Source organism: Nostoc sp. (genome assembly GCF_036917415.1).
GTDB lineage: Bacteria > Cyanobacteriota > Cyanobacteriia > Cyanobacteriales > Nostocaceae > Nostoc.
The window spans coordinates 1-57,671 of the sequence record NZ_JBALDJ010000113.1 but is presented as its reverse complement, the minus strand read 5'-3'; the positions used below and the strand labels follow the sequence as shown (position 1 = coordinate 57,671).

The window sequence follows — 57,671 nt, the reverse complement described above, 5'->3', positions numbered from 1 at the left end:
TAAGTTCTTGATACTTGCTTGTACCACTGAGGGAGAATCAGAACTTAGCACTACATATTGATCTGGATGCAACACCATTCTTATGCTCAATGCATTTGCTCGTTGACCGATTATTGCTAAATCAGCGCTCATTGTCTTTAATATATTTGCCCCGATTTCGTCTTCTAAGTCACTTAGGGGAAATAAAGCAGAAGACATCCGATAGAGTTGAATTTTATTTTGCTGACAAAATAAGAGGGCGTCATGCAAGCGTTGCAAGTTATGTTGATACAGTTCACTCAGGGCGCTTTCACGTTCACTAAAGTCCAGTTTTAAATATCGTGTGCGCGTCATTGTCCGAAAGCGCACTTGTTTATCAGAGGTAATGCAAACTAGCCCTAAGTTGGGTATTGTAGTCTTTTGACACTGCTCTGCATTCGGTAAATTTTGAAACTTGATTACAGTCATTAACTATATTTACTAACTGTTGCCTATTTTGAAGATTTTTTAATTTAAACAAGTTCTACCACTGACTTACGACTATCTAAAGAATGAACTCTTAAGTCACAACACTCCACTAATACCAATTCTCTAAAATGAGGCAACACATTCAAATCCCGAAGGCCATGCCATATCTAACTTTCTTAATTACGAATTACATTAGCGGGTTCGCGTTCGCTTTTAGCGTCTCGTAGAGAGCGTCATTACGAATTACGAATTGGTATAATTTAACTTCGGTAAATAATGCCCAGTGCTATGATTGGGACGAGGATGGCTTTTAGGCATTGTGGCACTAGGTTTGATTGTCTATGAAATTTACACAATAATAAATACGGGTGCGGTATCGTCGGCTAGTCAATGTTTAGATGGTGTAGTGCCAAGAATTTCAATTTTATAGAAATGGCAATAATTGAAACCCGTGGTATCTGGCTGACTACTACTGATAGTAAAGTTCTCAGATCGAAGGAACGCATTGCTGAGGCGATGGATTTCCTGGCCGAGACGGGATTTAATGTGGTGTTTCCCGTTGTTTGGAATAAGGCAGTAACTTTATATCCTAGTCAAACAATGCGGCAGACTTTTGGAGTCGAAATTGACCCAATGTTTATAGGCCGCGACCCTTTAGAAGAAGTGGTGATTGAAGCGCGGCGAGTTGGGTTGAAAGTTATTCCTTGGTTTGAATACGGTTTTGCCAGTTCCTACAATTTGAATGGTGGTGTACTTTTACAGAAAAAGCCGGAATGGGCTGCGCACGATCGCAACGGTAACTTACTGAAGAAAAACGGCTTTGAGTGGTTAAATGCCCTCGATGCACAAGTGCAAGAATTCTTGTTGAATTTGGTGCTGGAAGTTGTAAAGAATTATGATGTGGATGGTGTTCAAGGAGACGATCGCTTGCCAGCATTACCCTCTGAAGGTGGCTACGATGGGGGAACTGTCAGTCGCTATCGTCAGGAATTCGATCGCAATCCACCACACAACCACAAGGATAGGCAATGGTTACAGTGGCGTGCAGATATTCTCACTGAGTTTTTGGCGCGTCTCTACCAGGAGGTGAAAGCGGTGAATCCTAATTTATTAGTAGCGATCGCACCTAATATTTATGATTGGGCATTCCAGGAATATCTGCAAGACTCGCCCGCATGGCTGAAGCGGGGAATAGTTGATATGATTCAGCCGCAGATTTATCGCCGTGACTTTAGAAGTTACGCTGCGATCGCTGATAAACTGGTAAACCAGCAGTTCACAGATGCGACATTGCCCAAGTTAGCATCGGGAATCCTGATGAAGCTTGGCTCTTACTGTATTAGTCCAGAATATCTGGTGCAGGCGATTGAATACAATCGTCAACTTGGTATTCAAGGAGAGGTATTCTTTTTTTACGAAGGTTTGCGCGAGAATAACAATACCCTTGCTAAAGTTTTGCGAAATGGGCCTTATGCTAAGTCTGGATCGTTTCCTACTCTGTTAGATTTGAGTGCAGGTCGCGTGAGTCATCAGAGGACATCTTCAATTTGGCCAAGAGTGGAAAATTTGTTAAAAAAGATTTTTTAAGGGAAAAGGCGCGTGGAATATAAATTGCCAGTGGAACAGGTAATTAATACTTTAAAAGAAGATTTACCAACACTTTTTGAAAAAGATATCTCGTATCAAATTTATACACAGGATATCTATTTTAAAGACCCGGTGAATACATTCAAATATAAATTTAACTATCGCATTATATTTTGGACTTTACGATTTCACGCTCGGCTATTTTTTACTCAGATTTACTTTGATCTCCATGAAGTTTATCAGTCAGATGAAGACACGATTTTAGCAAAGTGGACGGTGCGTGGAGTATTGCGCGTTCCCTGGAAAGCAGGGTTATTTTTTAATGGCTATTCGACGTATAAACTCAATCCAAATAATTTGATATACGAGCATATAGACACTTGGGATAGAAAACCAGGGGAGATTTTACGGCAGTTTTGGCAAAGGCAAGAAGATCGCTAATTAGCTGTTATATTTTACCATCCTTCCGACTTTTCAAACAACCTCTAAGGAGCAAGATAATTCCTCTTGCTTCCTATTCCTGCATCTAAGAAGAAACTGATGTGTAATATCAAGTCAGGTTAATCACTTCTGATTACCGCATCTGTGCAAAAATCCCAAAAGCCTCTTTCCCCCTGCCCCCTGCCCCCTGCCCCCTGCAAGAACTGCGGTCTTAATGATAAGTCTTTCACCAGACATGATATAACTTCATTTTCCACCCCCTTTACCTTGCATCAACCAAATGAAAAAAGGAGCGCCCAAAAGTGCCGTAATAATACCAATGGGCAGTTCCTCTGGAGCGACAATGGTACGTGCTAGGACATCTGCCCAAATTAAGAAAATTCCGCCCAGCAACAGACTCACAGGTAACACGCGGCGATGGTCTGAGCCGACGAGGAAACGGACGCTGTGAGGAATCATTAGCCCAACGAAGCCAATGACACCACTGACAGCAACTATTACACCTGTCAACAGTGAGGTAACAAAGAATAACTGCTTGCGGAAGCGATCGGTGTCAGTTCCCAGAGTCCGAGCTGTTTCTTCACCGATGAGGAGTGCGTTTAGCGATCGCGTTTGGAGTAACAAATACCCGATTCCCAAGAACAAAGTCAGCACCGGCAAGATTAAGTCTGTCCACGTTGTTCCTGAAAGTCCTCCCAATAACCAAAACAATACTCGTCGTGTAGCTTCACCACTTCCAGCTTTGATAGCCAAGAAACTCGTTATCGCCTCAAACAGAGACGATACCGCTACACCAACTAAAATTAAGCGGGTGGAGGAGAGGTGTCCTTGTCGTCGTGCTAAAAAGAACACAACAAAGAATGCTAACAGCGCACCGAGGAAAGCCCCAACAGACAGTGCATACACACCAAAAAATGAGAAAATACCAAATAAGATGACTAAAACAGCACCAACCGACGCGCCAGAGGAAATACCGAGAATAAATGGGTCAGCTAATGGATTTCGCACCAGTGCTTGCATGATGACACCAACCACTGATAGTCCAGCACCTACAAAAAAAGCTAATAACACACGTGGAAAGCGGATAAGCCAGACAATCTGTACCTGTGCAGGTGTCCAGTCTCCTGTAAGATTGGAGAATAACTGGGAAAGTGCAATTTGCCACACTCTTAACGGTGGAATTGGTACTGGCCCAATCATCACAGCTAGGGTAATTGAGACAATAAGTGTGATAAGTAGGTTAATTATTAATAGTTGATAACGTGTTTTTTTGAATATATTCTGTTTCATTCCTTTGCTTCAAAAATGACTTTCAATTCTGCTAGAGAATTATCATTTGTAAAAATACCTGCTTGAGCGAGAAGAATAGAGCGACCAGCTTGAGAACGTAGCCAGTTATCGATTGCAACTTTTAAAAATCTCCAGTCGTTCTCGATTTTGCGACCGGGAATATTTCCTTGAGAGGCTTGACGCAAAACTGCTTCCACGGGTAGCCGCAAGTATGCTGAAGCTTCTTCGAGGGTGAGAACATCTGGTAATGTTATTTGTTCCATAGTTGACTGATTAAGGTTACAATATCAAAGATATGTTGTAGGTAATTGCTTCCACTATCCTACTGTTGAAACCTCTCTGGATACAAAGCTTCTGCTAATTGTCTCACCCCTGCAACATTCCTAATTCCTGGCATCGTGTAACTAAAACCTATGACAATGAATTTATCCTGTTGCACTGCTTTTAGCTGAGAGTAAGCAGGGTGAGATTTAAGTAATCGACGCTTCTCTTCGGCAGATGACCAGTTAGCATCAATGAGAACAATTACATCTGGTTGACGTGCAATCACATCTTCCCAATTAACTGTTACCCATGCTTTTTTCTCCTGAATATCTTTAAATATATTTTCTCCACCGGCTAATTCAATAATATGATTGGGTATTCCCCAGTTAGAAACAGTTAGGGGAGGATCTTCAGAATCATACCAAAAAATGCGCTTTTTGGTTGTCACTTTACCTAGCTTTTGTTGGGTTGCTTGGAGTTGCGATCGCAGTTGTACAATTAACTTTTCTGCTCGTTGTTCTACTCCAAAAATCCGCCCTATTTCTCGGATTTCTTGATATAAATTCTCCATCGTCACGCTCTCAGGTCTAAGTTCTGGGCGATCGCATTCAATAGGTAACAAATAAGAAGAAATACCTAGTTTTAGCAACTCTGACTGTGACCCAAGTGCTTCTTTGGCAAAAGCGCTTTCCTCAGTGGAGAAGACAAAATCTGGCTCAACTCCCAAAAAAACTTCCCGCGACGGGTACTTTGGCGCTAATACCCGAATTTGGGAATATGCTTGTTGATACTCTGGCAAAATCGGATTATCCAGGTAGGCTGTACCAACCATCTGCTTTTCTAAACCCAGCGCTAGCATCACCTCCGTCGCCGATTGCATCATGGTGACAGCGCGTTGTGGTGGTTGTTTGTAAGTAATTGTCGAATCACAGTTCTTAAATGTAAATGGGGTATATGGTGTTCCATTAGAGGTAGTATAAGTTGGGGCAGTGACATTTCCTGCACACCCTGAAACCATTCCCAGCATCAGCACTGCCAAGACTGCAACAAAGGGTTTAAATATCCAGATATGGCGATGTAATTTACTCACACACAACCCTCTTCAAATCCTCTTAAGACAACAAAATCGTAACGAATTAACTTTAGAAACCTCTGCGCTCCTCTGCGCTACGCCAGTTGCTTCAAGTCGGCAAAGCCGCCCAACGCACTGGCTTAACTTTGCCTTCCTCTGCGTTAAAAAAATTTTACCTAATAATTAAAACTCAACTGACACTGTTCCCAACACAGTAAACGGTGGCGCAGGGTCAATACTATACCCATCAACCTCATAATATTTAACATTAGAAATATTCTTGAAATTGACTGCAAATCGATAATTTTGCCGCCGATAAAAGATAGAAGCATCCGCTCGTAAATAACTTGGAAGTTTAAACGTATTCGGTAAATCCACCTCCTGCTCACCGACAAAATACAACCCAGCACCAAATCCTAATCCCTGCAAACTACCATGTTGCAGTTCATAAGTTGTCCACAATCCAGCGCTATGTTCTGGGACACCAAATAATCTGTCTCCTACAGGAATCACACGATCTTTTGTCACTTCGCCATCAATGTAAGCATAGTTGGCAATGACTTTCCAACCTGGTGATATTTCGCCTGCAATATCTAATTCAATACCTCGACTGCGTTGTTCTCCAGTTTGGATTTGGAATAGATCGTCTACTGGGTCTGGTGTCAATACATTCTGCTTGGTAATTTGAAAGAAAGCCAAAGTTCCAGAAAGTTTATTGTCCAGAAAATTCTGTTTTACCCCCACCTCAAATTGCTGGGTAGTTTGCGGTTCAAATTGTTCACTTGTTCGACTTCTGGCTTGAAATTGGGGAGAAAAACCATTAGACCAATTGAAGTAGAGCGAAGTAACATCGCTTGGTTGATATATAATTCCAACTCGCGGCGAAAATCGAGTATTTGATTGTTTATCGAGAATATCGCCACTTACGCGGTCTTGAGTGCTGTAATCATTAAAGTCCAAGCGACCACCTAATAAAACCTTGAAATTAGGTGTAAGTTCAATTAAGTTCTGGGCGAATAAACCAACATTCTCGGAGACAATTTTTCGACCAAAGGGAGAACCATCTTCCACAGGAGTAGGAGTTCCACCATATTGCGGGTCAAAAATATTTATTGATAGTTCTAGGTCTGGGGCAAAAATGTAGTTAAATAAGTTTCGGGCTAAATCTACTCCGAATAGGACATTATGACGAATAGAACCAGTAGAAAACTTGCCAGAAATTTCGTTTTGGAGAGTGATATTTTCGTGTTTCTCATCAGAAGCATAAAAAGAACGGTCTAATGTCTGACGATCCTCTCGCAAAGAACCAGGAGATACTTGCCTTGCATCATTCAAATTAGCATTGAGAACATTAAATCCTTGGCGAAATTTCCAGTTGTCGTCAAATTCGTGTTCTAATCTATAGGTTAATGAGTTAAATGTCACTTCCCCATTGGCAAAGTTGGGTTCTCCTAAAAATCGATTGCGCCCAAGTTGGAGAACTTCTGGCTCAATAGGAAAACCATTATCAAAAACAAAGTTATATTTCTGGTGTTCGTATTCAAAGGTGAGTTTAGTGCGATCGCCTACTTTTATCTCTACCACAGGCGAGATAAAAAAGCTGTCATACTCGACAAAATCACGAAAACTGTCAGAACTTTCATAGGCGACGTTCAAACGATACAGCACTGATTTATCATCTGTCAGTGGCCCGCTAATATCTAAAGTCGGACGCAAAAAGTTGTAACTTCCATAAGTTACACTCGCGCTGTAGTAAGGCTCTGCAAGCGGCTTTTTGGTAGTTGTATTAATAACACCACTTCCTCCTGCATACTGTGTTGGACTACCACCATAAAGTACCGCCGCCGGCCCTTTGAGAATTTCCAACCTCTCGATATTAGCGACATCTCGCGGACTGAAGTAACCATAATCGGGAAAGCCATTGCGTAAAGTTTCAAAATTGGTGAGAAACCCACGCACCCGAAATCCTAATGACGACAATCCCCCATATCCCCGTTCTGGTTGTACACCACTAACGTTATCCGCCAATTCCGAAAGACGTACAACATTTCGGTCTTTAATCACCTGACGGGGAATGACTTGAATTGATTGGGGAATATCCCTAAGTAGTGTATCTGTTCTTGTTGCAGTGCTAGCGTCGGGTACTGAATATGTATCGCTCTCCCCTGTCACTATTAGTTCAATCGGTTCATTTGTATCAGCCGATGGTTGAGTTGGCGGTGTTTCACTACTTGGTTTAGATGTATCTGGCGCTTGTGGTGTGGAGGATACAACTGGCGTGACGACAAAAATTAAACCTGTATCGCCGTCATCTAACTCGACTTTTGGGATACCTCCTTCACCCGTTACCGTCACTCGGATACTATTTGTATCTACATTAGTAACTATTACTTCGCTAATTCCCGCAACAGGCTTGTCTTGACGGAAAGAACTATCACCTGTTAATCGCAGTTGAGCATTAGGGATATCTGCAATAAAGTTATTGTTTTCCCTGTTGATGGTGGTTTGTAACTTATCAGATGTAGGAGTTTCTAAGAGGATTTCCAATCCACTGTCAGTTGCTCTTAGGCGCACTCCTGTCACTGGTGTGACTTCAGTCTGTTGATTCTGCTGCGCTAGCCAGTCTTTAACATTGGTGTAGGGACGTGAAATATCACTCAGTTGAGGAATCTTTGCGCTCGGTGGTTCTGCTGACTGTGCTTTTACAGCCTGAGTCCCCAACACACAAATAGCTCCGACAATCCCTAGATAGATCATCTGTCTTAGTTTCAAAATTTTCCTCCACACCACAATATTCATGAAATCAAGACACACCTAATTACACGCGATCGCAATACGCTTTTACTTTCAAGTGCTACAATAAATAATTGAGAATAATTATTAATTATTGTTCGCAAAAGACAACCACAGTTTAAAAATGCTATACCAACCTAAACAACTTTTTTCATAATTCTCCTAAAAACAATTATTTTCTCATAAAATAGCCCTTTAAATATATATAAATGCTAAAAATTAAGCACTTGCATTTTCCTTTTTTAGTAATATCAATAACTCAAAATTGGCTTTGAATAAGATTTGATTAGACTTGAATCGGATAGCCTGTACATGAAAATAATTTTTTAGCTACTCTAATGTTTGTGTTAAAGTTTATGAATTTATTAAATATTGTTATATTTAAGTATTCATCTACTTATGAAATGGAAGCTAATACAGCTTTACACAAATGAATCTACCATTATTAGCCCTGAAAGACTGGGTTTTTAGTCTTAAAAAAGGGTAGAAGTATTTACACAGCACAGTACTATAGATAGTCTAAAATTAGCTTTTTTCTTGAATTTTTTGTAAATTTTATTTTGTTTAGATTATTTTTCTCACAGTTTAGACTATCAGTTTTCTATGGAAAATATACTTTGTATAAGTTATGCAAAATTTGACAAGTTGTCCTATTCAGATTTTTTGATTTTTAATATAGAATCAGTTTGTGTAGGCTGTCCTGAAAACATTGCTATGAATAGGTTTTTCTAGTTTTAAATAAAATTATTCATATTGATGAATGTTTTATAGGCATAATAAAAATGTGATTTTGCCTGTTTTAAATATTGTTTAGGCATGGCAAAATGCTTGACAATAGGATCAGATTAATGATAATAACTTTTATTAATGTTAAATATAGATCGACTCTAAATTTCACAAAGCTGTCACATGAAGGCATACTTTGCCTGAGTTGGTTGTGCTGTGAAATTTTAGAATTAGAAATAAAAAACTTTTTTATCAAAAAAATACGGTGTGGCTAATAAGCTGAAATTTTCAATAAATAAAGGCTGAGAAGGCGATCGCACTTAACACAACTAGCCAGTTTGGCTCCACATAGATAGTTGTATAGATGGAGTGACATAAATGAGCAAAAATCTTTCCGAGCTACCGAGGAAATTCACCTCGTTGGTTGAACTTCTTCATTGGAGAGCGCTTCTGAAACCTGAGCAAAAGGCTTATTCTTTTCTGCTGGATGGAGAGGTAGAAGCATCGTATTTGACTTATGGAGAACTAGATCGCCAAGCTCGGAGTATTGCTGCTCTACTTCAAAGTTATGGAATCAAAAGTGGAGAGCGTGGACTACTGCTCTACCCACCTGGTTTAGAATTCATCGCTGCGTTTTTCGGATGTCTCTATGCTGGGGTAATTGCAGTCCCAGCTTATCCACCCCGACCGAACCAATCCCTGTCCCGACTCCAGGCTGTTGTGGCAGATGCAGAGGCAACAATCGCCCTTACTACTACAACTGTCTTTGCCAATATTGAGCGACAATTCGCCCAATATCCGAATTTACAAACTTTGCTGTTACTGACTACCGATAACATTACTACCGACCTAGCACATTCATGGCAGCAACCATCTATAAATAGCGATACCCTCGCCTTTTTGCAGTACACTTCCGGCTCTACAGGTACACCTAAAGGTGTAATGGTGAGTCATGGAAACTTGTTGCATAACGAAGTTTTAATTAAGCAGGCAATGCAGCACACAGAAAACACCCTTTTTGTAGGTTGGTTGCCCCTTTTCCATGACATGGGTTTAGTCGGGAATATGCTTCAGCCCTTGTACTTGGGCATACCGTGCATACTCATGGCTCCTGTGGCATTTCTGCAAAAGCCCTTGCGGTGGCTACAGGCGATTTCCCGATATAAAGCAACAACTAGCGGTGGCCCTAATTTTGCCTATGACCTGTGTGTTCGCAAAATTACGCCCGAACAACGAGCCACCTTAGATTTAAGTAGCTGGGAAATTGCTTTTAACGGTGCTGAACCGATTCGGAAAGAAACCCTAGAGCTATTTACCGCCACTTTTGCCGAATGTGGCTTCCGGCGTGAAAGTTTCTATCCTTGTTACGGGATGGCAGAAACAACGCTGATGATAACTGGTGGTAGCAAATTAGTTTTACCTGTGTTGTTGCCAGTTCAGTCGGCGGCACTGTTGCAAAATCAAATAGTTCCAGCCAGTGAAAATGAAGCTGGCATACAGACCATAGTCGGTTGTGGTCAAGCCTTACAAGATTTAAAGATTGTCATAGTTCATCCTGAGACACTAACCCGTTGCCAACCTAATGAGGTGGGTGAAATTTGGGTTGCAGGGCCAAGCGTCACTCAAGGCTACTGGAATCAGCCAGAGCAAACAGATTACACATTCCGAGCCTACCTCAAAGATACTCAAGACGGGCCTTTTCTGCGGACAGGAGACTTGGGCTTTTTGCAGGAAGGAGAGCTATTTGTCACAGGTCGCTTGAAGGATTTGATTATTATCCGGGGTCGTAATCATTACCCGCAAGACATTGAATGGTCAGTAGAACAAAGCCACCCCTCACTGCAACCTAGCGGTAGTGCAGCCTTTGCAATTAATGTTGCTGGCGAAGAGAAATTAGTTATTGCTCAAGAAGTGAAGCGCAGTTTCCTACGAAATTTGACGACTGAGGAAGTCATTAGAGCTATCCGTCAAGCAGTAGTAGAAGAACATGAACTGCAAGTTTATGCAGTGTTACTCCTCAAGCCAGGTAGTATCCCCAAAACTTCTAGTGGTAAAATTCAGCGCCATGCTTGTCGCACTAATTTTTTGACAGAAAGTTGGGAAAATATTGCCAGCAGCGTTTTAGAAGAATCTCAAACTACAGTCAATACAGGCAGTCTGACTCATGCAGCCGTCCTCGCATTAGAGCCACAAGAGCGTCAGTTACAGTTAAGCTGTTATCTTCAACAGTTAGTAGCTCAGGTTCTCAAATTAGTGTCTTCCCAAGTCAACCCACAGCAACCCTTGAACAGCCTGGGAATTGATTCCTTAATGGCAGTAGAACTCCAGCACACTATTGAAACTAACTTGGGTGTGGTCTTACCGATGACTAGCTTTTTGGGGGGTTCCAATATTAACCAACTAGCAACTGTAGTACTTGCTGAGTTAACAAATGTTTCTTCTGTCCCTAAAAGCCCTCCAGCCCAAGTTAACGAGACTGTCACTGAATACCCTCTTTCCTACGGTCAACAGGCTTTGTACTTTTTACATCAGCTAGCACCAGAGAGTCCTGCTTACAACATTGCTAATGCTCTGCGTATTTGTGGCGAACTTGATATTTCTGCATTGCATCGAGCATTTCAGAGTTTAATGGAACGCCATAGAATTCTAGGTACGACTTTCTTAAATGTTGACGGACATCCCAGACAGCGAGTTCATAAGCACGTAGAAGTTTGTTGGCAACAGGAAGATGCTGCAACATGGGATGAGGAATTTTTAAGCGATCGCCTGCTTAAAGCAGCATACCATCCCTTCAATCTGGAGCAAGGCCCCCTCATGCGGGTGAGTCTGTTCGCTCGCTCACAAACAGAACACATTCTTTTACTTGTTGTCCACCACATCGTCGCAGACTTCTGGAGCCTCACCGTCTTGGTAGATGAGTTGGGAACACTCTACCAGAGCCACAAAAAGAACAATACACCTGTAATGCCTCCTTTGGTTTGGCAGTATACCGACTATGTACGAGAACAGGCTCTAATGCTAGCGAGTCCAGAAGGCGAGCGGCTGTGGAGTTACTGGCAAAAGCAGTTGGCAGGAGAATTACCTGTATTAAATTTGCCAACTGACCGTCCGCGTCCAGCCATTCAAACCGATCAAGGAGCTTCCTTTAGCTATCAGCTGAGTACAGAATTAACTCAAAAGCTACAAAACTTCAGCCGCAAACGTGGAGTTACTCTCTACATGACCTTGCTAGCAGCCTTTCAAGTGCTACTTTATCGCTACACAGGTCAACCAGACTTCTTAGTGGGTTCCCCCACAACAGGCAGAAGTCGAACTGATGCAGCAGGTGTGGTAGGGTATTTTGTCAATCCGATAGTATTGCGATCGCATCTTTCAGAAAATCCCACCTTTGATGAGTTTCTCATTCAAGTACGCTCCTGTGTGCTGGATGCTTTCGATCGCCAGGACTACCCCTTTGCCCGACTAGTTGAGCAACTACAACCAGTGCGAGACTCCAGTCGTTCGCCATTATTTCAAGTGATGTTTGTCTTGCACAAAGCCCACCTGCTCAACGAATCAGGTTTGGCAGCCTTTGCATTAGGGGAAGCAGGAGCAAGGATAAAATTAGGGGAACTAGAACTAGAGTCCTTAGCCCTCGAACAGCGAATTGCTCAGTTCGACCTCAATCTGATGATGGCTGAGGTGGATGAAACACTATCTGCTTCTTGGCAATACAACACAGACCTATTCGATGCTGCCACTATTGCGCGGATGGCTGGTCATTTTCAAACCTTGTTAGAAGGTATTGTTGCTGACTCACAGCAGCATATCTCACTTTTACCACTCCTCACTGAATTAGAACAGCAACAATTATTAGTCGAGTGGAATACTACCCAAGTAGATTACGCCAGCAAACCTTGTCTCCATCAACAATTTGAGGCTCAGGTAGAGCAGACCCCAAATGCAGTGGCGGTAGTATTTGAAACAGAACAACTCACATACATCGAATTGAATCGACGAGCCAATCAATTAGCACATTATCTGCAAACTCTAGGAGTAGAGCCAGAGGTGTTGGTTGGCATTTGCCTAGAGCGATCGCTAGAAATGGTGGTGAGTATCCTGGCGACTCTTAAAGCTGGAGGAGCTTACGTTCCTCTAGATCCCTCCTATCCTCAAGAACGTCTGGCTTTCATGGTGGAAAATGCCCAGGTTTCAGTGTTGCTGACTCAAGAAAAATTCCTTCCAGCTTTGCCTGAACATGGGGCGCAAGCGATCCTGGTGGATAAAAACTATGAGGTTTGGACTAGTAAAAGTGGGGACAACCCAGTTAGCCAGGTGACAGCTGATAATTTAGCTTATGTGATTTACACCTCCGGTTCGACTGGCAAACCAAAGGGGGTAATGAACACCCATAGAGGAATTTGCAATCGTCTATCTTGGATGCAGGAAACTTATCAACTGACAACAGTAGATAGAGTGTTACAAAAAACACCCCTCAGTTTTGATGTCTGCATTTGGGAATTCTTTTGGCCTTTGACTACCGGAGCGCGTTTAGTGGTAGCTCGTCCAAGAGGTCATCAAGATAGCGCCTACCTTGTTCAACTTATTGCTCAGGAACAAATTACCACACTGCATTTTGTCCCCTCTATGTTGCAAGTGTTTCTTGAGGAACCTGGGCTTGAAGCGTGTCAATGCTTGAGACAGGTGATGTGTAGTGGTGAAGCCCTACCTTTGAAACTACAAGAACGATTTTTTGCGCGTTTGGATGCAGACTTACATAATTTGTACGGGCCAACGGAAGCTGCGATCGATGTCACATTCTGGGCTTGTGAACGTGAGAGTCGTAAGCATACTGTTCCCATTGGTCGCCCCATTGCCAATACGCAAATTTATCTACTAGATAATCACTTGCAACCAGTACCTATTGGCGTACCTGGGGAACTACACATTGGCGGTGTGGGTTTAGCGCGAGGTTATCTGTATCAACCAGAATTAACAGATATTAAATTCATTGCCAACCCCTTTAAAAGAAGCAGGGGAGCGAATGAAGACAAATCTTCAAACTTCGATCGCTTATACAAAACTGGGGATTTGGCACGCTACCTGAGCGATGGCAACATTGAATATTTGGGACGACTTGACTATCAAGTTAAATTGCGGGGGTTCAGGATTGAGCTAGGAGAGATTGAAGCGCTACTGAGTCAACATCCAGCATTGCGGGAAGTTGTTGTTTTGATGAGAGAAATTGAGAAGAAGGAACAGAACCGAGATTTCACACCACTGGTTGACGTAGAAAATTCATCAACAATTACTGGTTTGCGTCGCTTACTCAAGGGAGAATTGGCTAATTCTCAGGCAAATTCTCGGAATCAGCAATTAGTTGCTTATTGCGTCACCCGTCATCAACCAGCACCCACCACTACCGAATTGCGTCGCTTTCTCTTAGAGAAGCTCCCCGATTACATGGTTCCTGCGGCTTTCGTCCTACTGGATGCACTGCCTTTAACGCCGAATGGTAAAGTAGATCGCCAGTCTTTACCAATTCCTGGTAAAGTCAGACCGGAATTGGAAAAAGCTTTCGTAGCACCTCGCACTCCTATCGAAAAGGCGTTGGCAGAGGTTTGGGCAGAGGTGCTCGACATTGAACAAGTGGGCATTCACGACAACTTTTTTGAGTTGGGAGGAGATTCAATTCGGAGTATCCAAATGCTAGCTAGAGCCACTGCAAAAGGTTTAAGCTTCTCCTTAGCGCAGATTTTCCAGCATCAGACTATCGACTCACTGGCACGAGAAATTACTTTTGTTGAACCCAGTGCTTTAATAACTCAAAAAACAGAGCCATTTAGTCTGATTTACCAGACAGAACGGCAAAAGCTACCCAAAGATGTAGAAGATGCCTATCCTTTGGCTAGGGTTCAAGCTGGGGTGATTTTTCACACTCAGTCCATGCCTGATGAGCCGATGTACCATGATATTTTTCTTTACAATTTGCAAGTTCGTCTAGACATTCAATTGTTTCAAAAAGCTCTACAGCACGTTGTCGATCGCCATGCTATCCTGCGGACATCCTTCGACCTGACTAACTTTAGTGAACCCCTACAGTTAGTTCATCAACAAGTTACTGCTCCCTTTCACGTCGAGGACTTGCGTGATTTATCACCAGAGCAACAACAACAAGCACTTTCCACCTGGATAAAAGCTGAAAAACGACGAAATTTTGATTGGTCTTCTCCACCATTTATTCGCTTTTTCATTCACCGCCTTACAGAGCAGTCTTTCTATCTAACCTTTAGCTGTCACACTTCTATTCTTGACGGCTGGAGCAAAGCTTGTTTGCTGACAGAATTGCTGCATCATTATTATGCTCTGCTCAACGGTAAAAGCGATGCCATTGAACCAGCCCCAGCTATAACTTATCGAGATTTTGTTGCCTTAGAGCGTGCAACATTGCAATCGCCAGACTCTCAAGATTTTTGGAGGCAAAAATTAGCAAGTTGTGTAACCACGAGAATAGCCCGTTGGAAGGTGACTCACCACAGCACCAATACCCCGGAAATTGGCTTTTTAGATGTCCCCATCTCCTCAGAACTTTCTGAGAAATTGCAAAAACTAGCCCGGTTAGCAGAAGTCCCCCTGAAAAACGTCTTGTTAGCTGCACATATCAGGGTAATGAGTTTGTTAAGTGGCGAGAGTGATATCCTCACAGGGCTGGAGTCTAATGGTCGATTGGAAGAAGCTGACGGAGAAAAAACTCTGGGAATCCATTTGAACACGGTTCCCTTGCGTTTGCAGCTAATGGGGGGAACTTGGCTAGAGTTAGTGCAGCAGGTTTTTGCAGCTGAACGAGAGTTGTTGCCCTTCAGGCGTTATCCCTATGCAGATTTACATCAACTTGTTGGTCGTCAGGCTCTCCAGCCCTTAGTTGAAACTGTTTTTAATTACACTAACTTCCATGTTTATGAGAGTCTGCAAAGTCTCAAAGATTTTGAAGTTTTAGGGGCCAGGGGTTTTGGTGAAACTCATTTTACCTTGCGGTCTGAGTTTAATCTCAATCATGCCTCAGATTGCATCCAACTCGATTTAGAGTGTGACTTGACACAGATAAGTCATGCCCAGTTAGAGAGTATTGGCGCTTATTTTCAAGAAACACTAACAGCAATGTCTTCACAGCCGTTAGCACGTTACGAGTCTCAATATCTTTTGGGCGATCGCCAACGGCAGATGTTGCTCAAAGAATGGAATAACACTGCCACCAAATATCCTCAAGACTGCTGTATCCATCAATACTTTGAGGCTATGGCAGCAAAAAATCCTGATGCGATCGCGATCGTCTTTGCAGATGTACAGACGCGATTAATGAGCCAGCGCGTTGCGGGGGTTCCCCCCGTTGTAGCGACTGGCGTCGCGTCTCTAACTTACCAACAGCTAAATCATCGAGCTAATGCCCTGGCTCATTACTTGCAACGTTTAGGAGTAACGTCCGATGTGCCGGTGGCTCTGTGTGTCGAGCGTTCCTTAGAGATGATAGTGGGAATTTTGGGAATTCTCAAGGCAGGAGGAGCCTACGTACCTCTAGACCCAGCATATCCCCAAGAAAATCTTGCTTTTATACTGGAAGATGCTCAAGTGCCAGTTCTGCTGACTCAGGCACGGCTAGTAGCAAACTTACCGACTCACACAGCCAAAATTGTCTGCCTAGACTCAGACTGGCAAATTGTAGCGCAAGAGAGCGCAGAAAACCCCAGCAGTCAAAGCACATTAGAAAACCTCGCCTACATTATTTACACATCAGGCTCCACAGGTCAACCGAAGGGAGTACTCGTTACTCAGCAAAACTTAGTCCATTCCACGTTGGCGCGGATTACTTATTACTCACAACCCGTTACCTGTTTCTTATTAATTCCCTCCTTTGCTTTTGATAGCTCAGTTGGCTGCATATTTTGGACATTATGTCAAGGAGGTAAACTGGTACTGTTAACTGAGGGTACCCACAGAGATATTTGGGAATTAGCCAACCTGATTGTTCAACATCAAGTTTCACACTGGTTGAGTGTTCCCTCACTTTACAGCACCCTACTCGCTGCTATAGACTCAGCGCAACTTGTCTCGTTGCACACAGTTATTGTTGCTGGGGAATCTTGTTCTGCAGAGTTGGTTGAACGCCATCGTCAACTACTGCCCTATACATCCTTATTTAATGAATACGGCCCAACGGAAGCAACAGTTTGGAGCAGTGTATACGATTGTCAAAACCATGATTTGAAAAATCCTGTGCCAATTGGTCGTCCAATTGCCAACACCCAGATTTATTTACTGGATTCTTACCTACAACCAGTACCAATTGGAGTTCCTGGTGAAGTTTATATTGGTGGTTTGGGTGTAGCGCAGGGTTATCTCAATCGTGCAGAACTAACCACCCAAAAGTTTATTCCCGACTTATTTAGTGATGCACCGAACGCACACCTCTACAAAACTGGGGATTTAGCGCGTTACCTTCCAGACGGCAACATTGAGTTTTTGGGACGTATCGATCATCAGGTGAAGATTCGCGGGTATCGGATTGAACTAACGGCGATTGAGGCAATTTTACTTCAACATCCTGTTGTTCAAGCAGCGATCGCCACAGTTATAGAAGACTCAGATCGCAAACGCTTAGTCGCCTATATAGTAATACAGCAAAAATCACCACCTACAACTAAGGAATTGCGGAGTTTCTTGCGGCACAAGTTACCAGAATATATGCTTCCTAGTACCTTTGTCTTCTTAGAAGAGTTGCCATTGACACCTAGCGGCAAAGTCGATCGTCGCCGTTTGCCAGCACCAAAGCAGGTACAATCCGATGAGGAAAAAATAGCTTACACCGCACCCCGCACGGTAGTAGAAGAGGTGCTAGCTAGAATCTGGAATCAGGTTTTAGGAATTCAAGAGGTGGGCATCCACAACAACTTTTTAGAGTTGGGAGGTGATTCGATTCAAAGTATTCAGGTTGCGGCTAAAGCTTATGAAGCAGGATTGAAATTCAGTATCAATCAGTTATTTGCATATCCAACAATTGCAGAGTTAGCAACGGTTGTGGAGACAATTTCCGTTCCCCAGCAGGAAGTAGCGCCCATTGCTCATTTTTTGTCTACCGATACGCCAAACTTCAAACCTTCAGACTTTCCAGAAGCTGAGTTAACTCAGGAAGAACTAAATAAGCTTTTTTTGAACAACAAGTAGAAAATTCAAGGTATGGAAGCTAAAAATATTGAGGACATCTACACACTTTCGCCGACGCAACAGGGTATGCTGTTTCACATTCTCTCGGCTCCAGATTCGAGGATGTATGTGGAGCAAACAGTATGTACCTTGCACGGAACTCTCAACATCTCAGCTTTTGAGCAGGTTTGGCAGCAAGTAATAGACCGACATCAGAGTTTGAGGACAGCTTTTGTATGGCAAGGTGTGAATCAGCCAGTTCAGTTAGTACACAAACAAGTTAGACTGGCGATCGCCCATTATGATTGGCGTGAGCTTTCAACGACTCAACAGGAAGCGCAACTACAAAGTTACCTAGAAGCAGACCAAAAAAGTGGCTTTGATTTGACTCAACCACCCTTAATGCGGTTTGCCTTAATCCAGACAGATGTAGATACTTACCAATTTATATGGAGTATTTGTCACCTAGTCTTAGATGCTTGGTGTGTGAACACAATCCTCAAAGAATTTTTATCCTGCTACGACGCACTTTGTCAAGGCCGGATTCTCCAGTTGCAACCAAGCCGTCCCTATCGAGACTACATCAGTTGGTTGAAACAGCAAGATTTATCAGAGGCTGAGGTCTTTTGGCGAAAATATCTTCAAGGCTTCACAACACCAACATCTTTGACAGCAGATGGGAAAAGTCAACAAGAGGGTTTTAGTCAACAACAAGTCCAACTATCGCTAACAACTACAGAAGCACTTAAGTCTTTAGCGCAACAACATCATTTGACCTTGAACACCTTGTTACAAGGGGTTTGGGCTTTGCTGTTAAGTTATTACAGCAATGAAGTAGATGTGGTGTATGGAACCGTTGTGTCTGGACGACCACCAACATTATTAGGGGTTTCGTCTATGGTGGGACTTTTTATTAACACCCTACCAGTACGCGTACTCGTTTCTGATGAAGCTTCGCTTTTATCTTGGCTGAAAGAACTCCATTCCCGGCAGCTTAGTATACGTAGATACGAATGTACCCCCTTAATTGAAATCCAGAATTGGAGTCAAGTACCTCCAGGTATACCTTTGTTCCAGAGCATTTTGGTCTTTGAAAACTCCTCAGCCAATATTTCTAGCTTACCTACAGGAAACTTGAGAATTGATAATGTTCGCTCTTTTATCAACTCTAACTATCCTCTTGTTCTTTTAGTTAAACCTTGGTCGCAATTATCGTTGAATATATTTTATGACTTACGTTACTTCAATCCGATGACGGTAACTAGAATGTTGAGTCATTTGGAAGCGCTGCTAAACAATATAGTTGCAAATACTGACACTACACTAGGAACTTTGACCCATAATATTGTCAATTATTCAGAACAATTGATTGGCGATATCGAGCGACAGCAACTGCTCGTTGAATTCAACAATACAAGAAGAGATTATGTGAATGACAAGTGTATACACCAATTAATCGAGTCACAAGCAGAACGTACTCCAGAAAATGTAGCTGTGGTGTTTAAAAAGCAGCAATTAACTTACCGAGAACTGAACGCTAAGGCAAATCAACTAGCACATCGTCTTCAAGCTTTGGGAGTTGCACCCGATGTATTAGTGGGGGTTTACCTAGAACGTTCTTGGGAAATGCTAGTAAGTATACTAGGCATTCTCAAAGCTGGAGGAGCATACGTACCAATCGATCCAATGTATCCCAACCAGCGATTAAGTTATATGCTGGCAGATTCTCAGGTATCAATAATATTGACCCAAGAACGGTTGGTGAAAAATTTACCTGATATTGGAGCGTCGGTGCTTTGTCTAGATACTCTTTGGGATGCAATTACTCAAGAAAGTGATGAAAATCGCAAAAATGAAGTGAAGACTGATAAGCTGGCTTACTTAATTTATACTTCTGGCTCTACAGGACAACCCAAAGGAGTGCAGGTTACTCATCAGAACTTAGTTCACTCGACGACTGCTCGAATTTGTTATTATGAACAACCTGTAACAGGCTTTCTCTTAACTTCACCTTTTGCTTTTGATAGTTCTGTTGCAGTTATTTTTTGGACACTTTGTCAAGGGGGTTTTGTCTCTATTTTACCTGAAAATGGACAATTAGATATTCAACAGATTATAGAGGCGATGCCTACGGTGGCAAGCTACGCTCAACAACAAATTTCCCATTTCTTATGTTTACCGTCTCTCTACAAGCTGATTTTAGAGCAAGCACAACCACAGCAATTACTCAGCCTAAAAACCGTAATTGTCGCTGGAGAATCCTGTCCAAAGGAGCTTGTTAAGCAACATCGAGAATTACTACCCCAAACCTACTTATTTAATGAGTATGGCCCAACAGAAGCAACAGTTTGGAGCAGTGTATACGATTGTCAAAATCATGATTTAAACAATTCTGTTCCCATTGGTCGCCCAATTGCTAATACTCAGATTTATTTACTAGATTCTCAACTCCAACCAGTACCAATTGGTGTATCTGGAGAGATATATATTGGTGGTTTGGGCGTAGCTAAAGGCTATCTTAATCGCCCAGAAATAACTGCCCAAAAGTTTATTCCTAATCCATTTAGCGATGAACCAAACGCACGCCTCTATAAAACTGGAGATTTAGGGCGTTATCTCGCAGACGGAAACATTGAGTTTCTCGGTCGTGAGGATCAGCAGGTTAAGATTCGCGGGTATCGGATTGAGCTACCTGAAATTGAAGCCGTTTTGAATCAACACTCAGCTGTACAAGAAGCGATAGTTGTCGCCCAAGAGGATATCGATGCTCACCGCCGTTTAATAGCATATATTGTCCCAGAAAAGGAGCAAGTACCGACAGTTGATGTCCTGCGTAGCTTCTTGAAAAATTGCTTGCCAGAGTATATGCTGCCTTCGGTGTTCGTGATGTTGAAGGCGCTACCACTAAATCCTAATGGCAAAGTAGACCGTCAAGCGCTTCCCATTCCCGACCAAGAAAGACCAAATCTGGAAGCAGTATTTGTCCCACCTAGCACCCCCATCGAAGTAACACTGGCAGAAATTTGGTCACAAGTTCTTAGTATAGAAAAAATTGGCATTTACGACAACTTTTTAAAGTTGGGAGGAGACTCTCTTCGCAGCATTCAAGTATTATCTAGAGCTAATGACCGAGGATTAAGTTTTTCTTTACAAGAGTTTATTCAACATTCCACAATTCACGAACTTTCCCAAGTGATAAAGACAAATCAGGAACTGCGGATACCCGCAATACAGCCAGTGTCTCGCGATCAATATCGTATTTAAACATCTTTGGAAGCACCATCAACTAATTACTAATTCGTAATCACACCCTACCCTGAACATCCCAGTTTTTCAAAAATTCACAGTACTGATGCAAAAAACCTTTACAACTCTCTTACCTTTGCGCTTTACCCTTCAAGAAGCCACTTCGTATCTATGCGTTCTTGTCGGTTCTTTTCCTCATTCTTTTATTCCTATCTTTAGGCAGGATAATATTAAATTTTAAAATTGTTGGTCAACAATATAGTTCAAGTCTAAATTTAGAAGTAATTCAATTACAGATTATGAATTATAAATTACGAATTATTTTAATGGTTTCTGAAATTCACAACAACAATTTATGACAGAACAACTATTTGTTTTTCCTACATCTTTTGCCCAGCAACGATTGTGGTTTTTGCATCAGCTAGAACCGAATAGCTCAGTGTATAACCTTCCCTATGGGTTGCGAATAAGTGGTAATTTGAGAGTAGACGCTCTACAACAGGCTTTCGCAACCATTGTAACTCGCCACGAGATTCTGCGTACTACCTTTACCACGGTGGATGGAAATCCAGTGCAAGTCATTGCCAAAAGCCGAGCGATAGTCATACCTGTAGTGAATCTCAGTGAATGGTTGGAAGTAGACCGCGCAGCCCAAGTTCAGCGACTGATTACCAAGGAGGCAGAACACCCCTTTGACCTGGCACACGACTCGTTACTGCGTGTCACCTTGCTACAACTAGGCGAGAAAGAATATCTATTGTTGCTAACGCTACATCACATTATCTTTGATGGTTGGTCGCTGGGGATTTTCATCGGAGAGTTAACAGCGCTCTATAAAGCTTTTTCTACTGGGACTGCTTCGCCACTTCCCGAACTGCCCATACAGTACGCTGACTATGCTATCTGGCAACGAGAGTGGTTGCAAGGGATGGAACTGAAAACTCGTTTAGACTACTGGAAACAACAGCTAGCTGGTTCCCTACCCGTTCTGGAACTGCCCACAGACCGTCCAAGATTAGCAGTCCAGAACTTTCAAGGTGCAACCGAGTCTTTTTCATTGTCTTCTGATTTATCGCAGGCACTTAAGCAGATTAACCAGCAAGCAGGAATCACTTTGTTTATGACTCTGCTAGCAGCATTCAAAACATTACTCTACCGCTATACAGGAGAAGGAGACATCATAGTAGGTTCACCTACTGCTAACCGCGATCGCCCCGAAATCGAAGGATTGATCGGGTTCTTCGTTAACACCCTTGTCTTGCGTACCTACCTTGGGGATAACCTCAGTTTTCGGCAGTTGCTTTTACGAATACAGGAGGTAACTTCAAGGGCATTTGATCGTCAAGACTTGCCCTTTGAGAAGCTAGTAGAAGAAATGCAGCCGGAACGCAGCCTCAGCCATACGCCACTGTTTCAGGTGATGTTTGTCCTGCAAAATGCACCGATGCCACCCTTGGAGTTGCCAGAACTGATCTTGAATCCTGTGATGCTAGATAGCAAGACAGCCAAGGTTGACTTGTCTCTATCGATGACAGATACGCAGCAGGGATTGATGGGGAATCTAGAATACAACACTGACTTGTTTGAAGCAGCCACTATTAAGAGAATGGTTGGGCATTTCCAAACTTTGCTCGAAAGCATTGTGGTTAATCCCGACCAGAGTCTCAGTGACTTGCCAATCTTGACAGAAACAGAACGGCAGACTCTATTGGTAAAGTGGAACAGCACACAAACAGAAAATTTGCAAGACTTGTGCATTCATGAGTTGTTTGAAACTCAAGTACAGCAGACACCAGATGCCGTTGCAGTCGTCTTTGAAGGGCAACAGTTGACCTATCGGGAACTGAATGCTAAAGCAAATCAGTTAGCGCGTTACTTGCGTTCGCTTGGTGTCAGACCAGAGGTGCTGGTGGGCATTTGTGTAGAGCGTTCGTCGGAGACGTTGCCGGAGGCATCGCTTTTAATGATTATAGGGTTGTTGGGCATCCTCAAGGCTGGTGGCGCTTATGTACCGCTAGATCCCGCTTATCCCCAAGAGCGTTTGACCTGGATGTTGTCAGATTCACAGGTGTCTGTCCTGTTGACTCAGAAGCATTTGCAGGTAGAACAAGAGTTTGATGGACTGTATGTAATTTGCTTGGATACAGACTGGGAAGTAATTTCTCAAGAGAGTGAAGAGAATCTCGTCGGTGGTGCGACACTAGAAAATTTAGCCTATGTCATCTATACATCAGGTTCTACAGGCAAACCAAAAGGAGTAATGATTCAACATCAGTCTTTAGTAAATTTCACTCTTGGGGCAATTGTTGAATATCGGTTTACCCAATCTGATGGCATTCTACAGTTTGCCTCTATCAGTTTCGATACCGCAGTAGAAGAAATTTATCCTTGCCTCGTCTCTGGTGGCACGCTGGTACTACGTAATGAAAAGATGTTAATTGATATACCGAATTTCCTCAAACAATGTGAAGAATGGGAAATTACGGTATTAGATTTACCTACAGCATATTGGCATCATCTGACCTTTGAATTAACGACGACAAAGCTAAGGCTACCTGAATCATTACGCTTGGTAATTATTGGTGGAGAACGAGTACTTCCAGAACGAGTAAAAATGTGGCAAAAGTATGTAGGTGATTACCCACAGCTATTTAACGGATACGGGCCTACAGAGGCAACTGTAGTTACAACAATTTACAAGTTACCAAAAGCTACCTTTTCTTCAGAAAGTACATTGTCAGGAGTACCCATTGGTAAGCCTATTCGTAATGTTCAAGTGTACGTACTTGATAAATATCTACAGCCTGTTCCCATCGGCATTCAGGGAGAACTCTACATTGGCGGTGCTGGTTTAGCACGAGGTTACTTGAATCGTCCAGACTTAACTGAAGAAAAATTTATTCCCAACCCATTTAACAAGTCAAAAAAGAGCGATCGCCTTTACAAAACTGGGGATTTAGTGCGTTATCTCCCAGACGGTAACATTGAGTTTCTCGGTCGGATTGATAATCAGGTGAAGGTGCGCGGCTTTCGCATCGAACTTGGAGAAATTGAAGTGGTAATGATTCAACATTCAGAGATTAAGGAAGTTGTAGTCATTACTCAACAAGGCGCTACAGGCAACCAATACTTAGTGACTTATGTAGTTCCCAAGCAAAATTCAGGTCTGAAGAGTAGTGAACTACGCCGCTTTCTCAGGGATAAGTTGCCTGAATATATGCTGCCAAAAGTCTTTGTGATGTTAGAAGCACTACCACTCACTCCTAACGGCAAAGTAGACCGCAAAGCGTTACCAATAGCTGACCAAAATCACTATGATGATGACACAATTTACGTAGCGCCACGTACATTAACTGAGAAGAAATTAACGGCAATTTGGTCTGAATTACTTCTTCGGAAACAAGTTGGTATTAATGATAACTTCTTTGAGTTGGGTGGTCATTCCTTACTGCTGACTCAGATGATTTTTCGAGTGCGAGAAACTTTTCAAGTAGAGCTACCCTTGCGTAGTCTATTTGAAATGCCTACGGTAGCTGGCCTAGCCGAAAGTATTGAGATGGTTCAAAACACAGGTTCTAATACTATTACTAGAAAAACTATTACCGATCTGCAAGCCGAAGCCGTTCTCGATCCCACAATTCGTCCTGAAGCTGTCCCAAGAGATTATACAACCGAGCCAGCTAGTATCTTATTAACTGGAGCCACAGGTTTTTTAGGAGCTTTTTTACTCGATGAACTTCTGCAAAAAACTCCAGCAAATATTTATTGTTTGGTACGTTCTGCTGATGCAAAATTAGGCAAAAACAAGCTTCGCCAAAACCTGGAAATGTATTCACTGTGGAACGAACATTTAAGTTCCAGAATCATCCCAATTGTGGGAGATTTATCTGAGCCACTTTTTGGACTATCTCAGGAAAAGTTTCTGCTATTGGCAAATAATATAGATGTTATTTATCACAACGGTGCTTTCGTTAATTTTATTCATCCATACGAGCAGATGAAGGCGATTAATGTTCTCGGAACTCAGGAAGTTCTCAGATTAGCAAGTTTAATCAAACTCAAACCGGTGCATTACGTTTCTACTCTTTCCGTTTTTCCTGCACAAAGCGACTCGGAAGTTCAAGTATTCCGAGAAAAAGACTATTTGGAACATGGCGAAATTCTTGAAAGTGGGTATGCTCAGAGTAAATGGGTGGCAGAAAAGTTAGTAGCGATCGCACTTTCTAGAGGGCTTCCTGTGACTATCCACAGACTGGGAAGAATCACAGGAAACAGCAAAACAGGGGTCTGGAATACAAATGACTTTATGTGCCGCATGATTAAGTGCTGTATTCAGCTTGGTAGTGTGCCAAAAATTGATGGTTTGGTGGACATGACCCCTGTAGACTACGTAAGTCAAGCGATCGTTTATTTATCTCAGCAAAAAGAATCAATCGGAGAAGTTTTTCACTTGCTCAATCCCCACCCAATTAAACTAGAGGAACTCATGGGGTGGGTACGTTCTTATGGCTATCCACTGCGGCTAGTTGCTTATGATGAATGGCGACAAGAGTTGATAACTGCTGCAAAGCATTCTCCAGATGCGACGTTGTATTCCCTTTTGCCTTTGTTTGCGGAAAATAGATTCAAAAATCAGATATCCATCGAAGAGAGTCTTGCTCAATCAAGAATGACACAGTTCGATTGCCAAAACACGCTTGATAAATTAGCAGATACTTCTATTGTATGTCCTGCGATCGATGACCAACTTCTGAAAAACTATTTTTGTTACTTAACTCGTAGTGGTTTCCTGAATCACCCACATCTGTAAAATGCGAATATTTACCCTGATCTGGTTTGGGCAGCTTATTTCACTGATTGGCTCTGGGCTGACTCGATTTGCTTTAGGTGTCTGGGTATACCAAATTACTGGATCGGTTACGCAATTTGCCCTGATTTCTTTGTTTGCAATACTGCCAAGCATCTTGTTGTCACCCTTGGTCGGTGTGCTTGTAGATCGCTGGAACCGTCGCACTTGCATGATACTGAGCGATGCCGGAGCAGGACTGAGTACGCTAGCTATTGTGCTGTTGCTATTGGTTGATAGGCTTGAAGTCTGGCATATTTACCTAGTTGTAGCAGTCAGTTCGACCTTTAACGCTTTCCAGTGGCCAGCTTATGCTGCTGCAACTACGATGCTTGTCCCAAAGCAACACCTTGGTCGCGCTAGTGGTATGGTACAACTTGCAGAGGCAACTTCACGGCTGCTTTCACCGATGTTAGCAGGTGTGCTGGTTGTGACTATTCAGATTCAGGGCGTAATCCTGCTCGACTGCGTTACTTTTCTCTTTTCCCTGGTAACACTGCTACTCGTCCGATTCCCTAGACCGAAAACTACCGCAGAGAATGAAGTGAGGAAAAGTTGGCGGCTACGGGAGTTCACCTATGGGTGGACATACATCACTGCTCGACCCGGACTACTGGGATTGTTGATTTTCTTTGCTACCATTAATTTCTTAATCGGAGTTGTCAGCGTACTAGTTACACCACTGGTATTAGCCTTTGCTACGGCTAATATACTAGGTACGGTGCTGTCCATTGGTGGAAGCGGTATGTTGGTTGGTGGTCTGGTGATGAGCGTTTGGGGCGGACCCAAGAACCGTATCCTTGGTGTGTTTGGTTTTACTCTATCAGGTGCATTGTCCATAATTCTTGCGGGGCTTAAACCTTCTGTTCCGGTCTTCTTTGCAGCTGCTTTCATCTACTATTTTGGGGTATCTATGATTAATGGCTGTGACCAAGCCATCTGGCAGAGCAAAGTCGCACCTGCGGTTCAGGGACGTGTGTTTGCCGTGCGAAGTATGCTTGCTTTGGTATCACTACCGCTTGCCTATCTGATTGCAGGGCCTTTAGCCGATCGAGTTTTTGAGCCATTACTTGCTCCTACAGGGTTATTAGCCGGAAGCATTGGCAAATTCATTGGTGTCGGTCGAGGATATGGTATTGCTTTGTTGTTTATTGTCGTCGGAATCTTGACTATGATAGCGATCGCATTTGGCTATCTATATCAGCCTCTACGACGGCTAAACCATCAACTGCCAGATGCAATTGCTGATGAGGCTCTCCCATAGTAGAGGCTATCTGCCAAAAATGTCTCAACCAATCATGTTTTCAATCCCTAGCTTGAACAATTGCTCTTCTGGGATTTCTGTGGCCGATGTAGATAATGAATATGCTGCTGCTAAAGCTGGACTATTGAAGGTAAAAATGAAAATCGCTACACCCAGCAACAATACTGAAATAATCTTTTTCATCCCATGTTCCCTCTGCAAAAAATTTATTCGGCACAATCTCCCCAATAATTTTCGTTTTTCATAGCTTGCATCGTCAAATGACAGGCTGTCAAACTCTTTGAGTTATATCATGTCCGTTTGATTAGTTATTATTCCGGGCATCTATGCAAAAATCTTAAAACCCTCTTTCCCCCAGCTAAAAGCCCCCAGCAAGAACTGCGCTCTTAATGATAAGTCTTTTACCGAACATGATATTAGTGGCTCATCTCAGACAACACCCACCTTACCCTCTTGCGTCAATGCATCCAGACGTGATGCTCCTCAAAGAACTGCTACTGAATGGTGTAAAGCAACAAGGCAAATATTAAAGATTCTTTTGGCTACAAGCTCTGTTTGGTTGTGGGTTGCAATTAGTGCAGCTGCTACTGAAGTGTCCTCTCAACAAGTACAAGAGAAATCTGCGATCGCAAAAGTACTAGAGGATGCGATCGCTTAAATTTTTTCGTAACTCATTTGTAATAGCTGGCGATCGCAATTTGAGAATCATCAAACCGAACCTCTTCGTTTAACTAAACGTAGGATCATAACTCCCACGAAACTGTACCTTGCACAGTAAACGGATCGCCTAGTAGACCGGAAGACTCAAAATAGTACAAGTCAAATAGGTTTTTGAAATTTAGTGCAGCACGGAACCTGTCTCGCTTGTAAAAAATGGCGGCATCAGTGGTGACATAGCTGGGTAATATATATCGCGAATCATTTGGGAGAGTTGCTTGTCTGTCACCAGCATAAAATACTCCGACTCCAAAGCTTAATCCTTGCAAACCACCAGATTGAATTTCGTATTTTGTCCATAAGCTAGCAGAATGTTGTGGTACGTTATCAAGCTCGTCACCAACTGGATAGTCGTTGTCTTTTGTGATTGTTGAATCTGTAAAAGCAATACTCCAGACAGTTTGAAGTTGAGCCAATCGACAAGAAAGCTATCGATCCATTAGGGTGCTGATTAGAAGAAACAAGCACTCTTTACGATAGCTATATGGAAATTTTACAAAGCCTATTTATACTCAATTAACTTTTTAATAAATTGGCTACTTTCACCATACAAACTATCTGCTAGTACCAGTTCAATATTAAAGCCATCTTCAATTAATTCTGTAATGATTTCTGATGCTAATTCTATTTTAGTTTTATATTTATCCGATTCTTTTAGCGTCACTTTTGGCTTGAATAGTTTTACAGTTAATGGAAAGGTTATATTAGAGTAAACTCCATAAGCATTGACTGAGACTATCCCATTATCTACTTTTCCTACACTTCCTAGATATTGTCTTGCCACATAATCAGTCTTTTTACCTTTTTTCCTATCTCCTGTTTCATCTATTACTAGCGTAATTGCATTCCCATTTAATGCTCTCTTGATTTTATTTAATCTTCGGATTTTTAATTCATTTACTGACCAATCTGAATTTGCTATAAAATGATGTAATGACTGAGCAGAGTTTATACTTACTATTTTAGCAATTTCTGGTAATGATTTTCTTTTTATTGGTGAGATTATTCCCAAGTGCAAATATTTGAAGCACTCATAATTTCTTACTTCTTTAAATAAGTCTTGATCCTCTGCACAATATTCATCTACGATCTGCGCTTTGCAGCAGCGCTTCGCTATCGCAACTGTTGGATGGGCATCTCTTGCTAAATGTTTCAAGATTTGTAATTCTACATCCATTGCCCTACTTACTTTCTAGAGTTTTTTCTTTTAATCCTTTTATTCAGAATACTCGGAAGATTCTGCAAACTTTTTATTTATCTGCTGATGGTAGCTTTATTTATGCCGTGCTGTACTAGGTTTTCCCGATAGCGATACCGCCACATTACAAAACCAGTGATAAATAGAATTAACGGTGTAAGTCCAACAAATACATAGAGAATGCGGGTGGGTAAGCCACCAAATGTCCCGTAGTGTAAGGGAGTGAAGGAGTTAAGGATGCGATCGCCCAATAACGGTTTCAAAACATTGTCTACTCGCAAGACCTTGCCACTGTACTGATCGAGGTAGACATAGCTGCTTCCATAATCGTCTATTTCTTGAGGAAACTTGTAGCGAATCATCAAAGCGCTTTCTGGTTTTTGAGGAAAATAAACGCTTCTAAGTTCTGCACTGGGTAATTTAGCTTGAGCTGTCTTCAGTTGCTCGGTAAGCTTCAAAGGAGACTGAGTAGGGATAGGTTGAGAAACAGCTTCTTGCTTCAAACTAAAGGTGATTGTCCGAATCAGAGGCTCACTAAATTCATTAAAATTCCAGCAAAAACCTGTGAAAAATGTGAAAATAAGAAACACAGCCGCTATTATACCAGCAACTTTGTGAATATCAAAGTTCACTCGCTTGGGATGAGCATTCCATTTGATTTTGAAGCCTGTCAGTAACTTTCTCCACCCAGGCCAGAGAAATATTCCTGTCATTGTCAAAATGCACACCAATAAACCAACAGTGCCAACAATTTTGTATCCAATGTCACCTGCTAGCAGACTATAGTGGAGTTCATAAATAACCTTGTAAAAGCGGTTTATAGAGTTGGAATTGAGATTATTACCGAGAACTGCTCCTGTATAAGGGTGAACGTAATTTTCAATCCAATCATTTTCTTTGGTTGCATAGATGACATTAAATGGTTCATCTGGTTTTGTCGGCACATAAACTCGCTGGAGCTTGGCATCGGGTTGGTTGGCATAGCTCTTTTTGACTGTATTCAGAACGACCTCAATCGGCAGCATTTCCCCTTTAGGCGTAATCGTTCCAATCTGGTTATGCCGTTGAAAATCACTAATTTCGGATTGGAAGACCAGCAGGCTACCAGTTAAACCAACAATAATCGCCATCAGTCCAACACCTAACCCAATGTAGCGGTGTAAACCAAAGAGCACTTTACGTACCGTTTTAGATGTCATAGTGGATACTCCTGCTGTATCAATTAAAACGAATATGAAATCGTACCTTGGACGATAAAGGGTGCGCCTGGAATAACCTGATTTCTACCTTGTGACCCCTCAAAATAGCGAATATCCGAGAGGTTCTTGAAATTGAGTCCAATTCGCAAATTATCTTTTTGGTAGTACAGCGCTGCATCCAAGCGAGTATAGCCGGGAACCACAAAGGAATTAGCTAAATCTCCTGTTCGCTCACCAACAAAAAATGCCCCAAACCCAACGCCTAATCCTTTCAAACTGCCTGTTTGCAGGGTGTACGTTGTCCATAGGCTGCCACTATTGCGCGGCACATTATTGAGCCGATTGCCGACCTGCAATATGTTGTCTTCGGTAACTTTTGCATCGGTGTTAGCGTAGGATGCGATCGCCTTCCAACCAGGAAGAATTTCACCTGCAACATCAAACTCAACACCTCGGCTGCGCTGTTCACCGACTTGAAGCGAATAGCCAGGATTATCTAGATCGTCGATCAGGACATTTTTCAGCGTCGTATTGTAGTACGCTAGCGTTGAAGATAACCGACCATTGAGCAACTCTGTTTTGACTCCAACTTCATAGCCTGTGCCACGTTGGGGGTCAAAGGGTTGATTGCTCAGACTTCTACCACTGTTAGGGGTAAAAGACTGGCTGTAGCTGGTGTAAAGTGACACTTCTTGAATCGGTTGATATACAATGCCTACACGTGGGGTAAATGCATCTGCGTTGTCGGGCGGATTTGCAACATCGTTGGTAGTGGATTCATAGTGATAGGTATCAAATCTTCCACCTACCAGCAGTTTGAGGTTATTCAGCAAGGTAATTTGATCTTGCAGGTAGATACCAAAAGTCTCGGTGACATCATTACCAGTTCTCAAGGGATCAAACTCACCAAAAGTAAAGTTGTAGTTGGGGTTAAAAACATCAATAAATCCTGCCGAACGATCTCTGGCAGAGAAGAAGCTCTTCTGTCGTGTGAGTTCTGAACCCAACAATACTGTATGCTGAATTGATCCCGTTTTGAATTTGGCAGTCAGGTCATTTTGCCAGGAGTAGGTTTCATAGTATTGATTACCAATAGAATTGCCCAGTTCAAAGGTGCGATCGTCTTCTGTATCACCGAAGATTTGTAGAGTCGCACCAGGACCACTTTCAGTACTTGCGGTATAGCGAAACAAAGACCGGAGCGAGAGATTAGAATTAAAGCGATGGTCGATATAGAGGGCTGCTAGGGTTTGGGTAAATTTTTCCTGCCTGGTTGGGTCGCCCAGATAGCGACCTAGCGGAATATTGGGAACTTTATTGTCACTCAGTACCACCAGTCCCCGATCGATCGGTCGTGCGTCCCGCAGATAGGACACATCTAAGTTTAAGGTCGTATTTTCGCCTAGCCGATAGATAAAAGATGGTGCAAAGAAGAATCGCTCAGTCTGTACGCGATCGCGGAAACTCCCTGCGTCCTCATAGGCAATGTTCAAACGATATGCTAATGTTTTCTCGTCGTTGAGTGGACCGGCAAAGTCTAAGGTTGGACGGTAAAAACTATAGCTTCCGGCTGTAAAATTCAATTCGTAGAAAGGATCGAATAGCGGTTTTTTAGTAACCAGATTGATGATTCCCGATGGGTCTACCCGTCCATACAAAATGGATGCAGGTCCCTTCAAGATTTCGATGCGATCGATGTTTGCACTCTCCTCTTGGGTTCGCGAGAAGCCTTCACCACGAAATCCATTCAAGAAGGTCTGGGCACCAAAGCCCCGAACAGTAAAACCCTCTCCACGATTGCCAGATGAACTGGCATAGGTGACACCACTGACATTACGCACTACATCTCTGACGCTAATTGCACCCTGATCGCGGATCACCTCTTGGGGAATCACCTGAATTGAAGCGGGAATGTCTCGGAGGGGCGTATCTGTTTTGGTAGCAGTTGACGCATCTGGTGCATTATATCCTGTGTCCTGCTCACCCGTGACTACCAATTCAATCGGCTGATCGTCCTGGGCTGTTGGTTGCTCTGGCTGGGTTTGTTGTGACCCTGGCGCAGGCGGGGTGGGGTTTTGCGCTCTAGATGCAGCACTGGCAACAGAGAAGATTAGACCCTCATCTGGACTGTCAGATAACTCAACTGTTGGTACACTCGCTTCACCGATAACTGTCACCCGAATAGTATTGGCATCAAAGTTAGTGACTGTTATTTCAGCAATACCTACAATTGGTTTAGTGGAGCGAAATGTAAAAGCTTCACTGTTAGGTAAACGCAGTTGAGCATTGGGAATATCAGCGATAAAGCTATTACCAGCACTGCGATTTCTAACTTGCAACTGTTGCCCCTTAGTCGTCTGTAAAATCACCTCCACGCCTTTATTGGTGGGATTTGCCTTCACTCCTGTCACCTGTACTACCGTTACACCAGAGTCTTGAGCCAGCAGTGCAGCACTTCTCTGAGGATGAATAACATCCTGAAGGCGAGAAATATCTGAATCTGCTTGAGCAGGTTGCATCCTCAGAATTGAGATTACACCCACTACGAAAAGAATATAAGATTTTTGACCCAAAGCTCCACACACCACGATCGCAGCACTCCCAGAACAGTTGCAACTTAATTTCAATAACTTTTAGGTACAATAGGGCATTTTCTGATTTCAGGTGATCTCTACAGGGTCAAAAGCGATCGCTAGCCGGACTGTTTTCGCCCCTGTGCTTGATAATCGCTGGGATTTATGCCAAACTTTTTACGGAATGCAGCAGCAAAGTAACCTCTATTAGCAAATCCCACAGCGTAAGACACCTGAGCTACATTCATCCGTCCTTCCATGAGGAATTGACAAGCTTTTTCTAAACGATAATCATGCAGATATCCAAACACTGTTGTACCAAAGAGTTGACGAAATCCTTGCTTGAGTTTGCGATCATTTAACTCCACTTGTCGTGCTAATTCAATTAATGAGGGTGGATTGGTAATATCTTTGATCAAAATATCTCTGGCTTGATAGATGCGCTCAACATCGTTTCTTTTCAAATTAACCAACTGGTAGGAGGGTGTACCATCATTAAACAGTTGAGCAAATTGTAAGGTGATCAGTTCCAGTGTCTTAGCTTCTAAATAAGTACGTCGCATGATTCCCTGAAACGGACAGTGAAGCAGTTGATGTAACGCTAATTGCATTGCCGGGGTCATTTTGCCAAGTGATTGATGAAATGAAGGCGGTGTGTCTGTTTCTAAGAATGGTTTGAGTAGGGGGGGTAAGTATGCTTCTTGACCCATACTCAATAATCTCAGCAAATGCGGTTCCAAACGGACTCTGATATTGACATCTTGTCCCGCCATAGATTTCTCAATCTCTCTGACTTCTCCTAAGCTATATAATAAATAGCTTTCTCCAGGTCGTTCGCAAATATCTTCAATTTCCTCTTTGAATACCCCTGCGCTACGAAAAACTAAAGTTACGTAGGTACCACTATCCACAAAATCCCAACCAACAGTCTCTGGTAACTCCAAATTAATAATGTCTGCTCGCAGTCCCAGACAAAGTGGAGTGTTACTAACTTGACCTTTTATGAGTGGATGCTGCCAAATCTCAACGCTTTCAATCTCATCAGAATGGTAGGTAATTTTTCGAGTTTGTAAGCCTTCTTCGTAGATTTCAGACCATTGGGCATTTGTATAAACTTCTGCCATTTTAGTTAATTAAGCTTATTCTCAAGTTTATTGAGAAATTATCTCATGTTTTTATGGCTGGTTAATGATGTAATACCAATTCGTAATTCCGAATTCGGAATTACGAAACTCAGATTTCATCTAGATTTCTGGGTTTGGCTCTGTTGCTTGATTTGGAAAAATAGTATAACAATACACCTATGTATTCTCAAGAAGATGCATAGAAAGAAAATGTCCTTCATCTTCAAGCGTTCCCGCTTCTCCTGTCAAAGATGCTATGCGTAGCTTGCTTCCCCGTTCGCGGAGCGTTCCGTAGGAAAGGGGTAAGAGTTGCCGTAGGCATCGCGCCACTTCATACATAAGTGCAATATTTTTTTGGGACATTGCCAGCGCTACATAATCAAACACTGGTAAAAAATTTGTTGGGTTTAAAAATTGCCAGAATAATTGTCCAACAAAAATTTAGAGCCTTCCTTTTACACATCGCAAAATTAATCATCAACAAACAACATACTTTATATGTATATGCAAAAAATTCCCGTCACAGTGATTACAGGATTTCTAGGTGCAGGCAAAACGAGGTTAATTCGCCATTTACTGCAAAACAATCAGGGACGACGCATTGCTGTTTTGGTAAATGAATTTGGAGAAATCGGAATTGATGGCGAACTTTTGCGTGACTGGGAAAGTTGTTCTGGATGGTTGTAGTGGTTAAAGCGATCGCAACAGAGGCCGCAATTACAACGGTGGAATGACCTAGAGAGAAGAAAAACCCAACAGAAACAGGTCGTTTGTTCTCCTGCATCAATTTACGGGTAACATTGTCAATCGCGGCGATGCGATCGGCATCTACAGCATGATGTAGACCAAAGCTATAAGCTAATAAGGACGCAGAATCAGCAAGAGCCTATTTTGGTACTACAACAAGAAAGGTTGATCTGGCAGATAGGATAGCAGGCTTTGAGGCACGAGCAGATGACTATATTACCAAACCCAAACCCTACGAGCTAGCAGTTCTGCTAGTTCGGATTCTGGCATTAGGGACTTCCAGAGAATAAATTACCCAATTTATTCAGATGATATTTTTCTTTTCCCCCAGCTAAGAGCCCCCTGCTCCCCTGCCTACACAGCGATTGATTATTTTTTTAATTGGAAGTCCCTTACTGCGATCGGGCAGCACAGTATTAACTAAAGTACTCTGCTGGGGTTAGTTGCAGCTCGATCCGAATAATTGCGAAGTCATGTGTCAAGGCAAAGCCGTGCATCTCACGCCTAAAGAATACAAACTGCTGGAGCTATTTTTGCAACTGTCTGGCAAGGAGTTGAGGAGTTAGCCTCATTCCTTAGCGTACAATTTTCCCGTTTAGTCCTGCCACTGACGGTAAATACTCGGTGTCATGCCGACGTGTCGCTTAAACGCATGGCAAAACTGACTCGGACTGGCATACCCCACGCGCTGGGCAACCTCTGCAATACTCAATTGGCGATTGCTCAACAATTGCTGGGCTTGTGCCATCCGACAGGTCTGCAAATAGCCAAACACTGTAGTGCCAAACAGGTGTCGAAAACCTTGCTTGAGCTTGAAATCATTCAGTCCTACAAGTCTTGCTAGGTCAAGCAAAGTGGGAGGATGTTCTAGTTCTCGCTGAAGAATTGCCTTTGCTAGATGCAGTCTTTCGATATCTGTAGAGCGAAAAGTCAGGGTTGAAGAGGATGCTTTCTGCTTCCCTAGCAGTTGATCGAACTGCAACACCAGTAGTTCTAGTACCTTACTTTCCAGATACATCCGCTTGAACGCCCCTTGATAGGGACAGTTGAGTATCTGCTGGAGTACCTGTTGCATGGCGGGTGTGCTTTGATTGAGAGTTTGATGAAAGCTTTTTGCAGATTTCCCGTCAATCAACAATCGCAGTGGGGATGGGGCATTGTCCCAAGTCATCCCAAAAGACCGCAACCGCTCTAAATCTATACTAATTCCCACACTCTTGAGAGTTTGTTCTGCTGGGAAATACTCAATTGATCGCACTTCTTTGATGTAGCAAAGGCAGGTTTCACCAGTGGTTTCGGCTCGATCTTCTTCAAACTGAATGCCGGGGTTGATAATGCGGCGATCGCCTGCTAAATAGAAATTGGATAACAGCATGCCTTCCCCATTGCAACGATAGTCCAGCAGCAGGGGTCGCCAAAATTGATAGGTGGCAATCTGAATACTTAGTCCCGGATGCAGCTCAATGATCCGTAACTCCCCCTGCCCCAACCGCTTTGGGATAGTCTGTCGTCGCTCAAAATCATTCCACTGCCAAGGGACTTCACTGCACTCATCGGCTTCTTCCCAGAACGCATCATATTCTGTCTTATCAATCGTCCGTGCTATATTTAGTGGCATGGTAACAATCTCTACTGGGCAACGGAAAATAAATTAAATCGAATCATAAACTTTTTAATAAAAATTTGCAATAGGTCTATTGTTCAGCACTTTGTTTTGCAACCCACATTCTGCAGATATTAAAGCAGATTCAATAATTATGGTAATAACCGTATTAGGACTTGCCCCGTGTTTTCGTCGGTCAGCCTCAGCACAAGCTTTGCCAGTTTTCTCTCACTATTTAAACTAAACTGTTTAGTTTGCACTTCATGACAGCTTTCCCAAATCTACCTCTTCAAGCACCTTCTCAAATCCCCTTGACAACTGTCTCATATCATGTGCGGGTAAAGACTTATGATTTAGACCGCAGTTCTTGCTGGGAGCAGGGAGCAGGGGGAAAGAGACTTTTCCGATTTTTGCACAGATCCGGTAATCATAAGTGATTAACCGGACTTGATATCACAACCTTAACTTGTGACAAATGGTCGTCACTATCAATTCTCACCCGTCCCCAACCATCTTTTTGAGCGGTAAGCGTAGCTATGCCGTTAGGCTTATCGCCCTTCGTTGTCGCACCATCACAAAAAAAATCCGTTTGCAACAAAAAAAAATCCGTTTGCAACAACACTATTTTTTTCAAATCCTGTATTCTCAGCTTTATTGAGAAGTTTTCCTGGCTAGGTGGAAGCTAAATCAATTTGGAATTGAAGATTTCCTACATGATTCCCATAGTCTTGCCGGGTGTGTGGTGTAGCCAATGAAACCAAAGCAGTTATCGCAAATTTTATTACTAACAAGTTCTGTTTGGCTGTGGTGTGCAATGAGCGCAACTGCTCAAAAAGTACCCAAGTCAGAGATACAGAGTCAATCTATTGCATCGGTACTACGTAATTCCAGACCAATTAGAGAGATTCGCCAACTCAGTGAGATAGAAATTCCCAGTACTAGCGCCCAAATGCTAGTACAGTCGCCAGCACCAAGCAACCCTCCTTCTCAAGGAGGTTCAATTGTACCAATAACGTCCGTGAAAGCTAATGCCACAGACAAAGGTGTGGAGATAATTTTAGAGACCCTTCAAGGGACTCAACTGCAAGTCACAAATCGCAGTACGGGTAATAATTTTATTGCCGATGTATCTGGCGGGCAATTGCGTTTACCGTCGGGTGAAGCTTTTACATTTCGTTCGGAGAAACCCCTTACGGGAATTACTGAAATAACAGTTACGAATGTTGATGTAAATACTGTGCGGGTGACGGTGGTAGGTGAAAAGGTTTTGCCCACAGTTGAGTTATTTGATGATAATGCAGGGCTGGTTTTTGGGGTAACATCTGCTGCAACGGCGACACAGCCACCTCAAACACCACTAGCCGAAGAAAACCCGGCAAGTGAGACACGCCCAGAGGAACCAGCAGCCCAACAGGATCAGCCGATTGAGTTGGTGGTAACGGGGGAGCAAGATAGGTATAACGTACCCGATGTAACGACAGCAACGCGGACAGACACACCTTTACGCGACATCCCACAATCGATCCAGGTCGTGCCGCGACAGGTGATTGAAGACCGCAATGCCAGAACTCTCATTCAGACGGTAGAAACAGTCAGCGGCGTGGTTGAGGCCGCAGACAACGGTGCCTTCGCAATCAGAGGATTTTCTCCAGGGCAATCGGGAGCAGGAGTTTTCCGCAATGGCTTTCGAGATTCGAGTTACAACGGTGTGATCCCGATTGACACAATTGAGCGAGTAGAGGTGCTTAAAGGACCTGCCTCCGTCCTGTTTGGCTCCTTAGAACCGGGTGGAATTGTCAACTACGTTACCCGCAAACCCCTGAGTCAACCCTATTACAATTTGGGATTTGAGGTGGGAAACTATGGATTGTATAAGCCCAGCATCGATTTATCAGGCCCGCTAACGGCAGATGGTAAGCTGCTGTACCGCTTTATTGCTAGTTACGAAAGTTCAAGCGATTATCAAGACTTTCCTGAAACTAGAGAGACCACCATCGCCCCCTCCCTCTCCTTGAAATTGGGAGAGCGAACAGACCTGAATCTCTACTATGAATACAATAGACGCGATGATAATCCTCTAAGAAGTTACACGGCATTTCTCAGTGATGGCAGTCGAACACCCCGAAACCTTTATCTTGGGTATCCCAATTTCAATTACTTTGACAATTATGCCCACCGATTTGGCTACACGTTAAATCATAAATTCAACGATAATTGGCAGATTCGCAATAACCTTTCTGTATCTATTGCTGGTTACGACGCAATAGGAACTAATGCCGGTAGTATAGAAGACGATCGCTTTGCAGACGTTGATTCTTATGACACTGATTATCGAACAACGAACTATTTCGGACAAATCGACCTGCTTGGGAAGTTTAATACCGGATCAATCGGACATCAACTCTTAGTGGGGTTTGACTATAACCGCTTTGTCGAGGATTACTTCGGTGTTTTCAATACAACAGATCTACCTCCTCTAGATATTCGCAACCCAAACTACGATGTTACAAAGCCAGAAAACTATATTCCATTTGGTCAGTCTGAGGGTCTGAATCAGACTTACGGAGTTTACCTCCAGGATCAAATTGCGTTTAGCGGTAATTTAAAACTGCTGATTGGCGGTCGTTATGATTGGATCTCTAGTTACAGTGACACGGCAAATTTTGGAGTATTCACTCCTGGCGAGACAAGACAAAACGATGGTGCCTTCAGCCCCCGCATTGGGTTAGTGTATCAGCCCAGCGGCACGGTTTCACTCTATGCCAGCTATAGTCGCTCGTTTACCCCAGTCTCAGGACGTAACGCGGATGGTGAACCGTTTATTCCGACAAGGGGAACTCAGTACGAAATCGGTGTCAGAACTGATTTCCTGGAAGGTAGACTCTCGGCAAACTTAGCTGCTTATCATCTCAGCAAAACAAATATTACAACGACTGACAACTTTATTTCTGAGACTGGTCCTCAGGCTATCGTTGAACAAATTGGCGAACAACGGAGTCAAGGCATTGAGCTGGATGTAAGCGGTGAGATTTTGCCCGGTTTGAACATTGTTGCTTCCTATGCCTATACCGATGCAGAAGTTACCGAAGATAACGAGATTCCGATCGGTAATCGCTTGAATGGTATACCCGAAAATCAAGCCAGCCTTTGGACAACTTATTTTATTCAAAAGGGCGGTCTCAAAGGTTTAGGATTCGGTCTGGGGCTATTTTACGTGGGCGACCGAGAGGGAGATTTGAATAACACATTTCAACTGGGCGATTACTTGCGGACTGATGCGGCGCTTTACTACCGTAGAGATCGTTTGAAGGCTGCTATCAATATTCGTAATCTATTTGATATAGACTACACCAGTTTCGGCTACAGCAAAGTTTCTACTGACAGAGGAGACCCCTTTACAATCGTTGGCTCCATCAGTTGGGAGCTTTAACTTGCTTCACTCTTGGTCATCGATTGAACAGCAGACTACAATGCAGTTTGATTTGTAGACAACTCAAGAAACTCAGTAATCATAAACCAACGACCTCGTTTGAAAAAGCCATTGCTTTTAATGGCTTTTTTCTTCCTATTAATAATTATAGCTTGCCACAGTCCAGTTACCCAAAAAACTAATACTTCAATACGACAGTTAGCAACTACGTCTGATTGTCGAGTTATTCAACACGCATTAGGTGAAATCTGTATCCCGATTAACCCACAGCGCATTATCACATTAGATATTCCCTGGACACTAGACCCTTTACTGTCCCTCGGTGTACACCTAAAACCAATTTCCATCAATCTAAATGAGTTGGCTTCATATAGCATTGAAGTTATAGACAAAATTGATGCGGTCTTTATTAGAAACCTATTTAGCAGCAGATATTGGTTTACGAGCCACAAACCGACTGCGGGCAAATCTGACGCTGCACTGCTTGCAACTCGATATGTCCTTTCACAATAACCAAACACCAGGCGCTTTAATCGAACGCATAGATGGCGATATCAGCCAATTGAATGACTTTTTCTCTCGGTTCGCCATTGACTTTGTGGGTAACAGTATCTTTGCTGTGGGTGTTTTTATCGCCCTGTTTCATATTGACTGGCGAATAGGGCTAACAGCGATCGCAATAGTAGTCATTCTCTTATTTACTTTTAGCCATTTCAATAATATAGTCATTCCTTATTTTCAAGCAGAACGTGCCTCCAGTGCAGCTTTATTTGGTTTTTTGGCAGAGCGACTCTCTGGTACAGAAGATGTGCGTTCCTCTGGTGCATCAGCCTACGTCATGCACCAGAGGAACGCTCACGAGATTTGTTTCCCAAGTTGGTTAAATCACAGACCTTTGGTCTTGGAGTATTTAGCGCTTGGAGTGTTTTCTTTACTCTGGGAAAAACAGTGATTTTGGGGATGAGCATCGTGCTTTTTTTCAATAATGCATTGGCGATCGGCACAGTTTATCTCATCTATCGCTACATCGAGTTATTGGAAGAACCAATTCAACAATTTGGTCGCCAAGTTCAAGATTTACAAGAAGCTGAAGCTGCTTTAATCCGGGTGCGAGAATTACTCACAACCCAAAGTTGTCTTCCAGATATTGGTCAAACAACTCTTCCAGATCAGGCATTGAGCGTAAGTTTCGAGAATGTTGACTTTCGTTATCCTACTCCTGAGAAAGACGCGATCGCCTACGGCAAATTCAACTTTTCCACGCCAGCGTCCGCGATAATCTCACTTTGTTTGAGTCATCTATCCCCGATCAACGCATAGAGTCAGTTATTCAGGAAGTTGGCTTATCGGACTGGTATGAATCTCTCCCTAGCAGTTTAGACACTCTACTCGCTCCTGGTGGTAGCGGACTATCAGCAGGACAGGCGCAGTTATTGGCATTTGTGCGGGTGTTTCTCAAAAACCCTGGTTTGGTAATTCTGGACGAAGCCTCATCCCGCCTCGACCCGGTTACAGAGCAGTTGTTAGAAAAAGCGATCGATCGCCTACTCGTTGGGAGAACTGCCATCATTATTGCTCATCGTTTAGCAACAGTAAAGCGAGCCGATCAAATCATGATTTTAGAAGACGGTCATTGTCTAGAGTGCGGTCAGCGCGAGGAATTAGCCACTCACCCTGACTCCCGCTTTGCCCAATTACTGCAAATCGGGTTAGAGGAAGCTTTGGCATGAAAACAAAAACTGCAAATTATGAAGCTATTTTTTTAAGATAACTCATAATTTGTATTGTTCAACTTTGAGCTTACTTAAATACTTAAATTCTAAAATGGTTAAGATAAATACTATAAATACAAATATGATATCTGCAAAAAGTATTCCATAATATATGCCTTTTACTCCATATATTTTTGAAAAGAATAACACCATTGGTACATTTAGAACCATAGCTCTTAACAAAATAACCACTAATACAGTTTTACCTTTACCTATAGATTGAAAAAGAGTATTACTAAAGAATGCTAAAGGCAATATCGGTGTTGATAGACTGATAATTCTAAATTTTAATACATCATCTTCTGTAAAATTAACACCTGGTAGCATTAGTCCCAAAAAGGTCTTTGGAGATAGTTGTAAAGGTAGCCAAATTAATAGTAATAATATAGTCCCAATAATTGCAAAAGTTAAGTAGGATTTTTTTATCCTCCTATAATTTTTTGCACCATAATTCATACCAATTATTGGTTGTAATGCTTGGGCAAAACCAATAATCGGAATAAATACTAGTGAAGTCACGTTTACAGTTGCTCCAAATAAAGCAATATCATTATTTGTTCCGTATAAAGAAATTGAATTCAAAACTACAAACTCTTGAACCAACATCATAACTGGATGAAATAGTGCTGAGATTCCCACTGATAAAATCGCAGGTAGTAAATCTATTGCAAACGCGAACTTTTTCAGATTAACTGCGATAGAGCTTTTACCAGAGAGGAAATAAGTTAAGTTTAAAATAGTGGAAACAGCCATCCCAATAACTGTAGCAAGGGCAATTCCTTGAATACCCCAATGAAAGACACTGATAAATATATAATTTAAGAAGATGTTAACGATGATAAAAATAAAGTCAAATATAGTTGATAGCCTGATATTGCCTTCTGATTTCATGAGTTGGCTAGAAGCTCCGCCTAGTATATAGAATACTGAACCCAGTATATAAGTCTTAAAATATGCTGCACCAGCAGAGGCAACTTCACCACTTCCTCCCATCAATACAATTAGTTTTTCACTAAAGCTATAGCCAAGGGTTGTGATCGCAAAGGCGATCGCTACGCCCATAACCATTAAGTTGCCAAATATTTTCGACTGAGTTTTGATATTTCCAGAACCAATGGCTTGACTCAGAACAGAACCAGAACCGACCCCAACTAAGAGAGAAAATCCCTCAGCTATACTAATGAGCGGTAGTGCAAGGGTGATACCAGCCACAGCTGTTTCACCAATAAATTGCCCTGCAAATAAAGCATCAAGAAAATTATTCAAGCTAAACATCAGTGTTCCTAGAATACTAGGAATTGATAATTTAAACATCAATTGAACGAGATTACCTTGAAGAATTTCGTTTGTAATTTTAGATTCTTTTTGAGCAGTCATTTAATTACTCAACCTTAACTAAACGGCTAACACGATACTGCTTTACTGCTTCTAATTCCATTTCTTTTGCTGAGTTGTATGCACTCATAACCTCACCACAAACTTCAATTCTGGCTTCATACGCACTTGTTGTACTACCATCAGTCGCAACAAAATCAATCCGAACTTCTGCCCAGTCAGCCTCCTCTCCTTCAGGTACTTCTTCCGTCGCAAGCACTTTACCTGCTTTCAAGTAATCTAACCAATTCCAGCCAGACTGCATCCAAATTTCGCGTTCAGCAATTTGCTCAAATTTGCTTAAACCAGTCCATCCTCGATAGTATTGACGCAACCCAGAGACTGAACCATCTCGTTTTACCAGTAAATCCAAGACATCTGACTCTAAGTGTCCCCATAAGCACCCTTGGGGTAAGTCAACTAAGGTAGGAGCAAACTGATGACCATCAATGTGAGTTGTTTGCCAGACTCTTAACTTTCCGTTACAAGAGGGAGCATATTCTTTACGTAATCGTCGATAGATGGGAGTCCCAAATCTGCCACAAGCAAGGTCAACTTGAGTATGGGTACAAACCATAAGTTCGCGAATATGACTCGTTTGTTGTTGATATTGCTGAAATTTCGATAAATCGTTGGGTTGTTGCATTAACTGCTTGAATATTGCTGTTACCAAAGCCGCGGCTTCGCTTTCTGGAACAACAAATTCTTGTTTCTCAAACTGAGAAAACAGCTTTGCGGGGCGGTAGTAATAGAACAGGCGGGTAAAGCCAGCATGAGAATACTCGCGGTCAGGAGCAATTAGCATCGGTTTTAACTTAATCCCATGCTTAAAAACCAACTCCTCGAATAAACCCATCAACGATCTGATAGCTGGATTTTCCTCAAAGACTTCTTCGGGCCAAGGTTGTGGAATTTCCATAATCAGCCAATGGTCGCAAGTACCTGCTGTACCAATAGGGTCTTCTCCGTTAGCTTTAGAAACCAAAGAGCAAAAACGGCAATCTATAAGGTGAGTTTTATGAGTCTGTTTTATTTGCATATTTGGAGATAAACTAAAAAAAATTAACTATAATTTAAGTCGTTTTAGGTTTTTGGAACCAGACGAGTAGTATCGTAGGTATAGCCCAGTTTCCTGAAATCTAGAATGTCCATAGGCGTGACCACGACATTCAATTTGATACTTGGTACTAAAAAAGCGATATCCTCAGAACCGACATTTCCTGGTACGGACAAACCACCATCCCAAGGTCACATTGGGTCGTGCAAGTTGTGTCCAAGAGGCATCCCTTTAGATGGATAAAAGCGGCTATCGGTGTGTCCTCAATCTTGCCATTCTGCCCACAGGCGGTCTGCGTTAGCATGATTTAACCAGAATATTGGATCGTAGGGAGAACTGGGAATGCTGTTCATTGTCCCTAAAATTTGAGTTTGCTGGGGTACACGGTCTGGTTCGAGCTTGTCAACAAGACTACCACCAAAACTTTCACAACTCAAATAGGATAGCTATATCACCCATCAGTGACTTTATGATTTGGATCGATAAGCTTTAGGCGATTTTGAGCGAATATCTTTAACTTACTCACTGCCGTACTTTTGTTACAACGCAAACTTCCTTTTTCATCACCGCCAAATCGAGTGCAAACTGCTGTATGAGCACTCGATAATGTAACATAAGCATTTACAAACTGGCTGTGTTGAGTATGGAGTTCAACAGGTAGAGCCTGAAAAACTGGACTAAGTTTTTTCAAAATTTTAATTAGCAAGGCATGATCCCAAGACATTAATCCGCTAAAGTTTTCCGATTCAACTTGAGGAGGCTTCATAGTTGGAATAATTTGATTCTCATACTCATTTCTACTGAAGCTGCCAGCAAGTTCCATTGCTGCTCCAGACGCTAACATTAACTTAGTTGCCGTTCCTAATTCCACTTCAGCTTGGCGAAGATTACCTGCTGCAAGTTCGATCTCAAAGCGTCGCAAACAGATAATTAGCCCTTGGACATCCACAAAAAATAACCAGTGGAATCCCTCCCAAAGTTGCTTTAGCTTGACTTGAGTCTCTATTTTAGTCATTATATTTCCTCCAAAGATAAACTGAAAACTCTTCCTAACAGGTAAACATAGCTTTTAAGTCCTTCTTTTAGATCCTTGACTCGACCAGGATCAAATTTTTTACCATCTTCATTAAGTATGAGCAAAGTTTTATAAACGATTAGCAGTCCCCAAACAATACAGACGCTTGATTCCTTTGTTGTTACGTAACTTGCTTTAAAACAACGGTTAAAGTCTTCAACTTCCCAAGGCTCTAGTGACGTTTCAGTAGAAGATATTGAGGCAGGAGATATATTGCTGACATCGAGATTGGCTAACTCTCGATCAATAATGGCAAGGGCTTTTCGATGGGACAGTTCATCTAAAGCTTGCAACAATTTTTGGAGTAATTGACGTATTTTTACTTGGTCTGATTCGCTAAGTTGCTGTTCAATTGGTAAGTTCCAAGGAACGAGTAGATAAAGTTGAGAGGGAAGAGAATTATGGGTCATTTCAAAGTGGGGTTTAGTTGAAAAATGATTTATCAATATCCCTGTTGACCTAACTAAATCCCTCATATATAGTAGTGAATATGCCTCAGAATGAAGAAGTTTGCTTAAGTTACAGGATGTGAAAAAAGCCAGCTTCCTGTAGTTCAGTAATGCTGTCTTTCATAGCTTTAAGGATGGAGTTAATATCTTCATCGGTATGGGCAGTAGATAAGAAACCTCCTCCTTCTCCCCTAAGCAAAATACCTTTATCAAAAAGGTGATAGCGTAATAGCTCGAAACCCATAAGAAAACTTTTTGAGGAGGCAGCATCTTTAGTAAATACAGGACCAAAGAAAGAGCCAAAATTCGCCATCTGAATTGGTAATTTATTGGCTTCAAAGTAAATATTTAATCTTTCTACAAACTGAGATGTTCTTTGGTTCAATTGCTCTTGAAGACTGGGCCCCTGATTTTTTAAATACTTAAGTACTGCTCGACTTGCTGCGATCGCTAGAGGGTGTTTGCAGTGAGTACCTGCGAAAAAGGTTTCTTCTACTTGAGGAGAAGAAGCATCTCCATAGTCCCACATACCGCCATCAATACGATCCAAGTAGGCTTTTTTTCCAGCAATAATTCCAATCGGCATTCCCCCCCCGACAACTTTACCATAAGCAGCGATATCTGCTTCAACACCAAACCAAGCTTGAGCTCCTCCTTGATGAAGACGGAAACCCGTTACCATTTCATCAAAAATAAGGGCAATTCCTGATTTTTGAGTTAATTGCCTGAGTTGATGTAGAAACTCTTTCGGCTGTAGTTCGGGTTTACCAGTCTGGACGGGTTCTACTAGAACTGCTGCTAATTTCCCCTTATTGGCTTTAATAATGTTGAGGGATTCGGGGTTGCCATACTCCAGCATTAAAGCATTTTTGGTAACTGAGTAAGGAATGCCGCGAGATGCTGGAAAGGCAAGAGAATTAATACGAGAAGTTAGGATATTACCACCTAGCTTTTCAAGTACTTTAGGCGATTTTAGACCAAGAGATTCAACTAAAACACCATCTGCATGGCCGTGATAGGAATTAGTAAATATGGCAATTTTATTGCGTCTTGTTTGGGAGCGAGCCAACCGAATCGCTGTCATCACAGCTTCTGTGCCAGTATTGCTGAAAGCTACTCTTTCCATCCCTGTCAGTTCGCTAATTAACTCCGCAACTTCACCAGCGTATTCTGATTGTGGACCTAAGGGAAATCCTTTTTCAAGTTGCTCCTGAATCGCTTCTTTTACGAAGGGTGGATTATGGCCTAAAAGATTACTGCCAAACCCCATAATGACATCGATATATTCATTTCCATCAATATCCCAAACTTTAGAGCCTTGAGCTTTTTGACCCACAATTAGATAACACATCTCTTTAACAGAAGCATCGAACCATTCTGGTACTCTGGGGTCTGCTAGAACCGGACGATAAGCTTGGGTCATTTTTTTTGACCCTTTTGTCCGCTTGGTATAGCGTTCGATTAAAGCTTGCAAATGCTTCTGATGTAAATCTACTGTTGTCTCTATAGAGAGAGGTGAAGTTTGTTTATTAGTTATCATGTTTTTTGACCGTTATTTACCTACATTTTTTAGTCTTCTTTTGATTAACTAAGAGAAGCAGAAGATTTACATCCTACAAAATAGGCATATTTATTGTTTTTAGGATCTGCTAATTCACCATTGGAGTTATAAATGCTAACCGACGTAAAGCCTACTTCTTCCAAAACTGACTGGATTTCTGTTTTGGAATAAGGCTTGACTGAAAAATTAATCTCTGAGGATTGCCAGTCTTTTTCTACAAGTTGCAATAAAGTTGATGGTTTAGTATGACGTAAAAAATTATTGAAACCTATGCGTTTTAAACGTTTTATCAGTAAGCTAATTAAGTTTGGCTTTTTGTCTAATTTATCGTCATTTCCCTGGAACATTGTAATTGTAAATGTGCCGATTTTTTCTTCTAGATTGTAAGTTTCGCCCACAGTCCAAGCATAATTTTCTTGCATTTCACCATCATTAACAAAGATGTTGGTATATCGCTTTTCTAAGCCTATATCAAATAAAAATAGACCGTTTTCTTTCAAGACCCTATATACATTACTAAAAACACTTTTGAGTTCTTCAAGACTCATGATGTGGTTGAGGGCAGAATCAGTACAAATAGCAGCTTCAAATGTATAAGCAAGTTTAAAATCACGAGCATCACCTAAAATAAACTCAGCAGTTGGTGCATTTTGGCGAGCATAGTGCAGCATTTTTTCCGAACCATCTAGTCCAACAATTTCATAACCTTTAGCAATTAACTCTTGCGATAATTGCCCTGTACCGCAGCAGAGATCGAAAATTTTCGCTCCTTTAGAAAGGTGTGGCAAAAGTAATTTCTCTATGTTTGGCAGTAACCCTTTACAGGCTAGTTCTGCTTCTGATTTATTGTATAACCAAGCCCAAGGGTCGTAATCTGTATAGCGACTTTCTGGAGATATGTCAGTTTTGTTCATGGTGTTTTCTCAAATGAAAATACAAAAATTATAATTTGGGCAAATTTTAGTTCTTAACCACTTTTCTCAAGATTTTGTATTATGTCTACATTCCACTTCGTTTAAGTTGCAATGACATAGCTTGGATTTTTGACGCCGTTCTACTTAACTCTGCGTTGGCGTCAAATTTAAGGAAATGTACTCATCGTGGCTTTTTTGAGCGCTATCTTTGATGGGTGATGGTACTAAAAAATCGTTTTTAATGAGGTATGAAAAGTAAATATTTAGCAATTGATCGTCGATTATAGGACAAGTAATGGATGTATTTTTTAACCCATTGAGTGTATTTTGAAAGTCAAATTTTAAAACTGCTGAATCAGAGGCTGGTGCTTGGGAATTATTATTAGAGAGCAGAAAAACGAGAGGATATAAAGCGTGTTCTGGAGAATTCTCTGCAATTTTTAACAGTTGAGTGTGCCATTCTTCGTAAGGAATTTGTTGAATTGGGTAGCCGAGCGATCGCAATTTCTCGAAAAACAGGTTTGTGGAAACTGGTTGAGGATGAGTCAAGTGAAAGGCTTTACCCCAAGAATTTTGCTGTTTCGATAGATGAATAATAGCTTTGCTTGCATAATCTACAGGAATAATATCCTGTATCAACTCAACATCGGGAATACTGCCGAGTTGGACGCAACCGATAATTAATCTATACAAAAAGTCATTGACATTAAAGACACCCGTTAGGCTGTGTCCTGATATGCGTCCGAGTCTATAAATACAAACCGGAAGTCCGCGATCGCGTGCAGCGTTAACTAACTTTTCCGCTACCCATTTACTCTGGCTGTAGCCCCCGAATGGGACTTGACCATTATCAATATTATCCTGTTCTCGAATTAGTTTCACACCAGAATTACCAAATTCTGAGAAAACGCCGGTAGAAGAAATGAAATGGACGGGCTTCACTTTCGTTTGGCACGCCAATCTCAAGACTTCTTGAGTTCCCAGGACATTGGTAGCTTTGAGTAACGAGTAAGGAGAAGCGTGATGAACCCAGGCCCCATTATGATAGATAGCGTCAATTTTATCAGCAAGCTCGTGAAATTGTGCCTCAGAAAGTCCTAAAAGTGGCTGTGATAAATCTCCAATAACTGGAATAATCCTGCTACTAAAACTTTCCTCCCAAAGTAGATAGGATTCAAGGCAGTTTCGCAGCTTGTTCTGAGCTAATTCAGTATTGTTTGCACGAATTAGGCAATAAACATCGGTTGATGTTTGTTGCAGGAGTTCGTAAAGTAAAAAGGCTCCGACAAAACCAGTTGCTCCGGTTAATAAGATACAACAGGGTTCAACAGTCGGCTGGGTGAGTAATTCAGGGCGAATGGAAGAGTCTAAAACAGCGTCAGCATTAAGTAATGCTAACATTTTGTTGGTATTAGATTTATTGCTCAGAAACTCCAAAATTTCTGCTTTGCGATCGGAAAGCTGAGTTTTTAAAGTTACTGTCAGCGCTCCTTTTGGAGCGTTACAGCGCAAACGCTCTTCATCTACCCAAAGCTTGATATCGAGACGACTAAGTTGAGCTAAAAACTCATCAATGGTTTGAGTAACTTTCTTTTCGTTGAACCGTTCGCTATCATTTGTAGAGAATTCTACAGAGGGTAATCGTCTGGAATTTTTTTCTAATAAAATTTCTTTTTTACCCAATAGCCGTTCGCTGAAAATATTGCGATTTTTACACGCTTCTACTAACTTATTTGACTCAATAATAGGACGAGATTCTTCAGTATATTGAATTGACGTGATATAGATCAGCCAAGGTTCTTGTCCCATTGCATAAACATAAACCTGTTGCGGATTAAATTGACTGACAAGTTCAATTGCTTTCTGGGCATTTGAACCATCTAATCTCCGAGTTGCACCCATCTTTCTGGGTATTGATTTTGTGAGTAAGGAACCATAAGCCCAGCTAAAGGGTGCGCCATCACATTCCATCCCGATAAAAATTACATCAATATCTCCAAATGTTTTTTGAATTCTTTCATAAAGTTTAGGCTCAATATTATTAGAATCTGCTAGACAAAGAATAGATTGCCCTTTTAATTGAATCAGATAAGCGGCTTTAGCGCTAATATTTAAATCCCCATGTTCGCCTAAAAAAGGCAAGGCAACAATCTGTCCTTCATTAGTGTCTATCGCTTCCAGGTTGTCAATTTCTATAACATTGGCAAAGCCAATTGTTTTTAAGATTAATTTCATAGAAGGATCGAGTAAAACCCCACTGTTACTCTTCGGCACCACTAAATGCTTGATTTTATGTCGCAACTGCAACAAGGTTTCAAACATACAGTGGTCTTGATGATTGTGGGTAATCAGCGCGTAGTCAATCGTTTCCGGTAAATCGGCATAGGTGTAGCGGGGAATGCCCTCTTGATGCTGATAGCTGATTAATGGGTCTAATAAAATACTGATGTCTTTAGTTTCAATTAAGACACAAGCATGACCGAAGTAACGAATTCTGACTGAATCACCGCTATACTTTGGTTCTTTCTGAGGAGGTTCTTCGGTGAAGAACGATGAAAATAATGCCTCATCTTCTTCGGCTATCCCCAACAGATTTTTGATTTGAGTATAGGGTTGAGGAATATCCCTCATTTGAAAGAGGCGATCGAGTCTGGAGTCGTTGAAGGGAAAATTTAAATGTAAACAACGCTCATCTTTTAAACGAGGCGTACTGAGGACAAAGGAACGTTCATCCTCGTGACCTAAATATAAAGCAACAGTTTGGGATGCAGGATTATAGTACTGACTTGTATAGAGAAGTCCTTCAATAAAGCGAATAGAAGCATGGTTGTTTGAGTCATAAACTAACTCTACATATCCTTTTAATGCTTCAGGAACGTTTTGATAAAGAGGTTCTAAGGAATATCCCTTGGCTGACTCAGTTAGCATCGTGTCTAGCTGTGCGATCGCTTGACTGAGCTGCACCAAATGTGCTTGTTCTTCTTTCGTTTTTTCCAACAAAGCTTTAATTTGATGAACTCGGTCAACCTCATAGTTAATAAAGGGAGCGCCCATCATAGCTGGATTCTTCAGTGCTGACTGATGAACCTGTGGAGCATTGACAAACGACTGCATAATTTTGAGATGCGATTCAGTAATATACCGAGCCGCTGTTGCTGGGAAAATGAGGTACGACCAGGCATACCATTGATTAAATAATGGCTCTACGATAACGTTGGGTTTGAGATAAGGCATAATTCGTAATTCGTAATTAAGATGCACTGTACAGAATTTCATGAATTCGTAGCGAATCAAAACTCAGCCTCCCTTTGCGCTTACTTTGCGTTTAAAAAGACAACTCTACCTCCTCATATTTCAATTTCTTCTCTTTCCTCAACCATCTCCAAAGGAAGAGACGAAAGCTTTTCCAAAGTCTGCATTTTCTCGATGCGTTCAGCTAAACCTGTTACGGTAGGCGCTTCAAATAGGTCAACAACCGTCACCTCTACCTCAAACGTTTTGAGCAACTGAGCAACCAGTTGAGTTGCCAGCAACGAATGTCCTCCCAACTCAAAGAAATTGTCATGAACACCCACCTGCTCAACCTCCAGCACTTTGGCAAAAATGTCAGCCAAAATTTGCTCTGTAGGAGTGCTAGGAGCGACAAACGCTGATTCTAATTCTGGTCGAGCCGTATCTGGTACAGGCAAAGCAAAACGGTCTACTTTGCCGTTGGCATTAAGAGGTAGGGCATCGAGCGTCACGAACGCCGCAGGTATCATGTAATTGGGTAATTTTTCTGCAAGAAAGCGGCGTAAATCGCCAATTGTCGGGTTATTTTCGGGATCGGGGACGACATAAGCGACGAGCCGTTTATCTCCTGGTTGATCTTCACGGACGATGACTATGCTTTCTCGCACTCCTGGGTGTTGGGTTAACAAAGCTTCAATTTCTCCCGGTTCAATCCGAAAGCCGCGAATTTTAACCTGATGGTCGAGGCGACCAAGAAGCCTAATATGACCGTCACTCAGGTAGCAAGCTAAGTCCCCGGTTTTGTAGAGACGGCTTCCTAGTTCATCGCTAAAAGGATTAGGGATGAATGTCTCGGCAGTTTTTTCTGGACGGTTGAGGTAGCCCCGCGCCAGACCGACTCCACCAATGTGCAGTTCTCCTGGCACGGCGATGGGAACAGGTTGGAGATGTTGGTCTAGGATGTAAAGCTGTTTGTTGGCGGCGGGACGCACGGTAGGTAAAGATTGACCACCGTTGCCGCATTCTACCATACTCGCGTTGACTGTCGTTTCGGTCGGTCCGTAGGCATTGATGAACAGTCGCCCTTTTGACCATTGCGCGATCAGTTCCAAAGAAGGGGCTTCTCCTCCTACTAAAACCATTTGCAAGGCAGGCAATTCAGGAGTGGGCAGAACCGCTAGCGCTGAGGGGGGGAGCGTAATATGGGTAATGGCTTGTTCGCGTAAGAGCTTCATTAAGGCAAAGCCAGGAAGCAAATCCTCCGGCGTTCCCAGATGGAGGGCTGCACCAGAACCCAGAGCCATAACTAATTCCGGAATGGAGGCATCAAAGCTCAAGGAGAAGAATTGGAGAATGCGGCTGTCGGGTTGAACTTTACACGTCCGAATTTTGTCTTTCGTTAGGTTGCCCAATCCTTGATGAGTAACCAAAACTCCTTTCGGTGTCCCTGTAGACCCAGAGGTATAGATTAGGTAAGCCAGGTTTTCAACGATAACACCACTATTGGGGTTCTGCTCGCTCTCCTGTGCAATAGTTGCCCATTCGGTATCTAAACAGACGACTTGGGCGGTATGTTGGAGTAGTTCTGTGACTAATTTCTGTGTTGTCAGAAGTATGGGTACTTGTGAATCTGACAGTATGAAGGCAAGGCGCTCTGACGGGTAAGTTGGGTCTAGAGGGAGATAAGCGCCACCCGCTTTGAGAATGGCTAATACTCCGATGACCATAGAGAGCGATCGCTCTACACAAAGTCCTACTATGACTTCTGGTTTTACGCCCAGCTTTTGTAGATGGTATGCTAATTGATTGGCACGTCGATTCAATTCTCGGTAAGTTAGTTGCTCATCCTTGAAAACAACTGCAATAGCATCGGGTGTTTGCTCAACTTGAGCTTCAAATAACTGATGGAAGCACCGCTCTTTGGCATACTCAGTTTGGGTATCATTCCACCCACTCAACAATTGATAACGTTCTGCTTCACTTAATAAAGGTAATTCACCCACAGCTTGTTGGGGATTTTCTGCGATCGCTGAGAAAATGGTTTGCAGATGCCCTAGCAGCCGCCCAATCGTATCTTCTTCAAAACGAACAGCATCGTAAATAATCTTAACTAGCAACTCATCTTCAGGCACTACAGCTACAGTCAGCGGATAGTTATTGCGGTCAAAAGACTCTATGTCGTTTAGCTGTAGCGAACTACCTTCATCCAACAAAGAACTATCAACTGGATAATTTTCAAACACCACAATACTCTCAAACAAAAGTCTTCTCCCAAGGAGTTCGCTCTTGGCTTGAATGTCAACAAGGGGAGTGTAAGAGTAATCTTGCAATTCCAACATTAACTGTTGTATTTGTCCGAGCCAAGGTATTAGTTGCTGCTGGGGGGATATTTCCAGACGTAATGGTAAGGTGTTGGTGAACAATCCCACCATATTTTCCACTCCAGAAAAACTACCAGGACGACCTGAAACAGTCACACCAAATACTACATCTTTTTCACCACTATAACGACTTAATAGTAATGCCCAAGCAGCTTGTACTATAGTCGATAAAGTTACATGATAATGTTGTGCTATATCTTGTAACTGGCGGTTCACCTGAGCAGATAAACGTAATTCAAGTTCCTGATGATAGTAAGAGTTTTGCTGCTGATTTAGATACTGAAACTTATCTACTACTAGGGAAGTGGGGGCGCTAAAACCTTGCAAAGTTTGTTGCCAAAACTTAATAGCAACTTGCCGATCTTGAGAATTCAGCCAAGCGATATAATCACGGTAGGGACGTGGTGTTGGTAAATAATAAGTTTCGCCTCTTACGCCAGTTTCATATAAACTTAAAACTTCTTTAAAAATAACTGCTACACTCCATCCATCCATGAGGATTTGGTGGAAATTCAATATAAACTTATAAGTATCTTCACTTAGTTGAATTAACGTACATTCCATCAAGGGTGCTTGGTCGAATTGAAAACCTTGCTCTCTTTGTGTTAATAACAATTCTAAGAATTGCTGTTGTTGCTCTGTTGGAGATAATCTTCGCCAATCAAGATTATTCCAAGGTAAATTAATCTGCTTGAGTACTATTTGTAATGGGGTTTGGCGATTTTGCCAAACAAATAATGTACGTAAAATTGAATGTTTTTCTACAACTTTTTGCCAAGCAGATTCAAAAGCAGTAGTAGAAACATTACCCTTTAAGCTTAAGGTCGTCTGATTAAAATATACCCCACTTTCAGGAGCATAAAGACTGTGGAACAGTACTCCTTGTTGCATGGAAGAAAGTGGATAAATTGATTCAATATTTTTAGTTTTGCTTGGAGTTTTTATTTGTATGTTGCTCATCGCTCTTTCTGTTTTAAACTGTATTTTTTCAGACTTATACTATTCAGGCAAAATTTCTAATAACTCATCAAGTTCTAATTGATTCAATTGTGCATCGGGAAAATCCGAAGGTGTATATCCAAAAACATCTTGTGATTGGCAATGTTTTATTATTGACCTAATTGTTTGAATATAGCTCTGTGCTAAATTATCCACTGTAGCTTGAGTATGAACGTTACTACTGTAAGTCCAATCAATTTGTAATTCACCTTCTACCACCAGAGCATTAATATCCAATAGATGGTCACGAGTTTGCTTTGAACTTTGGTTAGCTCCAGTGGATTCAGATGCAAATTTCCAATCATTTTGGGATTCTACTTGGTCAAATTGTCCCAGATAGTTAAAACTAATTTCTGAAGTAGGAATTGTCTGTAGTTGTTGATTAACAGTAGTATCTTCACATAAGTAACGTAAAATGCCGTAGCCAATGCCACGATTGGGAATCGCTCGTAATTGTTCTTTAATTGATTTAATAACAGATGCTGGTTGGTCTAAGTCCGGTAGTTGCAATAATACTGGAAACAAACTGGTAAACCAACCTACCGTCCGCGATAAGTCCACATCTTCAAATAGTTCTTCTCTGCCATGTCCTTCTAAGTTAATTACTACCGTGGAATTTCTTGCCCACTGTGTCAATGAAAGTACTAATGCACTTAGTAGTATATCGTTAATTTGTGTGTTATGAGCTTCGTTTACTGACCCCAACAGCATCCGGGTTTCTGCTACATTTAATTTCACCGATACAGAAGCAGCACTAGCAACTGTATTTTCTTGTTGAGCGTGAGCATAATCTAATGGTAGTGATGTTATTTTGGACCAAGGTTGGTTGAACCAATAGTTTAACTCTTGTTTGAGAATTTCTGATTGTGCATAGTTATTTAATTTTTCTGCCCAATCAATAAATGCTGTTGTTTTAGCACTTAGTTGTATCGATTGTTGAGCGATGACTTGTTGATAAATTGTCTTTAAATCTGATAATAAAATTCGCCAACTCACACCATCTACTGCTAGATGATGAATAATAATTAGTAAACGTGCATCACTTTCGCTACCCAAGTTAAACATCACCACTTGCATTATCGGTCCTGTTGACAGGTTTAAACTGGTTTGAAATTCTGTGGCGATTTTTGATAAGGCTTGTGGTTGTGAGAGTGTAGGAGTTGATGATAAATCTACTATGGAAAATGGTACATTATTATCTTTGTTATAGTTTATTTGTTTGTACTCAGATGCTTGCCATCTGAATCTTAAACGCAGAGCATCGTGATGCTCTAATAATTTTTCTACTGCTTTTTCCAGTAATTCAATTTTTATATCCTTGGGTAGATGTAATAAAACTGATTGGTTAAAATGGTTCGACTCTTGTGGATTTTGTGCAAAAAACCAGTGTTGAATTGGTGTTAGTGGTGCAACTCCGGTAACTATACCTTGTTGAGCACTTACACTAACTGTTGTATTGGCAACCCTGGCTAGGTCGGCGATGGTTTGATTTTGAAATATTTGTTTGGTAGTGATTTGTATTCCTGAGTTTTTGGCACGAGAAATTACTTGAATGCTAAGGATGGAATCACCACCGATTTCAAAGAAGTTGTCGTGGATGCTGACTTTTTCTTTGAGAAGCAGTTCTTGCCAAATATTAGTTAAGGTTTGTTCTATGGCTGTACGTGGTGTTACGTATTCATGTTCTCGAGTGATTACCCCATCTGGTGCTGGTAGGGCTTTTCTGTCTACTTTGCCGTTGGGTGTGAGTGGTAGCGCTTCTAGCATCACAAAAGCTGCTGGTACCATGTAGTTTGGCAACTTTGATTCTAAAAAATCCCGTAGTTCAGGAATTGTCAGTATTTGTTCTGTTTGCGGGACTACATAGGCAACTATTCGTTGAGAATTTATTGATTCTTCGCGTGCTACAACTACAGTTTCTCGGACTGTGGGATGTTTAGCAATGAGCGCTTCAATTTCTCCCAACTCAATGCGGAAACCACGTATCTTCACTTGATGGTCGATACGACCAATATATTCTATTTCTCCATTCGGTAGATAGCGTACTAAATCTCCAGTTTTGTACAGACGTGCCGTTAGGTCGCTAAAAGGATTGGGAATAAATTTTTCTGCTGTCAAGTCGGGGCGGTTTAAGTAACCTCTACCTACTCCCACACCACCAATATAAACTTCACCTATTACACCGAAAGCAACAGGATTGAAATACTTATCAAGTAGATAAATTTGAATATTTGCTATTGGTCGCCCAATAGGAACTGTTTTCTGGTTGCTAAAACTATCTTTACACTGCCAAAAAGTCACATCTATAGCAGCTTCTGTTGGGCCATAAAGATTATGCAGTTGGGCATTCAGTCGATTAAAGAAGCGTTGTTGTAGTTGGACTGGTAAAGCTTCACCACTGGCTATTACTCGCACTAAAGAGTGACATTTTTCTAATCCTTCTGCTGACAGGAATGCTTGCAGCATTGATGGGACAAAATGTAAGGTCGTAATTTGCTGCTTTAGAATTAAATTAACTATGTAGCTGGGATCTTTATGACCTTCTGGTTGAGCTACTACTAACCGCGCACCCGTCATCAACGTCCAGAAAAATTCCCACACAGATACGTCAAAACTGAAGGGTGTCTTATGCAACACACAATCTGCTGCGGTTAATTGGTAGGCATCTTGCATCCACAGTAAGCGATTGCAGATTCCCTGATGGGTGTTCATTGCACCTTTCGGTTTTCCTGTGGAACCTGAAGTGTAAATGACGTAAGCAAGGTTATCAACTGTGATGTTACACCCAAGATTTTCTCTGTTTTCATCAGTGATTAATTGCCAGTCGCTATCGATACAAATTACTTGAGCTTGATTTGTGGGTAAATTTTCTACTAAGTGCTGTTGTGTTAACAATACACCTGGTCGAGAGTCTTCTAACATATAAGCCAAGCGTTCTTTAGGATAGCTAGGGTCTAGGGGTACATAAGCAGCACCTGCTTTGAGGATGGCTAATAGTCCAATGACCATATCCAAAGAACGCTCTACACAAATCCCTACCAATACCTCTGGTTTTACCCCCAGTTGTTGCAGGTAATGCGCCAATTGATTTGCTCTAGTATTGAGTTCCCAATA

Annotated in this window: 33 protein-coding genes and 3 pseudogenes (1 of these 36 running past the window's edge); 11 read left to right on the top strand and 25 right to left on the bottom strand. The window is 42.0% G+C overall.

The window, feature by feature from the left end; genetic code table 11:
• A protein-coding gene (uvsE, locus tag V7K41_RS24895) for a UV DNA damage repair endonuclease UvsE (protein ID WP_334852529.1) crosses the window boundary here: on the bottom strand, positions 1–447 show its 5' end (the start). It extends 501 nt beyond the left edge of the window; 447 of the gene's 948 nt are visible here — the first part of the coding sequence; it begins with the start codon at positions 445–447; its stop codon lies beyond the left edge, outside the window.
• 432 nt (positions 448–879) lie between these two features.
• Between uvsE and V7K41_RS24890 the strand changes: the two genes are divergently transcribed.
• Both V7K41_RS24890 and V7K41_RS24885 read left to right on the top strand, forming a co-directional pair.
• Positions 880–2,034 carry a glycoside hydrolase family 10 protein gene (locus V7K41_RS24890; RefSeq protein ID WP_334852528.1) on the top strand — a complete coding sequence of 385 codons (1,155 nt, stop codon included), beginning with the start codon at positions 880–882 and terminating at the stop codon, positions 2,032–2,034.
• 12 nt (positions 2,035–2,046) lie between these two features.
• Positions 2,047–2,475 (top strand): DUF2358 domain-containing protein, encoded by a 429-nt coding sequence (locus tag V7K41_RS24885; protein WP_334852525.1) that lies wholly within the window; start codon positions 2,047–2,049, stop codon positions 2,473–2,475.
• A gap of 246 nt (positions 2,476–2,721) precedes the next feature.
• Here the strand turns inward: V7K41_RS24885 and V7K41_RS24880 are convergent, their stop codons facing one another.
• The 4 genes from V7K41_RS24880 to V7K41_RS24865 all read right to left on the bottom strand — a co-directional run bounded on the left by V7K41_RS24880 (position 2,722) and on the right by V7K41_RS24865 (position 7,873).
• A complete protein-coding gene (locus V7K41_RS24880) occupies positions 2,722–3,765 on the bottom strand; it encodes a FecCD family ABC transporter permease (protein WP_334852524.1) in 1,044 nt (347 codons plus the stop codon).
• Complete coding sequence (locus tag V7K41_RS24875; protein ID WP_334852522.1) at positions 3,762–4,028, bottom strand: helix-turn-helix domain-containing protein; 267 nt, start codon at positions 4,026–4,028, stop codon at positions 3,762–3,764. Before V7K41_RS24875 ends, V7K41_RS24880 begins: the two co-directional genes overlap by 4 nt.
• 59 nt (positions 4,029–4,087) lie before the next feature.
• Positions 4,088–5,119 (bottom strand): ABC transporter substrate-binding protein, encoded by a 1,032-nt coding sequence (locus V7K41_RS24870; protein ID WP_334852520.1) that lies wholly within the window; start codon positions 5,117–5,119, stop codon positions 4,088–4,090.
• 165 nt (positions 5,120–5,284) lie between these two features.
• Entirely contained in the window at positions 5,285–7,873 is a 2,589-nt protein-coding gene (locus tag V7K41_RS24865) for a TonB-dependent siderophore receptor (RefSeq protein ID WP_334852518.1), read from the bottom strand.
• Between the two features lie 1,125 nt (positions 7,874–8,998).
• On the opposite strand from V7K41_RS24865, the gene V7K41_RS24860 reads away from it, so the two are divergent.
• The 4 genes from V7K41_RS24860 to V7K41_RS24845 all read left to right on the top strand — a co-directional run bounded on the left by V7K41_RS24860 (position 8,999) and on the right by V7K41_RS24845 (position 27,153).
• Positions 8,999–17,818, top strand: coding sequence for an amino acid adenylation domain-containing protein (locus tag V7K41_RS24860; RefSeq protein WP_334852516.1), 8,820 nt, complete (start codon positions 8,999–9,001; stop codon positions 17,816–17,818).
• A 12-nt stretch (positions 17,819–17,830) separates the two neighbouring features.
• Positions 17,831–21,061 (top strand): non-ribosomal peptide synthetase, encoded by a 3,231-nt coding sequence (locus V7K41_RS24855; RefSeq protein WP_334852514.1) that lies wholly within the window; start codon positions 17,831–17,833, stop codon positions 21,059–21,061.
• A 337-nt stretch (positions 21,062–21,398) separates the two neighbouring features.
• Positions 21,399–25,853, top strand: a complete 4,455-nt coding sequence (locus V7K41_RS24850) for a non-ribosomal peptide synthetase family protein (protein WP_334852513.1) — start codon at positions 21,399–21,401, stop codon at positions 25,851–25,853.
• 1 nt (position 25,854) lies between these two features.
• Positions 25,855–27,153: an MFS transporter gene (locus tag V7K41_RS24845; RefSeq protein WP_334852511.1), complete on the top strand. Its 1,299-nt coding sequence runs from the start codon at positions 25,855–25,857 to the stop codon at positions 27,151–27,153.
• A gap of 24 nt (positions 27,154–27,177) precedes the next feature.
• Here V7K41_RS24845 and V7K41_RS33005 read toward each other — a convergent pair whose 3' ends face one another.
• From V7K41_RS33005 to V7K41_RS24810, 7 genes and pseudogenes are all read right to left on the bottom strand, one after another.
• Positions 27,178–27,336 (bottom strand): hypothetical protein, encoded by a 159-nt coding sequence (locus tag V7K41_RS33005; RefSeq protein ID WP_442943268.1) that lies wholly within the window; start codon positions 27,334–27,336, stop codon positions 27,178–27,180.
• Between the two features lie 560 nt (positions 27,337–27,896).
• A complete protein-coding gene (locus V7K41_RS24835; protein ID WP_334852509.1) occupies positions 27,897–28,286 on the bottom strand; it encodes a TonB-dependent receptor domain-containing protein in 390 nt (129 codons plus the stop codon).
• A gap of 92 nt (positions 28,287–28,378) precedes the next feature.
• Positions 28,379–29,047, bottom strand: a pseudogene (locus V7K41_RS24830) (IS701 family transposase); the annotation flags it as partial.
• 77 nt (positions 29,048–29,124) lie between these two features.
• Positions 29,125–30,267 carry a PepSY-associated TM helix domain-containing protein gene (locus V7K41_RS24825; RefSeq protein ID WP_334852507.1) on the bottom strand — a complete coding sequence of 381 codons (1,143 nt, stop codon included), beginning with the start codon at positions 30,265–30,267 and terminating at the stop codon, positions 29,125–29,127.
• Between the two features lie 23 nt (positions 30,268–30,290).
• Entirely contained in the window at positions 30,291–32,894 is a 2,604-nt protein-coding gene (locus V7K41_RS24820; protein WP_334852505.1) for a TonB-dependent siderophore receptor, read from the bottom strand.
• A 65-nt stretch (positions 32,895–32,959) separates the two neighbouring features.
• Positions 32,960–33,964 carry a helix-turn-helix transcriptional regulator gene (locus V7K41_RS24815; RefSeq protein WP_334852503.1) on the bottom strand — a complete coding sequence of 335 codons (1,005 nt, stop codon included), beginning with the start codon at positions 33,962–33,964 and terminating at the stop codon, positions 32,960–32,962.
• Positions 33,965–34,141: 177 nt separating this feature from the next.
• Positions 34,142–34,327: a hypothetical protein gene (locus tag V7K41_RS24810; RefSeq protein ID WP_334852501.1), complete on the bottom strand. Its 186-nt coding sequence runs from the start codon at positions 34,325–34,327 to the stop codon at positions 34,142–34,144.
• 141 nt (positions 34,328–34,468) lie between these two features.
• Here V7K41_RS24810 and V7K41_RS24805 point away from each other — a divergent pair.
• A pseudogene (locus V7K41_RS24805) lies at positions 34,469–34,636 on the top strand (GTP-binding protein); the annotation flags it as partial.
• Between the two features lie 46 nt (positions 34,637–34,682).
• On the opposite strand, the pseudogene V7K41_RS33000 reads toward V7K41_RS24805, so the two are convergent.
• From V7K41_RS33000 to V7K41_RS24795, 3 genes and pseudogenes are all read right to left on the bottom strand, one after another.
• Positions 34,683–34,772, bottom strand: a pseudogene (locus tag V7K41_RS33000) (HoxN/HupN/NixA family nickel/cobalt transporter); the annotation flags it as partial.
• A 534-nt stretch (positions 34,773–35,306) separates the two neighbouring features.
• The gene (locus V7K41_RS24800) at positions 35,307–36,329 is read right to left on the bottom strand and encodes an AraC family transcriptional regulator (protein WP_334852500.1); all 1,023 of its coding nucleotides are present in this window, start codon (positions 36,327–36,329) and stop codon (positions 35,307–35,309) included.
• Between the two features lie 412 nt (positions 36,330–36,741).
• Positions 36,742–36,936 carry a hypothetical protein gene (locus V7K41_RS24795; protein WP_334852498.1) on the bottom strand — a complete coding sequence of 65 codons (195 nt, stop codon included), beginning with the start codon at positions 36,934–36,936 and terminating at the stop codon, positions 36,742–36,744.
• 129 nt (positions 36,937–37,065) lie between these two features.
• On the opposite strand from V7K41_RS24795, the gene V7K41_RS24790 reads away from it, so the two are divergent.
• The 4 genes from V7K41_RS24790 to V7K41_RS24775 all read left to right on the top strand — a co-directional run bounded on the left by V7K41_RS24790 (position 37,066) and on the right by V7K41_RS24775 (position 41,474).
• Positions 37,066–39,744, top strand: a complete 2,679-nt coding sequence (locus V7K41_RS24790) for a TonB-dependent siderophore receptor (RefSeq protein ID WP_334852496.1) — start codon at positions 37,066–37,068, stop codon at positions 39,742–39,744.
• Between the two features lie 397 nt (positions 39,745–40,141).
• Positions 40,142–40,696 carry an ABC transporter transmembrane domain-containing protein gene (locus tag V7K41_RS24785; protein ID WP_334852495.1) on the top strand — a complete coding sequence of 185 codons (555 nt, stop codon included), beginning with the start codon at positions 40,142–40,144 and terminating at the stop codon, positions 40,694–40,696.
• Positions 40,697–40,713: 17 nt separating this feature from the next.
• Complete coding sequence (locus V7K41_RS24780; RefSeq protein WP_334852493.1) at positions 40,714–41,064, top strand: hypothetical protein; 351 nt, start codon at positions 40,714–40,716, stop codon at positions 41,062–41,064.
• Entirely contained in the window at positions 41,031–41,474 is a 444-nt protein-coding gene (locus tag V7K41_RS24775) for an ATP-binding cassette domain-containing protein (RefSeq protein WP_334852492.1), read from the top strand. The genes V7K41_RS24780 and V7K41_RS24775 overlap by 34 nt, the downstream gene beginning before the upstream one ends.
• A 42-nt stretch (positions 41,475–41,516) precedes the next feature.
• On the opposite strand, the gene V7K41_RS24770 is transcribed toward V7K41_RS24775, so the two are convergent.
• The 10 genes from V7K41_RS24770 to V7K41_RS24725 all read right to left on the bottom strand — a co-directional run.
• Complete coding sequence (locus V7K41_RS24770; protein WP_334852490.1) at positions 41,517–42,893, bottom strand: MATE family efflux transporter; 1,377 nt, start codon at positions 42,891–42,893, stop codon at positions 41,517–41,519.
• A 4-nt stretch (positions 42,894–42,897) separates the two neighbouring features.
• Positions 42,898–43,929, bottom strand: coding sequence for a sucrase ferredoxin (locus tag V7K41_RS24765; RefSeq protein WP_334852488.1), 1,032 nt, complete (start codon positions 43,927–43,929; stop codon positions 42,898–42,900).
• A gap of 281 nt (positions 43,930–44,210) precedes the next feature.
• On the bottom strand, positions 44,211–44,384 hold the full coding sequence (locus tag V7K41_RS24760; RefSeq protein WP_334852486.1) for a tyrosinase family protein: 174 nt from the start codon (positions 44,382–44,384) through the stop codon (positions 44,211–44,213).
• 14 nt (positions 44,385–44,398) lie between these two features.
• Positions 44,399–44,962, bottom strand: a complete 564-nt coding sequence (locus tag V7K41_RS24755; RefSeq protein ID WP_334852484.1) for a siderophore biosynthesis protein — start codon at positions 44,960–44,962, stop codon at positions 44,399–44,401.
• Positions 44,962–45,432 (bottom strand): hypothetical protein, encoded by a 471-nt coding sequence (locus V7K41_RS24750; protein WP_334852482.1) that lies wholly within the window; start codon positions 45,430–45,432, stop codon positions 44,962–44,964. Before V7K41_RS24750 ends, V7K41_RS24755 begins: the two co-directional genes overlap by 1 nt.
• A 109-nt stretch (positions 45,433–45,541) precedes the next feature.
• A complete protein-coding gene (locus V7K41_RS24745) occupies positions 45,542–47,011 on the bottom strand; it encodes an aspartate aminotransferase family protein (RefSeq protein ID WP_334852480.1) in 1,470 nt (489 codons plus the stop codon).
• Positions 47,012–47,055: 44 nt separating this feature from the next.
• A complete protein-coding gene (locus tag V7K41_RS24740) occupies positions 47,056–47,946 on the bottom strand; it encodes a class I SAM-dependent DNA methyltransferase (RefSeq protein ID WP_334852478.1) in 891 nt (296 codons plus the stop codon).
• A gap of 144 nt (positions 47,947–48,090) precedes the next feature.
• Positions 48,091–51,180 (bottom strand): thioester reductase domain-containing protein, encoded by a 3,090-nt coding sequence (locus tag V7K41_RS24735; RefSeq protein ID WP_442943272.1) that lies wholly within the window; start codon positions 51,178–51,180, stop codon positions 48,091–48,093.
• 113 nt (positions 51,181–51,293) lie between these two features.
• Entirely contained in the window at positions 51,294–54,518 is a 3,225-nt protein-coding gene (locus tag V7K41_RS24730; RefSeq protein WP_334852474.1) for a non-ribosomal peptide synthetase, read from the bottom strand.
• A 39-nt stretch (positions 54,519–54,557) separates the two neighbouring features.
• On the bottom strand, positions 54,558–57,671 hold a 3,114-nt coding region (locus V7K41_RS24725), incomplete at its 5' end, for an amino acid adenylation domain-containing protein (protein ID WP_334852472.1).

Bases quoted from the DNA above. Each gene is read 5' to 3' on its own strand.
- V7K41_RS24890 (WP_334852528.1), top strand. From the start codon at position 880: ATGGCAATAATTGAAACCCGTGGTATCTGGCTGACTACTACTGATAGT.
- V7K41_RS24880 (WP_334852524.1), bottom strand. From the start codon at position 3,765: ATGAAACAGAATATATTCAAAAAAACACGTTATCAACTATTAATAATT.
- V7K41_RS24875 (WP_334852522.1), bottom strand. From the start codon at position 4,028: ATGGAACAAATAACATTACCAGATGTTCTCACCCTCGAAGAAGCTTCA.
- V7K41_RS24860 (WP_334852516.1), top strand. From the start codon at position 8,999: ATGAGCAAAAATCTTTCCGAGCTACCGAGGAAATTCACCTCGTTGGTT.
- V7K41_RS24855 (WP_334852514.1), top strand. From the start codon at position 17,831: ATGGAAGCTAAAAATATTGAGGACATCTACACACTTTCGCCGACGCAA.
- V7K41_RS24850 (WP_334852513.1), top strand. From the start codon at position 21,399: ATGACAGAACAACTATTTGTTTTTCCTACATCTTTTGCCCAGCAACGA.
- V7K41_RS24845 (WP_334852511.1), top strand. From the start codon at position 25,855: ATGCGAATATTTACCCTGATCTGGTTTGGGCAGCTTATTTCACTGATT.
- V7K41_RS33005 (WP_442943268.1), bottom strand. From the start codon at position 27,336: ATGAAAAAGATTATTTCAGTATTGTTGCTGGGTGTAGCGATTTTCATT.
- V7K41_RS24825 (WP_334852507.1), bottom strand. From the start codon at position 30,267: ATGACATCTAAAACGGTACGTAAAGTGCTCTTTGGTTTACACCGCTAC.
- V7K41_RS24815 (WP_334852503.1), bottom strand. From the start codon at position 33,964: ATGGCAGAAGTTTATACAAATGCCCAATGGTCTGAAATCTACGAAGAA.
- V7K41_RS24810 (WP_334852501.1), bottom strand. From the start codon at position 34,327: ATGTCCCAAAAAAATATTGCACTTATGTATGAAGTGGCGCGATGCCTA.
- V7K41_RS24800 (WP_334852500.1), bottom strand. From the start codon at position 36,329: ATGCCACTAAATATAGCACGGACGATTGATAAGACAGAATATGATGCG.
- V7K41_RS24790 (WP_334852496.1), top strand. From the start codon at position 37,066: ATGAAACCAAAGCAGTTATCGCAAATTTTATTACTAACAAGTTCTGTT.
- V7K41_RS24785 (WP_334852495.1), top strand. From the start codon at position 40,142: ATGCGGTCTTTATTAGAAACCTATTTAGCAGCAGATATTGGTTTACGA.
- V7K41_RS24770 (WP_334852490.1), bottom strand. From the start codon at position 42,893: ATGACTGCTCAAAAAGAATCTAAAATTACAAACGAAATTCTTCAAGGT.
- V7K41_RS24765 (WP_334852488.1), bottom strand. From the start codon at position 43,929: ATGCAAATAAAACAGACTCATAAAACTCACCTTATAGATTGCCGTTTT.
- V7K41_RS24755 (WP_334852484.1), bottom strand. From the start codon at position 44,962: ATGACTAAAATAGAGACTCAAGTCAAGCTAAAGCAACTTTGGGAGGGA.
- V7K41_RS24750 (WP_334852482.1), bottom strand. From the start codon at position 45,432: ATGACCCATAATTCTCTTCCCTCTCAACTTTATCTACTCGTTCCTTGG.
- V7K41_RS24745 (WP_334852480.1), bottom strand. From the start codon at position 47,011: ATGATAACTAATAAACAAACTTCACCTCTCTCTATAGAGACAACAGTA.
- V7K41_RS24740 (WP_334852478.1), bottom strand. From the start codon at position 47,946: ATGAACAAAACTGACATATCTCCAGAAAGTCGCTATACAGATTACGAC.
- V7K41_RS24735 (WP_442943272.1), bottom strand. From the start codon at position 51,180: ATGCCTTATCTCAAACCCAACGTTATCGTAGAGCCATTATTTAATCAA.
- V7K41_RS24730 (WP_334852474.1), bottom strand. From the start codon at position 54,518: ATGAGCAACATACAAATAAAAACTCCAAGCAAAACTAAAAATATTGAA.